This window comes from Candidatus Spyradosoma sp. SGI.093 (genome assembly GCF_050314555.1).
In the GTDB taxonomy this organism is placed as follows: Bacteria; Verrucomicrobiota; Verrucomicrobiia; order Opitutales; family UBA953; genus Spyradosoma.
Genome location: NZ_JBNPNH010000007.1, coordinates 56,654 through 103,255 on the forward strand (window position 1 = coordinate 56,654; position 46,602 = coordinate 103,255).

At 63.4% G+C, this 46,602-nt stretch carries 44 protein-coding genes; 28 read left to right on the forward strand and 16 right to left on the reverse strand.

Annotation, left to right across the window (positions count from 1 at the left end; translation table 11 throughout):
• The first annotated feature begins 122 nt into the window (after positions 1 to 122).
• The 14 genes from ACQREB_RS07310 (at position 123) to ACQREB_RS07375 (ending at position 15,219) form a co-directional block, all read left to right on the forward strand.
• The gene (locus tag ACQREB_RS07310; RefSeq protein WP_427767133.1) at positions 123 to 785 is read left to right on the forward strand and encodes a TetR/AcrR family transcriptional regulator; all 663 of its coding nucleotides are present in this window, start codon (positions 123 to 125) and stop codon (positions 783 to 785) included.
• Between the two features lie 51 nt (positions 786 to 836).
• A complete protein-coding gene (locus ACQREB_RS07315; RefSeq protein WP_427767134.1) occupies positions 837 to 2,084 on the forward strand; it encodes an efflux RND transporter periplasmic adaptor subunit in 1,248 nt (415 codons plus the stop codon).
• A 55-nt stretch (positions 2,085 to 2,139) separates the two neighbouring features.
• Positions 2,140 to 5,274: a multidrug efflux RND transporter permease subunit gene (locus ACQREB_RS07320; protein WP_427767135.1), complete on the forward strand. Its 3,135-nt coding sequence runs from the start codon at positions 2,140 to 2,142 to the stop codon at positions 5,272 to 5,274.
• Between the two features lie 141 nt (positions 5,275 to 5,415).
• Positions 5,416 to 7,083, forward strand: coding sequence for an efflux transporter outer membrane subunit (locus ACQREB_RS07325; protein WP_427767136.1), 1,668 nt, complete (start codon positions 5,416 to 5,418; stop codon positions 7,081 to 7,083).
• Between the two features lie 148 nt (positions 7,084 to 7,231).
• Positions 7,232 to 7,768 (forward strand): NADH-quinone oxidoreductase subunit NuoB, encoded by a 537-nt coding sequence (gene nuoB / locus ACQREB_RS07330; RefSeq protein ID WP_427767137.1) that lies wholly within the window; start codon positions 7,232 to 7,234, stop codon positions 7,766 to 7,768.
• Positions 7,769 to 7,814: 46 nt separating this feature from the next.
• Positions 7,815 to 8,450: an NADH-quinone oxidoreductase subunit C gene (locus ACQREB_RS07335; RefSeq protein ID WP_427767138.1), complete on the forward strand. Its 636-nt coding sequence runs from the start codon at positions 7,815 to 7,817 to the stop codon at positions 8,448 to 8,450.
• 45 nt (positions 8,451 to 8,495) lie between these two features.
• Positions 8,496 to 9,725, forward strand: a complete 1,230-nt coding sequence (gene nuoD, locus ACQREB_RS07340) for an NADH dehydrogenase (quinone) subunit D (protein WP_427767140.1) — start codon at positions 8,496 to 8,498, stop codon at positions 9,723 to 9,725.
• Positions 9,726 to 9,767: 42 nt separating this feature from the next.
• A complete protein-coding gene (locus ACQREB_RS07345) occupies positions 9,768 to 10,685 on the forward strand; it encodes a hypothetical protein (RefSeq protein ID WP_427767142.1) in 918 nt (305 codons plus the stop codon).
• Positions 10,686 to 10,746: 61 nt separating this feature from the next.
• Entirely contained in the window at positions 10,747 to 11,340 is a 594-nt protein-coding gene (purN, locus tag ACQREB_RS07350) for a phosphoribosylglycinamide formyltransferase (protein WP_427767144.1), read from the forward strand.
• Positions 11,341 to 11,466: 126 nt separating this feature from the next.
• The gene (locus ACQREB_RS07355; protein WP_427767146.1) at positions 11,467 to 12,369 is read left to right on the forward strand and encodes a 50S ribosomal protein L11 methyltransferase; all 903 of its coding nucleotides are present in this window, start codon (positions 11,467 to 11,469) and stop codon (positions 12,367 to 12,369) included.
• A gap of 88 nt (positions 12,370 to 12,457) precedes the next feature.
• Positions 12,458 to 13,336 carry a phosphate ABC transporter permease PstA gene (gene pstA / locus ACQREB_RS07360; protein ID WP_427767149.1) on the forward strand — a complete coding sequence of 293 codons (879 nt, stop codon included), beginning with the start codon at positions 12,458 to 12,460 and terminating at the stop codon, positions 13,334 to 13,336.
• Between the two features lie 28 nt (positions 13,337 to 13,364).
• Positions 13,365 to 14,120, forward strand: a complete 756-nt coding sequence (pstB, locus tag ACQREB_RS07365; protein WP_427767152.1) for a phosphate ABC transporter ATP-binding protein PstB — start codon at positions 13,365 to 13,367, stop codon at positions 14,118 to 14,120.
• Between the two features lie 60 nt (positions 14,121 to 14,180).
• Positions 14,181 to 14,852 (forward strand): phosphate signaling complex protein PhoU, encoded by a 672-nt coding sequence (gene phoU / locus ACQREB_RS07370; RefSeq protein WP_427767155.1) that lies wholly within the window; start codon positions 14,181 to 14,183, stop codon positions 14,850 to 14,852.
• Positions 14,853 to 14,886: 34 nt separating this feature from the next.
• The gene (locus ACQREB_RS07375; protein ID WP_427767158.1) at positions 14,887 to 15,219 is read left to right on the forward strand and encodes a hypothetical protein; all 333 of its coding nucleotides are present in this window, start codon (positions 14,887 to 14,889) and stop codon (positions 15,217 to 15,219) included.
• Between the two features lie 151 nt (positions 15,220 to 15,370).
• On the opposite strand, the gene ACQREB_RS07380 is transcribed toward ACQREB_RS07375, so the two are convergent.
• From ACQREB_RS07380 to ACQREB_RS07400, 5 genes are all read right to left on the reverse strand, one after another.
• A complete protein-coding gene (locus ACQREB_RS07380; protein WP_427767160.1) occupies positions 15,371 to 16,966 on the reverse strand; it encodes a PEP-CTERM sorting domain-containing protein in 1,596 nt (531 codons plus the stop codon).
• A 740-nt stretch (positions 16,967 to 17,706) separates the two neighbouring features.
• Positions 17,707 to 19,653, reverse strand: coding sequence for a GreA/GreB family elongation factor (locus ACQREB_RS07385; protein ID WP_427767162.1), 1,947 nt, complete (start codon positions 19,651 to 19,653; stop codon positions 17,707 to 17,709).
• 77 nt (positions 19,654 to 19,730) lie between these two features.
• Positions 19,731 to 20,150 (reverse strand): DUF4186 domain-containing protein, encoded by a 420-nt coding sequence (locus ACQREB_RS07390; protein ID WP_427767164.1) that lies wholly within the window; start codon positions 20,148 to 20,150, stop codon positions 19,731 to 19,733.
• On the reverse strand, positions 20,147 to 20,656 hold the full coding sequence (locus ACQREB_RS07395) for a hypothetical protein (protein ID WP_427767167.1): 510 nt from the start codon (positions 20,654 to 20,656) through the stop codon (positions 20,147 to 20,149). The genes ACQREB_RS07390 and ACQREB_RS07395 overlap by 4 nt, the downstream gene beginning before the upstream one ends.
• Positions 20,657 to 20,702: 46 nt before the next feature.
• Positions 20,703 to 21,212 (reverse strand): DUF192 domain-containing protein, encoded by a 510-nt coding sequence (locus ACQREB_RS07400; RefSeq protein WP_427767170.1) that lies wholly within the window; start codon positions 21,210 to 21,212, stop codon positions 20,703 to 20,705.
• Positions 21,213 to 21,487: 275 nt separating this feature from the next.
• Between ACQREB_RS07400 and dnaK the strand changes: the two genes are divergently transcribed.
• Entirely contained in the window at positions 21,488 to 23,428 is a 1,941-nt protein-coding gene (dnaK, locus tag ACQREB_RS07405; RefSeq protein ID WP_427767172.1) for a molecular chaperone DnaK, read from the forward strand.
• 157 nt (positions 23,429 to 23,585) lie between these two features.
• On the opposite strand, the gene ACQREB_RS07410 is transcribed toward dnaK, so the two are convergent.
• Together ACQREB_RS07410 and ACQREB_RS07415 are read right to left on the reverse strand one after the other, a co-directional pair.
• Positions 23,586 to 24,671: an HNH endonuclease family protein gene (locus ACQREB_RS07410; protein WP_427767175.1), complete on the reverse strand. Its 1,086-nt coding sequence runs from the start codon at positions 24,669 to 24,671 to the stop codon at positions 23,586 to 23,588.
• Positions 24,672 to 24,760: 89 nt separating this feature from the next.
• Positions 24,761 to 25,801, reverse strand: coding sequence for an adenine-specific methyltransferase EcoRI family protein (locus ACQREB_RS07415; protein ID WP_427767178.1), 1,041 nt, complete (start codon positions 25,799 to 25,801; stop codon positions 24,761 to 24,763).
• Between the two features lie 98 nt (positions 25,802 to 25,899).
• On the opposite strand from ACQREB_RS07415, the gene ACQREB_RS07420 reads away from it, so the two are divergent.
• From ACQREB_RS07420 to ACQREB_RS07445, 6 genes are all read left to right on the forward strand, one after another.
• Complete coding sequence (locus tag ACQREB_RS07420; protein WP_427767180.1) at positions 25,900 to 26,211, forward strand: hypothetical protein; 312 nt, start codon at positions 25,900 to 25,902, stop codon at positions 26,209 to 26,211.
• A gap of 251 nt (positions 26,212 to 26,462) precedes the next feature.
• A complete protein-coding gene (gene rsmA, locus ACQREB_RS07425; protein WP_427767183.1) occupies positions 26,463 to 27,368 on the forward strand; it encodes a 16S rRNA (adenine(1518)-N(6)/adenine(1519)-N(6))-dimethyltransferase RsmA in 906 nt (301 codons plus the stop codon).
• 120 nt (positions 27,369 to 27,488) lie between these two features.
• The gene (gene folP / locus ACQREB_RS07430) at positions 27,489 to 28,376 is read left to right on the forward strand and encodes a dihydropteroate synthase (RefSeq protein WP_427767185.1); all 888 of its coding nucleotides are present in this window, start codon (positions 27,489 to 27,491) and stop codon (positions 28,374 to 28,376) included.
• A 174-nt stretch (positions 28,377 to 28,550) separates the two neighbouring features.
• On the forward strand, positions 28,551 to 30,389 hold the full coding sequence (gene mutL / locus ACQREB_RS07435) for a DNA mismatch repair endonuclease MutL (protein WP_427767188.1): 1,839 nt from the start codon (positions 28,551 to 28,553) through the stop codon (positions 30,387 to 30,389).
• Between the two features lie 31 nt (positions 30,390 to 30,420).
• Positions 30,421 to 31,308 carry a class I SAM-dependent methyltransferase gene (locus ACQREB_RS07440; RefSeq protein ID WP_427767191.1) on the forward strand — a complete coding sequence of 296 codons (888 nt, stop codon included), beginning with the start codon at positions 30,421 to 30,423 and terminating at the stop codon, positions 31,306 to 31,308.
• Positions 31,309 to 31,531: 223 nt separating this feature from the next.
• Positions 31,532 to 31,996 (forward strand): hypothetical protein, encoded by a 465-nt coding sequence (locus ACQREB_RS07445; RefSeq protein WP_427767194.1) that lies wholly within the window; start codon positions 31,532 to 31,534, stop codon positions 31,994 to 31,996.
• A gap of 112 nt (positions 31,997 to 32,108) precedes the next feature.
• Here ACQREB_RS07445 and pyrE read toward each other — a convergent pair whose 3' ends face one another.
• From pyrE to ACQREB_RS07490, 9 genes are all read right to left on the reverse strand, one after another.
• On the reverse strand, positions 32,109 to 32,681 hold the full coding sequence (gene pyrE, locus ACQREB_RS07450; RefSeq protein WP_427767197.1) for an orotate phosphoribosyltransferase: 573 nt from the start codon (positions 32,679 to 32,681) through the stop codon (positions 32,109 to 32,111).
• Positions 32,682 to 32,743: 62 nt separating this feature from the next.
• Positions 32,744 to 33,076 carry a redox-active protein gene (locus ACQREB_RS07455; protein WP_427767200.1) on the reverse strand — a complete coding sequence of 111 codons (333 nt, stop codon included), beginning with the start codon at positions 33,074 to 33,076 and terminating at the stop codon, positions 32,744 to 32,746.
• A gap of 39 nt (positions 33,077 to 33,115) precedes the next feature.
• Complete coding sequence (locus ACQREB_RS07460) at positions 33,116 to 33,796, reverse strand: HAD family hydrolase (protein WP_427767203.1); 681 nt, start codon at positions 33,794 to 33,796, stop codon at positions 33,116 to 33,118.
• Positions 33,797 to 33,809: 13 nt separating this feature from the next.
• The gene (locus ACQREB_RS07465; protein WP_427767206.1) at positions 33,810 to 35,603 is read right to left on the reverse strand and encodes a M48 family metallopeptidase; all 1,794 of its coding nucleotides are present in this window, start codon (positions 35,601 to 35,603) and stop codon (positions 33,810 to 33,812) included.
• 177 nt (positions 35,604 to 35,780) lie between these two features.
• The gene (locus ACQREB_RS07470) at positions 35,781 to 36,362 is read right to left on the reverse strand and encodes a hypothetical protein (RefSeq protein WP_427767209.1); all 582 of its coding nucleotides are present in this window, start codon (positions 36,360 to 36,362) and stop codon (positions 35,781 to 35,783) included.
• A 37-nt stretch (positions 36,363 to 36,399) separates the two neighbouring features.
• Entirely contained in the window at positions 36,400 to 36,822 is a 423-nt protein-coding gene (locus ACQREB_RS07475; protein ID WP_427767211.1) for a YcfL family protein, read from the reverse strand.
• Positions 36,823 to 36,997: 175 nt separating this feature from the next.
• A complete protein-coding gene (locus tag ACQREB_RS07480) occupies positions 36,998 to 38,326 on the reverse strand; it encodes a hypothetical protein (RefSeq protein ID WP_427767214.1) in 1,329 nt (442 codons plus the stop codon).
• 175 nt (positions 38,327 to 38,501) lie between these two features.
• Entirely contained in the window at positions 38,502 to 39,668 is a 1,167-nt protein-coding gene (locus tag ACQREB_RS07485; RefSeq protein WP_427767216.1) for an ATP-binding protein, read from the reverse strand.
• A gap of 74 nt (positions 39,669 to 39,742) precedes the next feature.
• On the reverse strand, positions 39,743 to 39,970 hold the full coding sequence (locus ACQREB_RS07490; RefSeq protein ID WP_427767218.1) for a hypothetical protein: 228 nt from the start codon (positions 39,968 to 39,970) through the stop codon (positions 39,743 to 39,745).
• Between ACQREB_RS07490 and ACQREB_RS07495 the strand changes: the two genes are divergently transcribed.
• The 7 genes from ACQREB_RS07495 (at position 39,969) to ACQREB_RS07525 (ending at position 46,470) form a co-directional block, all read left to right on the forward strand.
• Complete coding sequence (locus ACQREB_RS07495) at positions 39,969 to 40,091, forward strand: hypothetical protein (protein ID WP_427767220.1); 123 nt, start codon at positions 39,969 to 39,971, stop codon at positions 40,089 to 40,091. The genes ACQREB_RS07490 and ACQREB_RS07495 overlap by 2 nt on opposite strands.
• A 188-nt stretch (positions 40,092 to 40,279) precedes the next feature.
• Positions 40,280 to 41,434, forward strand: a complete 1,155-nt coding sequence (glf, locus tag ACQREB_RS07500) for a UDP-galactopyranose mutase (RefSeq protein WP_427767222.1) — start codon at positions 40,280 to 40,282, stop codon at positions 41,432 to 41,434.
• Between the two features lie 18 nt (positions 41,435 to 41,452).
• Positions 41,453 to 42,541 (forward strand): glycosyltransferase family 2 protein, encoded by a 1,089-nt coding sequence (locus ACQREB_RS07505; RefSeq protein ID WP_427767225.1) that lies wholly within the window; start codon positions 41,453 to 41,455, stop codon positions 42,539 to 42,541.
• Positions 42,538 to 42,825: a hypothetical protein gene (locus ACQREB_RS07510; protein ID WP_427767227.1), complete on the forward strand. Its 288-nt coding sequence runs from the start codon at positions 42,538 to 42,540 to the stop codon at positions 42,823 to 42,825. The genes ACQREB_RS07505 and ACQREB_RS07510 overlap by 4 nt, the downstream gene beginning before the upstream one ends.
• Positions 42,826 to 45,117 (forward strand): glycosyltransferase family 2 protein, encoded by a 2,292-nt coding sequence (locus ACQREB_RS07515; RefSeq protein WP_427767230.1) that lies wholly within the window; start codon positions 42,826 to 42,828, stop codon positions 45,115 to 45,117.
• A complete protein-coding gene (locus tag ACQREB_RS07520; protein WP_427767232.1) occupies positions 45,114 to 45,413 on the forward strand; it encodes a hypothetical protein in 300 nt (99 codons plus the stop codon). Before ACQREB_RS07515 ends, ACQREB_RS07520 begins: the two co-directional genes overlap by 4 nt.
• Positions 45,414 to 45,822: 409 nt before the next feature.
• Positions 45,823 to 46,470 carry a glycosyltransferase family 2 protein gene (locus ACQREB_RS07525; protein WP_427767235.1) on the forward strand — a complete coding sequence of 216 codons (648 nt, stop codon included), beginning with the start codon at positions 45,823 to 45,825 and terminating at the stop codon, positions 46,468 to 46,470.
• Positions 46,471 to 46,602 lie beyond the last annotated feature (132 nt).

Genomic DNA, 46,602 nt, shown 5'->3' on the forward strand with positions numbered 1-46,602 from the left:
CCGTGCGTTTTCCCGAAAAAAGCGGCGAAGCCTCTGCGCTTCCGCCGCTTTTTTTCGTTTCGGGAAAATTCATGCATTGACGCGAAAGAGCGAAGCGTCTAGAACGTTCGTTCAATAAAACGATGAGGCGGAAGGACGAAAACAACACGCGGGAACGCATCTTGACGGCGGCGGAGAAACTGTTCGCGGAGCAGGGGTTCGACGGCGCGTCGATGCGCGGGATCACCGCGTCGGCGAAGGTCAATCTCTCCGTCGCGTATTACTATTTCAAGGACAAGGAAAACCTGCTTCATTCGGTGCTCGACCGCTATCTGCTGCCGGTCATGGAGGAGATGCGCGGGCTGCTCGCGGCCGCGCGCGAGGCCGCGGGAACGGCGCCGATCCCGCTCCGCCGCCTGCTCGACGCGATGGTGCTCCCGCGCGCGCGCTGCCTTTCCGAAACCGCGCACCAGCTCTTCACGCTGCTTTTCGTCCATCGCGGCGAGACCGAGAAAAAAATCTTCGCGACGCTCGAGAACAAGATGGAGCCGCTGCAGCGGATGTTTCTCGACGAGTTCGCGCGCACGCTCCCGCATCTTTCCGAGCTCGAACTGCGCTTCCGCATGGAGAGTCTCGACGTGATGCTCTACGGCTGGCGCACCGTGGGCCCGCTCAAGGAACACCGCTATCCCAAGACGGTGCCGATCGAGACCTTCCTCGAAATGCTGATGACGTTCGCCGAGCCGCTTTTTCTCGCGCCGGCGACGCTTTCACTGAAGAAGCGTCCCGAGGCGCGTTCCCGCTGAAAAATTTTTGAACAGACAAAAAGAAAAAATCCGAATCACCTTCGATTTATGATGAAAAAAAACGTTAAGAAATCCTTCTTTCTCGGCGCGCTGACGGCGCTCGCGGGAACGCTCGCCTTCACGGGCTGCGGCGAAGAAAAACAGGCGGCCGCGCAGGCCGCGCCGCAGGGACCGACGGAGGTTCCGCTGACGGTCGAGACCGTCGCCTACCAGTCGCGCGACATCGTGCAGGAGCTGCCGGGCCGCGTGGACGCCGTGCGCCTCGCGGACGTTTCCGCGCGCGTGACGGGCGTGCTGCTCGAACGCAAGTTCGAGGAAGGCGCGAAAGTCGAAAAAGGACAGGAGCTTTTCCTCATCGATCCGGAGCCGATGATCGCCGCGCGCGACGCGGCGGCGGCGCAGCTCGCGGGAACGCGCGCGCAGCTCGAGAGCGCGGAAATCATCTTCGGCCGCTATTCCGAGCTCGTGAAGACGGGCGGCGTCAGCCGGCAGGAATATGACGATTCGCGCATCGCGGTCGATTCCGCCAAGGCGGCGGTGCTCGCGGCGCAGGCGCAGCTCAAGACGGCGGAGATCAATCTCGGCTACGCGTCGGTGACGGCGCCGATTTCGGGCATCATCGGCGCGGCGCTCGTGACGGAAGGCGGCATCGTCTCCGGGGCGACGCTCACGAAGATGGCGGTCATCCAGCAGATGGATCCGATCAATTTCGACTTCACGCGCTCGGCGACGAGCCTGCTCGAACTCCGCCGCGCGGTCGCCGCGGGAACGGTCGAGAAGATCGGCGACGACGCGGTCGCGGTGAAGCTCATTCTCGAAGACGGCACGGAATACGCGCACACGGGCAAGCTGAAGTTCTCCGAAGTCACGGTGGACAAGGCGACGGGCATGTACAAGCTGCGCGCCGAGTTCCCGAACCCGGACAACCTTCTGCTTCCGGGCATGTTCGCGCGCGCGGTGCTCTCCGAAGGCACGGACAAGGCGGCGATTCTCGTCCCGCAGGAGGCCGTCTCGCTCGGCACGGCGGGCAAGGCGTCGATCTTCGTCGTCGGCGAGGGCGACATCGTGCGTCCCCGCTCGATCGTGATCGACAAGATGGAAAACGGCAAATGGCTCGTGAAGAGCGGGCTGAAGCCGGGCGAGCGCTACGCCGCCGACGGGCTGATGGCGATCGGGCTCGCGTATTCGCGCGGCGCGACGGCCGTCAAGGCGGTGGCTCCGAAGGCGAAGGAAGAAGCCGCTCCCGCGGAAACGCCCGCCGAGGCCGCTCCCGCGCCCGCCGCGAAGCAGGCGGAGTGATTTTTCCCCGCAGAAAAACTCGCGGGAACGCAAAATTTCTTAAAGGCATCTCACCATGGCAAAATTCTTCATCGACCGCCCCGTCTTCGCATGGGTGCTTTCGCTGATGATCATCCTCTTCGGGGTGATTTCCATCAAATTCCTGCCGATCGCGCAGTATCCGACGATCGCGCCGCCGTCCATCGCCGTGCAGTCCAACTACGCGGGCGCGTCCGCGGAAACGACGCAGAAGACGGTCACCGCCGTCATCGAGCAGCAGCTCAACGGCATCGACAACCTGCTTTACATGACGTCCTCGTCGGACTCGACCGGCAATTCCGAAATCACGGTCTATTTCAATCCGGGCACGAACGACGACACGGCGCAGGTGCAGGTGCAGAACAAGGTTTCGCTCGCCACGTCGCAGCTCCCGTCCGTCGTTCAGCGCACGGGCGTGACGGTGGAGAAGGCGGCGCGAAACATGTTCCTCATCATTTCGATCTATTCGAAGGACAATTCGATTCCGAAGGCCGAAATCGGCAACTACATCGCGTCGAACATTCTCGACCAGATCCAGCGCGTGAACGGCATCGGCTCCGTCGATTTCTTCGGCTCGGAAAACGCGATGTACATCTGGCTCGACGCCGAAAAGCTCAATTCCTACAACCTGACGGCGACGGACGTCGTCGCGGCGCTCCAGGCGCAGAACGTGCAGGTGCCGGCGGGCGCGGTCAACGGCGACCCCGCCGTTCCCGGCTCGCGTCTGAGCATCACGATTCAGGGCCCGGGAACGCTGGAGACGCCGACCGAGTTCGGCGACATTCTCCTGCGCGCGGGCGAGGACGGCTCCCGCGTGTATCTGCGCGACGTCGCGCGCGTCGAAATCGGCGAACAGAGCTACATGTTCGAGACGCGCTACAACGGCAAGGTCTGCATGGGTCTCGCGTGCAATCTCGCGACGGGCGCGAACGCGCTTGAAGTCGCCGACGCCGTGAAGAACAAGCTCGAAGAGCTTTCCGCCTACTTCCCGGAAAGCCTCACCTACGATTTCCCGATGGACACGACGCTGTTCGTGCGCGTGTCGATTCACGAAGTCATCAAGACGCTCGTCGAGGCGATCGTGCTCGTGTTCGTCGTCATGCTCGTGTTTCTGCAGAATCTGCGCGCGACGTTCATTCCGACGATCGTCGTCCCGATCGCGCTGCTCGGCACCTGCGCCGCGCTGTTCGCGATGGGCTTCTCGATCAACGTGCTGACGATGTTCGGCATGGTGCTCGCGATCGGCATTCTCGTGGACGACGCGATCGTCGTCATCGAAAACGTCGAGCGCATCATGACGGAGGAGGGGCTTTCCCCGCGCGACGCGACGCGCAAGGCGATGGGGCAGATTTCCGGCGCGCTCGTCGGAATCACGCTCGTGCTCACGGCGGTGTTCATCCCGATGGCGTTCTTCTCCGGCTCCGTCGGCGTCATTTACCGGCAGTTCTCGCTGACGTTGATCGCGTCGATGGTGTTCTCGCTGTTCCTCGCGATGACGCTCACGCCGGCGCTGTGCGCGACGATGCTCAAGCACAATCCGAACGGCAAGAAGCGCGGCTTCGCGGGCCTCTTCAACCGCGGCTTCGAAAAGATGACGAACGGCTACAAGGGCGTCGTCGGGCGCCTGATCCGGCACAGCGCGATCGGCATCGTCTCGTTCCTCGCGATCGGCGCGGGCTTCGGCTGGCTTTATCTGCGTCTGCCGACCGCGTTCCTTCCGGACGAGGACCAGGGGCAGATCGTCGCGCTGATTCAGCTCCCGCAGACGGCGTCGCAGGAACGCACGCTCGAACTTTTCGACGAATACGAGGCCTACGCGCTCGCGCAGCCCGAAATCGAAAAGATGATGATCGTGCAGGGCTTTTCGTTCAACGGCTGCGGCACGAACGTCGGCCTCGCGTTCATGAAGCTCCAGGACTGGAGCAAGCGCAAGGACCCGAACAGCTCCGCGGAAGCGCTCGCGGGTCGCATCACCGGACATTTCGCGCACCACCCGGACGGCATGGTCGTTTCGTTCAACCTGCCGCCGATCATGGAACTCGGCAACGCCACGGGCTTCGAATACCAGTTGCAGGACCGCGGCGGCGTTGGGCACGAGGCGCTCGTCAAGGCGCTCAACGAGGTCATCAAGGAATCCAACAAGCCGGAAACGGCGATGACGGGCGTCCGCCTTCAGGGGCTGAACGACGGTCCGATGCTCCGCCTCGACGTGGACAAGGAAAAGGCGCAGGTGCACGGCGTGAATCTCGGCGAGCTCTACAACGTGATTCAGGTCGCGTTCGCGTCGTCCTACGTGAACAACTTCGTGCAGGGTTCCCGCGTGCAGCGCGTGATCGTGCAGCTCGACGCGAAGGACCGCACTTCGCCCGAAGCGCTCGGCAACATGTACGTGCGCACGGGAACGGGCGAGATGATGCCGCTCTCGGAGCTCGTCTCGTTCGAGTGGATTCAGGGCTCGCCGGCGCTCACGCGCTACAACGGCTTCCCGTCGATGAACATCGTCGGCCAGCCGAAGCCGGGCCGCTCTTCCGGCGAGGCGATGGAGGAGTTCGACGAAATCGTGATGAAGCATCTGCCCGCGGTCGGCATCACCGGCATCGGCGGCGAGTGGACGGGCCAGTCGCTCGAAGAACGCACTTCGGGTTCGCAGGCGCCGGCGCTCTACGCGCTCTCGCTCATCATCGTCTTCCTCTGCCTCGCGGCGCTGTATGAAAGCTGGTCGATTCCGTTCGCCGTCATTCTCATCGTTCCCGTGGGCATCTTCGGGAGCGTGTGCGCGACGATGCTCGCCGGGCTCTACAACGACGTGTACTTCAAGGTCGGCTTCCTCGTCATCATCGGGCTTTCGACGAAAAACTCGATTCTGATCATCGAGTTCGCGAAGGAGCTGCAGGAGCAGGGTCGCAACCTTTACGACGCGACGCTGCAGGCCGTGCAGATGCGACTGCGCCCGATTCTGATGACGTCGTTCGCGTTCATTCTCGGCGTGGTGCCGCTGGCGCGCGCGTCGGGAGCGTCCTCGGCGGCGCAGAACTCGATCGGTACGGGCGTCATCGGCGGGATGCTGGCGGCGACGATTCTCGGCGTCTTCCTCATCCCGTGCTTCTACGTCGTCGTCCGCAAGGTCTTCCGCGCGACGGAACGCAAGCCGAACGCGGTCGTCGTCCACTGAGAACAGAAGTCAAAAAGAAACCGCGAATGAACACGAATTCACACGAATTTTTGGGGAAAGACTCCGGGACCGCGTTCCCGCGTTTCCGTTCGTGCGCATTCGTGAACATTCGTGGTTAAGAAATCGAAAAAAGTTTTATCAATGAAAATCCAAACGCTTTCCCTTCTTCCGTTTCTCGCGTTCGCCGCGACCGCGTGCACGATGGCGCCCGAATACGAGCGCCCCGACGTGCGCGACGTCGTCGCCGAAACCTACGCGGGAATCGCCGCGACGACGCCCGACGAGACCGCGGTCACGCGCCTCGGCTGGACGGAATTCTTCGCCGACGAACGCCTGAAGGCGCTCATCAAGTCCGGCCTGGAAAAGAACCGCGACCTGCGCGTCGCGATTCTGACCGTCGAGCAGGTGCGCGCGCAGTACGACATTCAGTGGGCGGACCTGCTCCCGAACGTCGGCGGCAGCGCCGCGTTCTCGCGTTCCCGCACGAACGAGTACCTTTCGCTCACCGGCAGGGCGATGACGACGAACCAGTTCTCGCTGGGCGTCGCCGCCTCCTACGAAGTCGATCTGTGGGGCCGCGTGCGCTCGCTCACCGATCAGGCGTTCGAGCGCTTCCTGCAGGCGGCGGAAAACGAACGCGCCGCGCGCATCTCGCTCGTCGCGCAGATCGCGATGCAGTATTACACGCTCGAGCTCGCGAACGAACGCCTCGCGCTTTCCGAACAGTCCCTCGCGACGACGCGCGAATACCGCGACCAGATCAAGAACCGCTTCGAGACCGGCGTCGCGACGGAGCTGGACTACACGACCGCCGAGGCGCAGTACCAGTCGCTCGTCTCCGCGACGGAACAGCTCCGCGAAACGCAGAAACAGGCGGTGAACGCGCTCGCGCTCCTCGTGGGCGAAACTGCGCTCCCGCAGCCCGACGCTCCCGCGCTCCCGCTCGCGTCCGCGAATCTGCTCAAGCCGCTCGAAGCCGGAATTCCCTCGCAGGTGCTCGTGCTGCGCCCGGACGTGCTCGCCGCCGAGCGCGCCCTCCGCGCCGCGAACGCGAACATCGGCGCCGCGCGCGCCGCGTTCTTCCCGAGCATTTCGCTCACGGGTTCGGCGGGGCTCGCCTCGACCGAGCTCGACGACCTCTTCACCGGCGCCGCGCGCACGTGGAGCTTCGTGCCGAGCGTGAACGTGCCGATCTTCGACTACTTCAACGGCCGCCTCGGCGCTCAGCTCGACGTCGCCGAACTGCAGAAGGAAATCGAAATCGCCAACTACGAAAAGGCGATTCAGAGCGCGTTCCGCGAAGTCGCCGACCAGCTCGTCGTGCAGGATTCGATCGACAAGCGCGTCGCTGCCGACGAAGCCGTGCTCGCCGCGCGGGAACGCCGCTACGAGCTGACCGCGAAGAACTACGAGCTCGGCAAGAGCCTCTACCTCGAAGTGCTCCTCGCGCAGAACGACCTGTTCTCGGCGCAGCAGAGCCTCGTGCAGACGCGCTTCGCGAAAATCGCCTCGATGATTTCGCTCTACAAGGCGCTCGGCGGCGGCTGGTCCGAAAACACCGTTCCCGCCGACGCCAAGACCGCGCCCGAGAAATCGGAGGACGCCGCGCCCGCCCAGGTCGCCGAAGCGCCCGCGCCCGTTCCCGCGGAAGTCCCTGCGCCCGAAACGCAGGACGCCGTCGAAGACGTTCCCGCGCCTGTCGAAGAACTCGTGGAAGAGGAGGACGACCTCGCGTCCGAACCGCTGATCCCGACGTCCTGCGACGTCATGGCGGCGCGTTCCCTCTACGACGACGAGGAAGAAGAGTGACGTCCCGCGCCCCCGCGCGCGCTTCAGAAGCCTCGCCTCCCGGCGGGGCTTTTTTTTGCAGGCTTCGCTCCCGCGCGGCTGTGAATTTCCTTGCGGGAACGCGGGGATGTTTTAGACTTTCCGCATACAAATTTTTTCTGATTTTCCAATGAGTTCCGCAAATACCGAAGTCGCCTACAACAGCAAAATCGAAGGCGGGGTCGTCGTCACCAAACTCGACGCCGCGATCGACTGGATCCGCGCCCACTCCGTGTGGCCGATGCCGATGGGGCTCGCGTGCTGCGCGATCGAGTTCATGTCGGCGAGCTGTTCGCGCTTCGACATTTCGCGCTTCGGCATGGAAGTCACGCGCTTTTCGCCGCGCCAGGCGGACTGCATGATCGTCGCGGGAACGGTCACCTACAAGATGGCTCAGGCCGTGCGCCGCATCTACGACCAGATGGCGGAGCCGAAGTGGGTCGTCGCGATGGGCGCCTGCGCCAGCTCCGGCGGCATGTTCCGCTCGTATTCCACGCTGCAGGGCGTGGACCGCATTCTGCCCGTGGACGTGTACATTTCCGGCTGCCCGACGCGCCCCGAGGCGCTGTTCGACGGGCTGATGGCGCTGCAGAAGATGATCGCCAAGGAACCGGGGCTCAAGCTCCTCAAGCGCGACCGCCCCGTGAAGCCGCTCTATTTTTCCTGAACCTGCGCGGGAACGCCGACAAAAATTTTTCAAAAAAAGTTCGCTCATGCTTTCCGAAAAAGATTTAGAACTCCAGAAACACCTGCTCGAAACGTATCCCTACATCGCGCTCCGTCCGGGTTCGGCCGACCACGCGTCGTTCGACGTTCCCGCGGACAAGGCGCTCGAATTCGCCCTCGCGCTCCGCGACAAGGAAGGCTTCGCCGCGATCAGCGACTGCGAAGGCTGCGACTGGGGCACGGACGCGTCGCCGCGCTTTTCCGCGATCTGGCACGCGTACAACTACGACAAGCACCTTTACGTGCGCATGAACGTCTATGCGCCGGACGACGCCAAGCCCGCCGTGCCCTCGCTCTGCTCCGTCTGGGCCGGATGCAACTGGCTCGAGCGCGAGGCGTTCGACCTGCTCGGCATCGACTTCACGGGACACCCCGACATGCGCCGCATCATGATGTGGGACGAATACCCGTATCACCCGCTGCGCAAGGACTTCCCGCTCTCGGGCGTCGAAGTGCCGTTCCCGGACGCCGACACCGTCGCGCAGACCGGCGTCAAGGTCATGCCCGCGCCGCAGAACGGCGGCCCGTTCATCGCCTGTTCCGGCAAGACCATGCGCGAGACCGAGCCGAGCGCCCTCGACCAGGAATGGCGGGAAGGCGCCCGCAAGCCCGCCGCCGAATGAGCCGCGCGGGAACGCGAAACACCGCAAACACGGAGATTTTTCAAAATGGCTGAAACCCTTGATTTCAATTATTCCGACGCCGCTTCGCGCGAGGACGAGCTCGTGCCCTGCGAAAAGATGCACCTCACGATGGGCCCGTCGCACCCGGCGACGCACGGCGTGCTCCGCCTGCAGCTCGAAGTGGACGGCGAAATCGTCACCAAGTGCACGCCCGTCGTCGGCTACCTGCACCGCGGCGACGACAAGCTGGCGGAAAACATGACCTACAACCAGTTCGTGCCGTTCACGGACCGCCTCGACTACCTCGCGCCGATCTGCAACAACGTCGCCTACGCGCTCACGGTCGAAAAGCTCGCCGGGCTCGAAGTTCCCGCGCGCTGCGCCGCGCTCCGCGTGCTCACCTGCGAGCTTTCCCGCATTTCCTCGCACCTGCTCGGCCTCGGCGTTTACGCGATGGACACCGGCGCGCTCACCGTCTTCCTCACGACCTACACCGAGCGCGAACGCATCTACTCGCTTTTCGAAGAACTCACCGGGCAGCGCCTCACGAACAGCTACACGCGCATCGGCGGCGTCACGCGCGACGTTCCCGAAGGCTGGCTCGAAAAGGTCGAAAAGGCGTGCGACTGCATTCTCAAGGGCGTGGACGAGATGGAAGGCCTTCTCTCCCGCAACAAGATCTTCCTCGACCGCACGAAGGACATCGCCGTCATCACCAAAGAAGCCGCGCTGCAGCAGGGCCTCACGGGCGTGAATCTGCGCTGCGCGGGCGTTCCCGCCGACATCCGCAAGGACCGCCCCTACAGCGGCTACGAACAGTACGACTTCGACGTTCCCGTCGGCACCGTCGGCGACTGCTACGACCGCTACCTGCTCAAGACGGAGGAAATCCGCCAGTCCGTGCGCATCGTGCGCCAGGTCTGCAAGACGCTTCCCGACGGGCCTATCTTCGCGCAGGACGCGAAGAACATCTGCCTCCCGCCGAAAAACCGCGTGCTCACAGGCATGGAGGATCTGATCCAGAACTTCATGATCACGACGCACGGGCCGCAGATTCCCGCGGGCGAAGCCTATTTCGAGGCGGAAAACCCGAAGGGCGCGCTCGGCTTCTTCATTCACTCGAAGGGCGAAGGCCGTCCCTACCGCCTGCACGTGCGCGGGCCGTCGTTCGTCACGCTTTCGATTCTGCCGAAGCTCGTTCCCGGCAACTTCGTCACGGACATTCCCGCGATCCTCGGCTCGCTCGACTTCGTCCAGGGCGAATGCGACCGCTGAGGCGCGTGAAATCTTAAAGGCGGGAAGCCCCGGAGGAAATCCGTGAAGCAGAAGCTTCTCCGCATCTTCGCGAAAAACGCGGCGTTCGTCGCGCTTTTCGCGTTTTTTTGCGCCCTCGTCGTCGCCGAAAAGGCGTTCCCGCAGATCGACGAAAAGACGGACGCGTATTTTTCCGAAACGATGACGGAGGCGGCGGTCGCGTTCGGCACGGCGCGCGCGCTCAACGGCGCGATCTCCGTCGTCAAGGAATCGAGCGTTTCCGCGACGCCCGCGGGGCTCGGCGTCAGCGTCGCGGTCGGGCAGGTGCTCGACCCGCTCGACGACGTCGTGGAACGCCTTTCCGACGTGCTTTTCACGACGATCGTCGCGCTGAGCATTCAGAAAATCATTTACGAAATCGTCGGCGTCGTCGCGCTCGGCGCGGTCGCGGTTCTGCTTGCCGCGGCGTTCGTCGCGGCGGTTTTTTCGCGGCGGGAACGCGTCCGCGCCTTCTCCGTCTGGCTGCGCAAGGCGGCGCTCGTGCTGATGCTCGTCCGCGTCGTGCTGCCGTGCACGGCGCTGATCTCCGACGCGGTCGAGACGCGCTTCTTCGCGCCGCGGCTCGCCGAATGCCGGGAACGCCTGCAGGTCTGGCGCGTCGAAATGCCGGACTGCGAATTCGAATTTTCCGAAGAGGACGGCATTTTGGACCGCGTTAAAAAGGCGGGCGCGAAGACGAAGGAAATCGCCGTCGCGACCGGGGACGCGCTCGCCTCGCTCGTCGAAAACGCGGGCGAAATCGTCGCGGTCTCGCTGGAGATCGCGGGGCTCTACGTCGCGCTCTTCGTCGTTCAGGTGCTCTTTCTGCCGCTCGGAGCGTGCTTCCTCGTCGTGAAGGCGACGAACCGCCTCTTCGCCTCCCGCCTTCCCGTGATCCTCGAAGCGCGCGACGCGCGGTCTGAAACACCGACGCGAGCTTGAGAATCGCGCGTCTCTTTTTCGTTCGCGTTCGCGCGGAAAGCGGCGTAAGTTTTTCCGCAATATGAAATTCGCGATACTCGGATCGGGAACTGGAAGCAACGCGGAAGCGATTCTCAAGGCTTACCGCGCGGGAACGCTCGGCGCCGCCGAGCCCGTCGCCGTTTTCTGCGACATTCCCGGCGCGAAGATTCTGGAGCACGGGAAGACCTACGGCGTTCCCGCGTTCCGGCTCGATCCCGGACCGTTCAAGACGAAGTTCTCGCCCGAGCGCGAGGCCGCGTGGGCGCAGGCGATACGCGACGCGGGCGCGGAATGGATCGTGCTCGCGGGCTTCATGCGTGTGCTGAAGGCGCCGCTGCTCGACGCGTTCCCGAACCGCATCATCAACCTGCATCCGTCGCTGCTGCCGTCGTTTCAGGGGCTGGACGGCATTGGGCAGGCGTGGCGCTACGGCGTCGCCGTGAGCGGGTGCACGGTGCATTTCGTCAACTCGGAGCTGGACCGCGGCGCGATCATCGACCAGGCGGTCGTGCGGCGCGAGCCGGGCGACACGCTCGAGAGCTTCGCGCAGAAGATCCACGCGGCGGAACACAGGATTCTGCCTGACGTCATCCGCCGGCTTTCGCTCGGCGAAGCGAAGACGTTCAACGCCTGAAGAAAGTCGCGGGCGACAAGAGAAGTCCGAAAGAAGTTTTTCAGAAAATTCCGCCGAGCCGAAATCCGCGTCGTTCCCGCCGCCCTCAATCCGTAACTTGACGCTCCTTTAATATTTTTCCCAAAAATGATCGAAACACGTTGCGAAATCGACAGTTCACTGGCTCAGCCGCTCGAAGACTTTTTCTGCGAGCTCGTGCGTTCGCCGTGGCTGATTTTTCATGAAAAAGTCGGCTCGCCGCATTGGCTGATGGGCTATTTCGACAGCGAGGCCGAGGCGCTCGACGCGTGGGCGGATCTGCGCAAGGCGTTCCGCATGCTGCCGGAGCGCCCGAGCGTCGGCACGCTCGAAGACCGCGACTGGAAGGAGGCCTACAAGGCGAATCTGCATCCGTGGAGCTACGGGCGCCTGCACTGGGTGCCCGAGTGGCGGCGCGCGGAATACGCCGTTCCCGCGGGCGCGGCGGTCGTGTATTTCGACGCGGGGCTCGCGTTCGGCACGGGCGACCACCCGACGACGCGGCTCTGCGGGCAGCGGCTCGTCGATTTCCTCGAAGCGCGCGGCGGAGCGGGCTCGGCGGCGGTCGCGGGAACGTCCGTCATCGACGCGGGCTGCGGCTCGGGGATTCTCGCGATCTCGGCGGCGCAGCTCGGCTGCAAAAAAGTTTACGGCTTCGACCGCGATCCCGAGGCGGTCGAGGTCTCGATCGAAAACCGCGCGAAGAACGCGCTCCCGCCGGAGGCCGTCGCGTTCACGCACGACGGACTGGAGACGGGGCTGGAAAAAGCGGGCGCGTCGGACGTCGTTCTGGCGAACATCATCAGCGACGTGCTCTGCATCTACGCGGACAATCTGCTCGCGGCGGTGAATCCGGGCGGCGTGCTCGCGCTGAGCGGGATTCTCGCGAGCGAGCAGGCGACGGTGACGCGCGTGTTCGAGCACAAGGCGCGCGCGGCGTGGGGCGGGAACGTCCGCGTCGAAGGCCGCGTCATGGGCGAGTGGTCCGACGTGGCGCTGTTCCGCGAGTGAGCGCGGGAACGCCTCCGCGGCGTCCTAACGAAAAACTAACACTCTCCGAACACGGGACAAACTTCGGCGCGCTACGATTGCGCGCACGATGAATCCCGAATTCGATTTGAAATCCAGAACGAAGCCGCTTTTCTTCCGAAAGGCGGCGGACGGCATCGTCCGGATCTTTTCCGTGACCGCGGTCGCGATCGCCGTCGGCGGCATGGCGTGGATTCTCGCGTCCGTCGTCGGGCGCGGACTGAGCGCGCTCGATCTCGACTTTCTGACGAATCCGTCGAAGCCCTACGGCGTCGCCGACGGCGGGATCGCGAACGCGGTCCTGGGCACGCTGCTGATCACGGCCGTCGCCGCCGCGATCGCGATTCCGACGGGCATCGCTGCGGGCATCTACCTTTCGGAATTCGGCAAGCGCTCCCGCGTCGCGAACGCGCTGCGCTTTTGCGCGAACGTGATGATGGGCATGCCGAGCGTCATCGTCGGGCTGTTCGTCTACGTGATCTGGGTCGTGCCGACGGGGCATTTCTCCGGCTTCGCGGGCTCGCTCGCGCTGGCGATCATCATGTTCCCGGTCGTGATGCGCACGACGGAGGACATGCTCGCGATGGTGCCCGACACGCTGCGCGAATCCGCGCTGGCGCTGGGCATGACGCGGGCGCGCACGACGCTCTCCGTCATCTGCCGCTCGGCGAAGAACGGGCTCGTCACGGGCGTGCTGCTTTCGATCGCGCGCGTCTCCGGCGAGACGGCGCCGCTGCTCTTCACCGCGATGTCCATGGACGACTGGCCGAACGGCTTCTTTTCCGACCCGACGGCGAACATGCCCGTGCTGATCACGCAGTACGCGGATTCGCCCTTCGGCGAAATGCAGGCGGCGGCGTGGGGCGCGGCGTTCGTCATCACGCTGCTCGTGCTCGCGATCAACGTCTTCACGCGCGTCGCCTTCCGCGAGCGTTCCCGCGCCAAGTAATCACTTTTTAACGACAAATCAGAAAACCATGGCAACGAAAATCTCCGCGAGAAACCTCAATTTCTTTTACGGAAACAACCAGGCGCTCTTCGACAACGACATCGACATCGAGGCGAACAAGATCACCGCCGTCATCGGGCCGAGCGGCTGCGGCAAGTCCACGCACCTGCGGATCTACAACCGCATCTTCGAGCTCTACCGCGACCAGCGCGCCACGGGAACGCTCACGCTCGACGGTGTGAACATTCTCGACAAAAAGGTGGACGTGCTCGACCTGCGCCGCCGAGTCGGCATGATTTTCCAGAAGCCGACGCCGTTCCCGATGTCGGTCTTCGACAACGTCGCCTATCCGCTGCGCCTGCACTTCCGGCTTTCCCGCGGCGAAATCGCCGACCGCGTCGAACAGGCGCTCGTCGGCGCGTCGATCTGGGACGAAGTCAAGGACAAGCTGAAGAAGAGCGGCCTCGCGCTTTCCGGCGGCCAGCAGCAGCGCCTCTGCATCGCGCGCGCCATCGCCGCCGAGCCCGAAGTGCTGCTCATGGACGAGCCGACCAGCGCCGTCGATCCCGTGGCGACGCTCAAGATCGAGGAGCTCTGCCTGCGCCTCAAGGACAAGTTCACGATCGTCATCGTCACGCACAACATGCAGCAGGCGGCGCGCATCAGCGACTACACGGCGTTCTTCTACAAGGGAAGAATCGAGGAATTCGGCGCCACGTCGAAGATCTTTTCGAACCCCGACAAGAAAAAGACCGAGGAATACGTGACCGGACGATTCGGCTGATTCCCGGGCGCGTTTACGCGTAAACGATTTTCAATTACAAAAAAACGAATCCGAAAAATCATGAAGGAGCATTTCAATCAAGCCATCATCAACCTGAAGCAGATGGTCGCGCAGATCGCCGCCGACGCCGAAAACGCGCTTTCCGAAGCCGTTCTCGCCGTCTCGAAGCTCGACGTCCGCCGCGCTTCGGAGATCATCGAAAACGATTTCCGCATCGACTGCGAAGAGATCCGCATCGAAGAGGAGTGCCTGAAGATCCTCGCGCTCTATCAGCCCGTTGCGTCGGACCTGCGCACCGTCGTCACGATTCTCAAAGTGAACATCGAGATCGAGCGCGTCGCCGACATGGCGTGCAACATCGCCGAACGCATCGCCGACATGGCGAAGACCGACGTCGGCGCGCTCGGCGAAGACGCCCGCTTCGACTGCTCCGAAATGGCGTCGAAGACGCGCGAGATGCTGCGCTGGGCGCTCGATTCCATGACCTACCGCGATCCGGAGCTCGCGGAGCGCGTCCTGAGCGCCGACGACGCGGTGGACGAGCTCAACCGCCGCAATTTCGCCTGGGTGCGGGAACGCGTCGCCGCCGCTCCGCAGGCGAGCGGCTATTTTCTGGACTGCCTCACGATCTCGAAGAATTTCGAACGCATCGCCGACATGGCGACGAACATCTGCGAGGACGTGATCTACCTCGAGCGCGGCAAGATCATCCGCCACGGAAACGCGGTGTGAAAAAGAAGCGACGCGAAGAAAAACCGCGAAGTCAATGGAAGTTAAAGAAAGTTTTAAGGGAGAGGCGACATTTCAGTCGCTTCCTCGAAATCCTTCCCGCAGAAATTTCCTGCAAAGACGCAAAGGCGCAAAGGCGCGAAGAAAAACCGCGAAGTCAAAGAAAGTTAAAGAAAGTTTTAAAGGGGAGAAGCGGCATGGCTCCACGCTTCGCTTACTTGCCGCTTTATTGAAATCCTTCCCACAGAAATTTTTTCCCGCAGATTTCCGCAGACGCGAACTCTCTTTTCCTGACCACGGAAGCTCACGGAAATCTCCACGGAAAAGCGCCGAAACGGCGGGAGCTCGAAATCGCCGCGCGTTCCCGTGAGCGTCCGTGAGGATTTCCGCGCGTTCCTGCGGCAAAAAACGTCCCCGAGGATTTCTCCCCGGGGACGGCACACAATGAAAAAGTCGAGGAGTAGAGAAGGTTTAAAAGGTCGAAAAGTAATTACCTTTTAAACTCCTCCACTCCTGAACTCTTAAGCTTTCTTCCGGCGACGGCGCGTTCCCGCGAGCGCGAGAGCCGCCAGACCCGCCAAAAGACCGAACGTGCTCGGCTCCGGAATCGACGGAACCGCCGCCACTGCGTAGCCGGAGAACTTGTTCGTCGTGAAGCTCACTTTGCCGTTCTTGGAGACGATGTTGCCGACTTGGTCCGTCACGTCCGTCCAATCGCCGTTTTCTTCGTGATAGACGCGAATCGAGTCCAGCGCGACGTCTTGCCCGACGTCGAGCGTCACCATGACGTCCGCGTCCGAGTTCGCGATCTCGAACGACCACGCCGAAAGCACGACCGCGCCGATTTCGCTGACGGAAACCGTGCCCGTGTCGAGGCTTTCCGCCTTCGCCACCGTGATCGCCGTCGACGCGGTCGAGAGCGTGACGGTGTCGCTCTTCTGCGAAATCGTCACGGACGTGTTCGCCGCGACGTTCTGGTTTTCCTGCGAGATTGCGCCGAATTCGTCCGCGGAGACGTTCGCGACCGTTCCCGCCGTGAACTGCGTTCCCTCGAGCGTGCCGCCGAACGCCGTCACCGTCACGCCGCCGGCGACCGTGCCGATCGTGAAGCTCGACGTTCCCGAGACGACGACCTTGTCGAAATTCTGGATCGTCGTTCCCGCAGTCGCGCCCGTGTTCACGATGTTGAGCACGGACGTTCCCTCGACCGTTCCCGCGCAGCCGTCGATGACCGCGCCGCCCGCAAACGTCCCGCCGGAAATCGTCACCGTCGCGTTCCCGCGCACGAGCGTCATGGAAGAGCCGCCGCCCGCGTAAACGTTGCCGTTGATGCTTCCGCCCTCGATCGTGACGTTCGTGTCGCCGCCGACCGACGAATGTTTCTGAGCGCCGCCGTAAATGTCGCCGTTGATCGTGCCGCCCTTGACGGTGACGAACGTGTTCCGCACGCCGTCGGTCAGATCGTCGACGCTGTCGGCGGCGTATTTCGTCGGATCCTTGACGGTGCGCGCCGCGCCGCCGTAAATCGCTCCGGAAACGGAAGCGTTCCCGTCGATCGTGATGGACACGTCGCCCTTGACGGAGCTTTGTGAGCCTCCCGCGCCGAGAATCGCTTCTTTGTCGTTGTCTCCCGTGACGACGGTGTTCCCGCCGACGTAGATGCTGACGTTTCCGCTGACCGTCATCGTGTCGCGATGCGGAGCTCCGTCGACGTGGTCGACGTTCATCAGCGAATGTCCGCCGCGAATGGAAAAGACCTTCCCGCCGGTGACGCTGATGTCGATGTTTCCGGAAACGCCGCCGAAAGACCCGTCTTTCGAGCTGTAAACGTTTCCGCCGATGAGCCAAGTGGCCATGTCGCCGCCGGTCATCTCGATTTTGACGTTCCCGTCGATCTGTTGCCCGGTCAGGCTTCCGCCCGCGAACTGGTCGGAAACTTTTCCGCCGGTGATTTCCACGAAGACGTCGCCGGACGCGTAATTCTCGGGAGCACCTTGGAATTTTCCGAGATTGTCGCCTTCCGAAATGCTCGCGGCGAGCGCGGAGGCGGCGGTGAAGAAGCCGAAAGCGAGAGCGCAGACGGAGAGTTTAGTCTTTTTATGTTTGGTGATTTCCATAGTTGAAGTTGAATTTTTGGAAAGAACCATTCTGTACGGTTACGAATACCGAGGGGGAACGCCTCCGAAGCCACATAAACAAAAGAAACTGAACGACCGTTGAATATCGTTCAAAAGAGGAGAAAATTCCCGACGCTCCCGCGAACATACTTTTAAGCAATTTCGGCAAAGCGACAGGAATGTCGCTTCTCCCCTACGTTCCCGCGAATCTTCGCTAAATGACAAATTCCGTGCTTTTCCGTGTTTTCCGTGGTTAAAACTTTCCTCTTGCCACGGTATTCGTAATCGGAGGGACGGCGAAAGGAAGAAAGCTCAAAGGGGCGTTTCAGCGGGCGGATTTCGAAAAGCGACAAGTAAGTTCTTCGCGTTTCCACGTTCTTCACGCGTTTTCTTTTTCTGATTTCCGGCGTCTTTCCGAAATCAGCGCTCATCCGCGACATCTGCGGCTAAAATTTTGCGAGATGTCGCGGGGAGAAAATTCGTGAAATTCGTGGATTCAAAAATTCTTCGCGTCTTGGCGTCTTGGCGGGAAAACTTGAACGGAAAGGTTTTCGAGGAAGCGGCAAGAAAGCCGCATTTGCTGAAATTTCCGTGTCTTTCCGTGTTTTCCGGGGTCAAAACTTTTCGCTTGCCCCGGTTTTCTTAACCGAGGGGAAGTCGTCCGTCTCGGGCGGACAAAAAAAAAGGCGTTCCCGCGGATTTCGCGGGAACGCCTTTCGTCGCAGGAACGCGTTCGGGGCTTATTTGCCCTGCTTGTCGAACCAGCGGGCGATCGCCTTGATCGTCCAGGCGTCGCCGTCGTTGTTGAACTCGTCTCCGACGACCTTGCCGATGAGCTTCTGCGCGAGCGGCGTCTTGTAGGAGAGAATGTTCTTGCCGGGATCGGAGTCCCACGCGCCGAGAATCGTGTAGGCTTCCTTTTTGCCGGAAGCGGACTGGAGCTCGACGATGGAGCCGACGCCGATCTTGTCGGTCGGCGTGTCGGAGAAGTCCGTCGCCTGCGCGCGGCCGAGCTCGGATTCGAGCTGCGCCTTGCGCGCGAGCAGCGTTTCCTGGTCTTGGCGCGCCATCTTGTATTCGGAGTTTTCCTTGAGGTCGCCGTGTTCCTTCGCGATGTTGATGGCTTCCTTGTTCGCGGGAATCTGCACCTTGATGAGGTCTTCGAGTTCGTTGCGGCGTTCTTCGAGCGACCACTGCGAGACGACGAGCGCGCCGGAGACTTCGGGCTCGTCCGCGCCGCCGACGAGCAGGTTCTGGATGCGCGGGTAAATCTTGATGAAGCGCGCGAGCAGCGACTTCTTCGTGAGCGGCTCGAAGCCCTGGTTGAGGTTGAGCGCCTGCGCGAGGTCGCGCGCGACTTCCTCGTTCGAGTCTTCAAGCAGGTCCTGAATCAGGCCGTAGTCTTCGCTGAGCTCTTCCGCGAGCAGGATGCGGCGGTTCGAGGTCGCCATGACGGCTTCGCGGTCGATCGCGTAAAGAATCGCGGAGAGAAGGCGGTGCGAAATGAGCGGCTTGATGATCTTCGCGTACTTGCGGGAATTGCGGTTCTTGATGATCCAGATGAGCACGGGGCTCTTCAGGCTCTGCGCGTCGAGCCAGTCCACCAGCGTCTTGGCGACGTGCTTTTCCTGGCCGCGTTCGACGAGGAAGTTGACGCATTCCGCGGTGAACTTGCCCGTGCTGTGCTCGAGCAGGTCGGTGATCACGGAGACCCATTTTTCGCCTTCGGCGTAAACGCGCGAGAGCAGGTCGAGCAGACGCTTCAGACACGCCGGATTCTGCGGGATTTCCTCCGCGAGGCGGCTCAGTTCTTCGGGCGTGCAGGAAAGAATGACGGACTTCGACGTGGGTTCGAGCGAATCGACGTCTTCCTTGAAGAAGCGGCAAAGGTCGTTGCGCACCCAGAGCCCGTAGAGGCATTCCGCCTTCGTGAGACGCTTGGCGGACTTGATGGCGTCGGTGAGCTCGTCGAAGATGTTGTGCAGGTCGGCCTCGATTTCCGGGTCGGTCGCCTTGTAGTGGTGCAGCGGCTGCGGCTGGTTCGGATCGCCCTTCGGGAGTTCGTCCTCGGATTTGATGGACGAGAACTGGAAGAGCTTTTCCGCGAGCTGAATCTTCTTTTTCGGATTCTTGTTGCGGTAGTATTCTTCGAGAATTTCGCGCTCGGGCGAGACCTGGTCGTCTTCGTCGCGGAGCTCGTACTGGCCTTCCTTCTTCGCGGGAACGCCGATCATCGGGTCCTTGAGAAGGAGTTTCTTGGTCGCCGTCCACCATTTCTTCATCTTGGCGGGACCGAGCAGGCGGATGAGGACGACCTCGATTTCCGTCGTCGTCATCTTGTGTCCCTTCGCGGCGGCGAGAATCTCCTTGATGAGGCGGACGGGATCGGACTTCACGAGAGATTCGATCACGCCGGGCTCCTTGCGGTTGCGGACGAGGATGTGGCGCTCGGGCAGAATCTCGAGCTTTTCGACGCAGAACGCGGGAGCCATCGCATGCCCGATCTTGTTCGCTTCGGGGAAGTCGATGATGAGCCGGTTGACGGACGCGTCGTAGCCTTTGATTTCGCCGAAGCCCCAGGTGCGGTGCATGCAGCAGGCGCCGTTCGCCATGGCTTCGAGCTTGTCGCGCGCGACGCGCAGCTCCGGATTGTTTTCGATAAGGGATGCGATCTCTTCGTTGTTCATTTTACGTAAAATGTCGGATTCTCTATTAGAGCACCAAACGGCGCGCGCTTGCAAGCGCCGATTTGGCGCGGAAAGCGTCAGAAGAGCCCCGGGAGCGTCGGGGCGTCGTCCTCCCGGCGGCGCGGCGGCGGGAACGCGGAGAGGTCGCCCGCGCGGTCGCGCAGCCACGTGAGGAGGATGCCGACGACGTATTCCCGCTCCGCCTCGGAGAGTTCGCGCCCCGGCGCGACGCCGTGCCATTTGCTCAGGCAGCCGCGGCAGCACGTTCCCGTGGCGTGCTGCGCGAGAAAGACGACGTGCCCGCGCATGGGCGTCTGCCTGCCGTCGTTGCGCGGAAAGGCGGGCGCGAGGCGTTCCCGCACGATTTTCCGCGCCTGCGCCGCGATCGTCTCCCAGCCTTTTTCCGCGATGTAGGCGCGGTCCTTTTCCGAGAGCCGGAAGCGCGAGCGGAAGGGCGACGCGGCGAGCCGCGGGCGGAGATTTTCGAAGGTCGTCATCGGCGCGCGGAAAGCTCGCGCACGACGCGTTCGGGGAAGCTCGAGCCGTTTTCGTCGGTCACGTAAACGTGCTCCCAGACGAGGCGCACCTTGTCGCCGGGCGCGAGCGCGTGGACGCGTTCGGCGATTTCGGCGGGAACGTCGCTCGCGCCCGTCGTCGAGAGCAGCATGAACGCGAACTCGTCCGTCTGCGGGTCGCCGTACTGTCCGGGTTTTTCGTAGGCGTTGTATTTTTCGACGCGGAAGACGGCGAGCGTTCCCGAGCGCCCGCACCGGTCGGGGCAGAGCGCCGTCAGCCCGCGGCAGACGTGTTCGCGCGTTCCCGCGAAGACGGCGTCCGCGTCGTGGCGCGAGAGCAGTTCCGCCGTGCGCGCGGGCTTCGCGGGCGCGGCGTTTTCTTCGGGCGCGTTCCCGCAGGAGCAGGCGGCGAGCGCCGTTCCCGCGAGGGCGAGAGCGAGCAGGGCGAGGAATTTTCGGGGAAAGGAGGCGGCGTGTTCTTTTTTCATGAAGGAGAAGCGGTTCCGCGGAGGGATTTTGTCCGCGCGGCGGCGTTCACGGGCGGAAGCCGCGGGCGCGCACGGCGGCGTCCAGATCGTCGCGGTTCAGCGCGGATTCGTTTTCGGGCAGGACGCCGTTCGCCTCGAACCAGCCTTCGCGCATTTCGAGACAATACTGGACGTCGTCGGAATCCGAATACGTCGTGCGCAGGTCGTGCGCCGCCATGGCGCGGACTTCGAGCAGCCTCCCCGCGGGATCGAAGAAGCCGATGTCGAGATTCACGGGAACGTTCTTCATCCAGAACGCGCGCGTCTCCGCGACGGGATAGACGAAGAGCATGCCTTCGCCGTCGGCGAGACCTCGGCAGCCCATCAGCCCGCGCGTGCGCTCGATTTCCGTGATCGCGAGGCGGACTTCCGCGCGCGCGCCGTTGTCGAAGCGCAGCGGAAAACGCGTCTCCGCGTCCGCGTGTTCCCGCGGCTCCGCTTCGCCGCACGCGCAGAGCAGGGCGAGCGCGCCGAGCGCCGCCGCTCCCGCCGGAAGGAATTTTCGCCGAAGTCTCATGGCGCGATTTTCCCGCGTTCCCGCGCCGAAAGTCAAGCGGGCGATTCGCGTCGCGCGCGGGAGGTGATGAGGCGACGGAAGGCTATGGAGCGTGAAAAGCGCTTCGCGCCGTGTATGGCGTAAAGTGTAAGGTTTATTTCATTACACCTTAAACCTTAAACAGCGGCGAAGCCGAACGCAATGAACCCGCAGCCTTCCTCGCCTCATCAGCTTAAAAATGCGACAAATGGGACAAAAAGAAACTTGGCACGGGGTTTGCATAAATCAAGGGCACTATGAGTAAAATTCTTGGAATCGACCTTGGAACCACCAATTCCTGCATGGCTGTCATGGAAGGCGGCGAGCCCGTCGTCATCCCCAACAGCGAAGGCGCGCGCACGACGCCGTCCGTCGTCGCGTTCGCGAAGAACGGCGAACGTCTCGTCGGCCAGGCCGCGAAGCGCCAAGCCGTCACCAACCCGAAAAACACGATCTTTTCGGCGAAACGCCTGATCGGCCGCAAGTTCGCGGAAGTTCAGGAAGAGATCAAGTCCTTCCCCTTCACCGTCGTCGAAGGCAAGAACGGCGACGCCGCGATTCAGGCGACCGTCAACGGCAAGACCGAGACCTTCGCTCCGGAACAGATTTCCGCGATGGTCCTCGCGAAGATGAAGGCGGACGCCGAAGCCTATCTCGGCGAAAAGATCACGCAGGCGGTCATCACCGTTCCCGCGTATTTCAACGACGCGCAGCGCCAGGCGACGAAGGACGCGGGAACGATCGCGGGCCTCGAAGTGCTCCGCATCATCAACGAGCCGACGGCGGCCTCGCTCGCGTACGGGCTCGACAAGAAGTCCGACGAAAAGATCGCTGTCTACGACCTCGGCGGCGGCACGTTCGACGTGTCCATCCTCGAAATCGGCGACGGCGTCTTTGAAGTCAAGGCGACGAACGGCGACACGCACCTCGGCGGCGACAACTTCGACGAGCGCGTCATCGCGTGGCTCGTGGACGGCTTCAAGGCCGAAAACGGCATCGACCTGCGCAACGACCCGATCGCGCTGCAGCGCCTGAAGGAAGAGGCGGAAAAGGCGAAGATCGCGCTTTCCTCCACCAATTCGACGGACATCAACCTGCCGTTCATCACGGCGGACCAGTCCGGCCCGAAGCACCTCAACGTCACGCTCACCCGCGCGAAGCTCGAACAGCTCTGCGACGACCTGCTGGAACGCACGCGCGTCCCGTTCGAACGCTGCCTCAAGGACGCCGAGCTCTCGATGAGCGAAGTCAACGAGCTCGTGCTCGTCGGCGGCATGACGCGCATGCCGAAAGTGATTGAAGTGGCGCGCAGCCTCGCCGGCAAGGAACCGCACAAGGGCGTGAACCCGGACGAAGTCGTCGCGATCGGCGCTTCGATTCAGGGCGGCGTCCTCAAGGGCGACGTGCGCGACGTGCTCCTGCTCGACGTCACCCCGCTGACGCTCTCCATCGAGACCGCGGGCGGCGTCTCCACGCCGATGATCGAGCGCAACTCGACCATTCCGACGAAGAAATCGCAGATTTTCTCCACCTACGCCGACAACCAGACCGCCGTGGACATCCGCGTGCTGCAGGGCGAACGCCCGATGGCGAAGGACAACAAGCAGCTCGGGCTCTTCCGCCTCGACGGCATCAATCCCGCGCCGCGCGGCACGCCGCAGATCGAAGTCACCTTCGACATCGACGCGAACGGCATTCTGCACGTCTCCGCGATCGACAAGGGCACCGGCAAGAGCCAGGAAATCTCCATCACGGGATCGTCCGGCCTGAGCAAGGACGAAGTCGAAAAACTCCGCAAGGAAGCCGAAATGCACGCCGCGGAGGACAAGGTCCTGCGCGAGACCGCCGAAGCCCGCAACAAGCTCGACGCCTACGTCTTCCAGATCGAAAAACAGGTCAAGGAAGCCGGCGACAAGATTCCCGCGCAGCAGAAGACCGAAATGGAAAACCTGCTCGCCGAAGCGAAGAAGGTGCTCGAAGACAAGTCCTCGACGCTCGACGCGATCAACGCGCAGGTCTCCAAGATCGAAAGCCTGATGCAGGCGGCGCAGCAGTTCGCCCAGCAGCAGGGCGGCGCGGCGGGAACGCCTCCTCCGCCTCCGCAGAGCGACGCCGCTTCCTCCTCCTCCTCCGGCAAGAAGGGCGGCGACGGCGCGGTGGACGCCGACTTCGAAGTCGTGGACGACGACAAGAAATGAGCCGAGCCTGAATTCTAAGGCTTAAAGAAGACGCGTTCCCGCGGAGTTTCTCCCGGGAACGCGTTTTTTTTGTAAGGGTGGAAGGTGTAATGTGTAGGGTTTAGGGTTTATTTTCTTCCACCTTCCGCCTTCCGCCTTCCGCGGCGCGGAGCGCCTCTCACCGCGCGCCGATGAGGCGGTTGCAGCGGCGGCAGAGCATCCGGCAGTTTTCCGCGACCGTCTTGCCGCCCCTGCTCCAAGGCGTGATGTGGTCGCCTTCCATTTCCTCGAACTCGAAATGCCCGCCGCAGTGCGGGCAGACGCCGCGCTGCCGCTGATACGCCTCGCGCTTCATCCGCGCGTCGAACGCCCGAATGTTCAGCGCCCGCTCGTCCCCGCCGAGCACGTACGCGAACACGCCTTTCTTGTTCGTCACGTCCGGATCTTCCAGCAGCGCGGCGATTTTCGCTTCGAGCTCGCGCGCGTTGAAATTTCCGTCCCTGTGCGCGGCGTAGAGCTCGCCCCACGGCACGCCCTTCATTTCCTTGAGCGTCCGCGGGAACAGCGTCCTGACCCAGCCGATCACCGTCTGAAAATGCTGCCACAGCGGCGACGCGTCCGCGTCGTGCTGGTGCCGCCCCATGTAGTCTTCGACGTTCCCGCCGGAAATCCATTTCAGCGCGGTTTCGAGAAATTCCTGCCGGATCGCCGTTCCCGCCAGATAATCCTTGCCGAGCTGATACGCCGGGCAGCCGTTGCGGCTGAAATACCGCTTCGCGTCCGCCGTCCACGTTCCCGCGTAAACGGCGTTGCGCAGCTCCTGCGGCGTCAGCTCCTCGCCCGCGATGTTGATCGTCCGGAACCAGCCGAGCTTCTCGCTCGCGTTCCCGCGGCAGACGTAGATCGTCAGCCGATACGCGAGAAAGCGTTCCCGTTCGTCCGCCGGCAGATTGCCGAAATAGCGATTGCCGAACGAAAAATCGCCGTTCACGAACTGGCAGATCGAAATCGTGCGCTGCTGCCCGTCGATGACCTCGAACGTGCCGTCCTCGCGGTCCGCCCAATACATGACGTTCAGCGGGAAGCCCTTGAACACCGTGTCGATCACGGCGTCGCGCTGCGCCGGCTTATAGACGAACTCGCGCTGGTAGATCGGGCGGACGTCGAGCCTGCCGCCGAAGCCGCTCACGCGCCCCGTTCCCGCGTCCTCGGCGTAGTCCGCCGCCAGCTCGCGGATCGTGATTTCTTTGAGTGTGATTTCCATAAATTTTTTTCGTCGTTTCGCGCGCGCGGGCGCTCTTTTTTTGAACCACGGATGAACACCGATTCGCACGGATTTCCTCGCGGGAACGCTCACGCGCGGCGACGGATGATGATGCGGTTATAAATGTTTTTCTTTTTTATGATCGTCAGACACTCATATCCAATCCAACGGGCGGAGTTCGCGATTCCTAAAATTTCGAATTGCTCCGGATTGTATTTGTCCAAAAACGTTATGGGAACGCCCATGATTCCGTCGTAGTCGCAGGGAATTTCGCTCGTCTTGTCCACGTTGATCGCGTCGTAATTGTCGTAGCGCGGGAACGCCTCGGGCGTGTAGCGTTTGTAAAGAATCAGATTTTCGTGACGTTCGGAGTAGTCCAGATTCGTGAACCAGCGGACGCCTTTGACGCGGATGAATTTTCTGCCGTTCCCGTCGATGCGGAAGCCCGCCGCGGAAATCGGGTAATCCTGCGGGATTTCAAATTCGCGGTCGCCGCTGTGAATGCTCGCGCCGAACCAGATCCGATTGTCTTTGATCAGCGGAAAAATTTCCTTGTAGGTGATCGCGTTCACGTTGCCGATGATGACGAATTTCTTTCCGTGCTCGATGAGCTGCGCGACGTATTCGCGGAAGAGCGAGAACGGCGGATTCGTCACGACGACGTCCGCCTTTTTCAGCAGTTCGACGCATTCCGGCGAGCGGAAATCGCCGTCGCCCTTGAGCTTCGTCAGCGCGTTTTTGCGGGAACACTGCAGCAGCTGCGCGACGTCCGCGAGATCGATCGCGCCGTTCCCGTCGAAATCCGCCACTTCGCGGATCCTCACCTTGTAGGGGCGGCGCGTCGAAAGGCGGAGCTCCGTGCCGACGATGGGCGAGCCTTCGTAGCACGTCGCGACGAGCTCCTTCAGCCCGAGCTTGTTGAAGTTGAGCGCGAAGTAGCGGAAAAAGTTGCTCTCGTACGGGTCGTCGCAGTTGCAGAAGACGCTCTTCCCGCGGAAGTGCTCGCGGTAGTGGCGCAGCTCGCTCTCGATGTCGGCGAGCTGTGTGTAGAATTCGTCCTTCTTGGCGCGCTTGGCTTCCGTGAGGCTGGAGTTGAGACTGCGGGAACGAGATGTTTTTTCGCGAGGCATTTTACATGATTTTATGTCTGAAATATGGATTTTACATAATATTATGTCAAACAGTGAGTTTTTCAGCGGGAGCGCGGGCTTGTGTTAGACATATTGCGATGTCTAAAAACTCCAAACAGTTCTTCATCGCGTTCCCGCGGGAGATTTTGGCGGCGTACGAGTCCTGCCAGAGCATGAAGAATTTCATGTCGTTCGTCCGCGAAGCGACGATTCGGCGGCTGAACACGGAGTTCGGTTTTGAGTTGGACGAATCGCTCGGCACGTTTCGCCGCGCCCAGCGCACGGATCTGATGAATCCGAAGACGAAGTGCGAAAAGCTCCCCGAGCTGCGTCGCCAGGCGGCGCGCGCCCGCGCTGGCAAAAAATCCCCGCCGCGCGGCGGGAACGCCTCCGCGAAAAACCGCGAGTGAAATCTCGCCTGCCGCGGGAACGAAGACAGGAATGTCTTCGCCCCCAAAAGCGCGCGGGAACGCCAAGCCCCGAAGGGGCTGCTTCAAAAGGCGTTTCGGGCGACGGGCGGGGCGCCTGTTCTCCTCCGAAAAATCCGTGTGAGTCCGTGTTCATCCGTGGATTCAAAAAATCTTCGCGTCTTGGCGGGGAAATTTCCGCGGGCGCATTGCGCGCTTCACTATTCCGCGGGCGGCGTCTATGCTTCCGCGTCATGCTCACGGGACCCTACAATCTGAACACGACGCGCGAACTGCTCGCGGCGCTCTCGCATTCGCCGAAAAAATGGCTCGGGCAGAATTTTCTCGTGGACGGCAACATCGTGCGCAAGTCGCTCGAGCTCGCCGACGTGCGCGCGGGCGACGTCGTCGTCGAGGTCGGACCCGGACTCGGCACGCTCACCACGACGCTGCTGCAGGCGGGCGCGCGCGTCTTCGCCGTCGAGCGCGACCCCGTGCTCGCCGCGCACCTGCGGGAACGCGTCGCGCCGCATTACGCGGAGACCTTCAGCCTGCTCGAAGCCGACGCGATGGATTTCCCGCTCGCCGGCTTTCCCGAAAAAACGCCCGCGGGAACGCCCTTCAAGATCGTCGCCAATCTGCCCTACGCGATCTCCTCGCCGTGGATGGACGCCGTGCTCGAAAGCGGCGCGCTCCCGCGGACGCTCGTGCTCATGCTGCAGCAGGAGGCGGCGGACCGCTTCACCGCCGCGCCGGGAACGAAGAATTACGGCGCGCTCTCCGTCTTTCTCGAAGCCGCCTACGAGCGCGCGCCCGGGCACCGCGTTCCCGCGCGCTGCTTCTTCCCGCCGCCGAAGGTCGATTCGTGCCTGCTTCACCTGCGCCGCCGCGAAAAGCCCGTGCTTTTCGGGAAGACGGCGCGGCGCCTCGTCCGCGAAATCTTCATCTACCGCCGCAAGCAGCTCGGCTCCGCGCTGAAGAAGATTCTCGCCGCGCCCGACTTCGCCGACGTTCCCGCGGACGCGGTCGCCGCCTGGCTCGACGCGCTTCCCGGCTTCGGCGCCGACGCGCTCTCCCGCCCCGAATGCGTTCCCGCCGCCGCCTGGCAGGCGCTGAATGCGCTATTGGGAAGTGATGAAGTCACGGCGGTTATGAAGTGATGAAGTTCTTTGCGCTCGGCTTCGCCGAAAGGATTTTTTCGAGAAATATTTTCGCGCAGCGAAACGCAATCAACTTTCATAACCTCATAACCTCATCACCTCCATAAGCTCCTTTTCCCCATGCCTCACATTCTTAAGACCGAAAAACGCTGGCGCTCGCCGCACGGACGCGCGCTCCCGCAGGATTTCTGCGAACGCACGCTGCTCATGGGCATCGTCAACGCCACGCCCGATTCGTTCTCGGACGGCGGAGAATTTCTCGCTCCCGAGGCCGCCGCCGCGCACGCGCGCGCGCTCGTCGAGGCGGGCGCGGACGTCATCGACCTCGGCGCGGAATCGACGCGTCCGGGCTGCCGCGAAATCGACGCCGAAGAGGAGGCCGCGCGCCTCCTGCCCGCGCTGAAGGCGATCCGCGCCGCGCTGCCCGACGTTCCCGTCAGCGTGGACACCTACCGCGCGGAAGTCGCCGAAAAGGCGCTCGCCGCGGGCGCGGACATCCTGAACGACGTCCGCGCGATCGGCGCGCGCGCGGACACGGCGGGAACGCGCTACGCGATGGGCGAGCTCGCCGCCGCCGCGGGCGCGCCGCTCATCGCGATGCACAACCGCTTCGGGCGCGAGGACTACGGCGATTTCTGGACGGAATTCATGGACGACCTGCACGCGGGCGCGGAACGGATTCTCGCCTGCGGCGTTCCCGCGGAGCAGCTTTGGCTCGATCCGGGATTCGGCTTCGGGAAGACGCCCGCGCAGAACCTGCTCATCGTCGCGCGGCTGCGCGAAATCGCGGAGCTGGGCTTTCCCGTGCTGCTTGGCACGTCGCGCAAAAGCACGCTCGGCGTCGTGCTCGGCGGCAAGCCGCCGAAGGAGCGCGCGGGCGGCGACGCGGCGTGCTCCGCGCTCGGCGCGTTCCACGGCGCGGCGTGTCTGCGCCTGCACGACGTCGCCGCGCACAGGGACGCCGTGACGACCGCGGACGCGATTTTCGCGGCGCCGGGAAAAGCTTAAGGGTTAAAGCTTAAAGGGAAGTTTCCTTAACGTTCTTTACCTTCGCGGTTTTTCTTCGCGTCTCGGCGTCTTCGCGGGAATCCGCGGTCCGCGTTCCCGCGGTTTTCGGCGTTCCGCTCACTTGCCGCTTCCCTTTTTCCGCGTTCCCGCGTATCGTTGCGGCTCAATCTTCCGATGCCGAAAATCCGCATTCTTTCCGACAACGTCGCCAACCAGATCGCCGCCGGCGAAGTGGTGGAGCGGCCCATGTCCGTCGTCAAGGAACTGTTGGAAAACGCGATCGACGCCGGCGCGACGCGCGTTCACGTCGAATTCCGCAACGGCGGCAGAAGCTTCATCTCCATCGAGGACAACGGCTGCGGCATGACGCGCGACGAGGCGCTGACCGCGCTCGAACGCCACGCGACGAGCAAGATCCGCGAGACGGAGGACCTCGACACGATCCGCACCTTCGGCTTCCGCGGCGAGGCGCTCCCGTCGATCGCCTCCGTGTCGCGCTTCACGCTGCGCACGAAGACGGAAGGCGACGCGCTCGGCACGGAAATCTTCGTCAACGGCGGCCGCTACGTGCACTGCCGCGACGTCGGCATGGCGGCGGGAACGAAGATCGAGGTCACGGGGCTTTTTTCCAACGTTCCCGCGCGGCTGAAATTCCTGAAATCGGAAAACACCGAGGCGGCGCACATCACGCGCGCGATCCGGCTCTACGCGGTCGCGCACCCGAAGATCGCGTTCACGCTCTGGGAGGACGGGCGCGAGATCTTCCGCTCGCCCGCGAATCTCGAAATGCTCGACCGCGTCGCCGCGATTTGGGGGCGCCAGCTCGCGGACGACCTGATGCCGCTCGAGCCCGCGGAGGGCTTCGGCATGCGGCTGACGGGGCTGCTCGGCAAGCACGGCGTGAGCCGCAGCTCGCGCCAGGAGATGGTGACCGTCGTCAATGGCCGCCCCGTGGACAACCGCACGATGGCGTATTCGCTCGTCGAGAGCTACCACACGCTGATCCCGCGCGGACGCTACCCGCTCGCGTTTCTTTTTCTCGAAATCGATCCGCACGCCGTGGACGTGAACGTGCATCCCGCGAAGCGCGAAATCCGCTTCCGCGACGAATCGCGCGTCCGCAACTTTCTCATCACGACGGTGCTGAAGACGATCGCGCCGGAGACCTTCGCCGCGCCGGCGGGCGCGCCCGTTCCCGCGCCGGGGCTCCGCGCCGAAGTCCCGCGCGCCGCCGCGCCAGCCGTTCCCGCGCGCGCGGAGCTTCCCGAAACGCGCCGCGCGCCCGCGTTCCCGCAGGGCGCCGAGCCCGATTCCGAGCCGCCGGAACGCCGCGCGGACGCGCCGGAGGCTTCCGCGGAAATTCCGCCGCCGCCCGCGCCGCGCCCCGTTCCCGCCGAAGCCCGCGCGCCGGCGCGCGCCGCCGTGCCCGCGTTCGACCGCTGGCGCTTTTTCGGCAAGCTCGCGGGCGAGCCGCTCGCGCTTTTTCAGGCCGACGACGGACTGCTGCTCCTCCACCTGCGCTTCGCGCGGGAACGCGTCTGGTTCGAACGCGTGCTCGCGCGCTTCCGCGAAGAGACGCCGGTTTCGCAGCCGCTGCTCATTCCCGAGCCGATGGAGTTCGAGCCGCTGCTCGCGGACGCGCTTGCGCGCCACCTGCGCACGCTCGCGGCGGCGGGCTTCGACGTCGAGATCTTCGGTCGCGACTTTTTCCGCCTGAACGCCGTTCCCGACTGGCTGCCGAAGGACGCGGACGCGCGCGCGTTCGTGCGCGACCTCGTCGCCCGCGTCGCGCGCCTGCCCGCGGATTTTTCGCGCTCCGACGTCGCGGCGGAGACTCTCGCGCGCATCGCGGCGACGCAGGCGGCGGCGACCGCGTCGGAGAATTTCGACGAAGCGAAGATCCGCCTCCTCCTGCGCGAGCTCTTCGCGTGCGCCCAGCCGAACGTGTCGCCCGACGGCAGAAAAATCTTCATCGAAATCCCGAAACGCGAAATCCTGCGCCGCTTCGGCTGACGCGCGGGAACGCCCGACCGAGAAAAACGCCATGAACATCGAACTCCTTGAAAACGTCTGCACCGGCTACCGTCTGCTCGACAGCGGAAACCGCCGAAAACTCGAACAGTTCGGGAACGTGCGCATCGTCCGCAGCGAACCCAAAGCGTGGTGGAAGCCGACGCTCTCGGACGCGGAATGGCGCGCCGCCGTCGCCGTGCACGAGGACGACGGCCCGCGCGAAGGCGCCTGGCGTTTCCGCGGCGGGCGCGCGCCCGAGCCCTGGACGCTGAAGTTCCGCGACGCGTTCGCGCTGCAGCTGCGCTTCATGGACCGCTCGAAGCAGATCGGCGTCTTCCCCGAGCAGTCGCCGCACTGGGATTTCGTGCTGAACAATCCCGTTCCCGCGGGCGCGCTGCCGCGCAGGCTGCTCAACCTCTTCGGGTACACGGGCGCGGCGTCGCTCGCCGCCGCGCGCGCGGGCTGGCACGTCGCGCACGTGGACGCGTCGAAGCCCGCCGTCGCGTGGGGGCGGCGCAATCAGGAGATCTCCGGGCTCGCGGACGCGCCGATCCGCTGGATTCTCGAGGACGCGGTGAAGTTCTGCGCGCGCGAAGCGCGCCGCGGGAACACGTACGAGGCGATTCTGCTCGATCCGCCGGCGTTCGGGCGCGGCCCCGGCGGCGAGCTCTGGAAGGTCGAGCGCGACCTGCCGCCGCTGCTCGAAGTCTGCCGCGAGCTGCTTTCGCCGCGCGCCTCGCTGATGATCCTCACGCTCTACACGATCGACGCGTCGTCGCTGCTCTGCAGAAATCTGATCGAGGCGACGACGGCGAAACTCCCCGGCGGGAACGTCACGTTCGGCGAGCTCGCGACGCGGGAAAGCTCTCCCGCCGCGCGCCTGCTCCCGCTCTCGCTCTGGGCGAAATGGACCCGCTGAGCGCGGGAACGCACGCGGGTCTGTTTCCGTTTTTATCGGACAATGCGCGTTCCCTCCGGGCGAGGCGCGCGAAGATTTTTCATCGGCTTAAATCCGTTTTCTCCGCATCGGGAGAATTTTCCTCAGCGGGAGCGCGGTTTTTCCGGAACCGCGTCACGGCTTTTTCCGCGATCCAGGATAAGAACACGCAAAGCAGAAAATACGCTTCGTAAAAGACGGCGAGTTGGACGAAGACGAGCTGCGTCGTCGCGCACGTTTCCGGCTCCGCGCTTCCGCTCTTCGTCCGAATCCATGCGAGGAGCAAAACGAACAGGAGAAGCTGCGGAAAAATCACGCCTTTGAATCCGAATCTGCCTGCGAGAAACCACAGCGCGGCGAAAAGCGCGGCGCCGGCTGCCGCGGCGCAGATTCCCGCGGCCATGCCGGACGCCATGCTGAAACCGACGAAAAGTTCCGCGGCGAGAAAAAAGAGAATCGGCCCGCAACCGCAAAAATGAGCCGCTTCGCCGGCGCCGAAGCGCCTCATCAGTCTCGCTCCGCAGAGACACCACGGGAGGAGGATCAGCGGCAGGAAAATGAGCAGCGAAAAGATGGGCATTTTCGGAAAAATCAGCAGGCTTGCGGGATAAAGATTCGCGGCGGCGCGCCTCCGGCAAGCTTCGCGGGAACGCGTGCGGGTTTGGTTTGAAAATCCATGGAGATTTTTTTTTGGAACCGCGAATGAACACGAATTTTCACGAAAAGGCTTCTTTGCGTTTTTTCATTCGTGCGGATTCGTGTTCGTTCGTGGTTGTTTTTTTTTACGAGCCCGGGTGCGTCGCGGGAATCGCGGCGAGCTCGGGCGGGAGCGCGTCGGCGGGGTAGGTCGGGAACGAAAGTTCGAGCAGCGAGACGGCGGGCATCGGCAGCGTCGCGTTGCCGGCGGAGCGGTCCACGAGCATCGCGCACGCCACGGGAACGCCGCCCCAGGCCTTGATGATGTCCGCGCACTCGATCACGCGGCCGCCGCGCGTCACGACGTCCTCGGCGACGAGGATTTTTTCGCCCGGCGCGATCCTGAAGTTGCGCCGCAGCACGAGCTTGTTGTTCTCCTTTTCGGCGAAGATGAAGCGCGCGCCGAGCTGACGCGCGATTTCCTGCCCGACAACGAGCCCGCCCATCGCGGGCGCGAGCACCGTCTCCGCGCCGAGCCCCTTCAGCTTCGGGAGCAGCAGTTCGACGAGGCGCGAGACCTTGTCCATGTACTGGCATACCTGCGCGCACTGAAAGTAGTTCGCGCTGTGCAGCCCGCTGCGCAGAATGAAATGCCCCGTGAGGAGCGCGCCGCTGTCTTTGAAGATCTGAAGAACTTCGTCTTGAATCTGAGAATCCATAATGCGCGCGAGTATGCGCGTTCCCGCGAATTTTTCAAACGCGAAGGACGCGAATTCGTTTTTCAGGCGGACGCTTTCGCCGCGCCCTCCAGCAGCTCGGCGGCGGTCGCGACGCATTGCGGGCAGGGCACGCGGAAGTCGCGCTTCAGCTCGCGGCAGAGCGCGGAGCCGTTTTTCGCGCGGAAGGCTTCGATCATCGACGCGCGCACGGATTCGGGCGCGAGGCGCGTCGCGGCGTAGATCGCGCCGCAGAGGCCGTCGGGCGCGCGGCCGCCGCCGCAGGACGCGAATTCGGCGAAGAGATCTTCGCGACCGAAGCCGACGGCGATCGTCTGCGCGCAGTTGCAGTTGCGCGGGGGCGTGCGGAAAAGAGCGAGCGATTTTTCTTTGGACATGGCGGAAAATGAAAAACGGAAAACGGAGACGCGCGGCGTTCAGAGCGTGAAGCCGAAGAGGTCGCGGCCGAGCGCGTAGAGGTTCGGGAAGACGGCCTCCTGGTCGCCGACCGCCTCGATCAGCGCCTCGGGCATGTGCGTTCCCGTGGCGACGCAGGCGACGGGCATTCCCGCGACGCGCGCGGCGCCGACGTCGAAGGGCGAGTCGCCGACGAGCAGGGCGTTTTTCGGCGCGACGCCCGTCTTCGCGAGCACGTATTCGGAATACTCGCGGTCGGGCTTGCGCCAGGGCATGTCCGGCAGATTCGTGCCGAAGACGGCGTCGAGCAGCGGCGTCAGTTCGAGAAAGTCCAGAATCCGCGTCGTCGCCGAGAAATCCTTGTTCGTGAAGACGGCGGTCTTCAGCCCGCGTTCCCGCAGCTTCTTCAGGATCCACTCGGCGCCGTCGAGCGCGTACACGTCGTCGAGCATCACGTCGGGAAAGTGTTCGCGGAAGAGCTTCACGCCCTCGGCGGCGAGCTCTTCGCCGATGAGCCGCGAGAGCGTGAGCGTGATCGAGCCGCCGACCGTCGCGCGCAGCGTTTCGTAGCTCTTCGGTTCGAGCCCGAGCCGCCGCGCCACGTCCGCGTAGCAGCGGTAGATCGCGCTGAAGTTGTCGATGAGGGTGCCGTCCAGGTCGAAGAAGACGGTCGAGATTGCGGAGACGTCGAAGCTACTCATGGGAACCAGTAAATCACAATGAGACGCGCGCGTAAAGCGGACAGGCGAGCGCGAGCGAAAGCGCGTCGAGGAGGTCGCGTTCCCGCGGCGAGACGACGCCGTCTCGCTCGGCGACGCGGGCGCAGACGCGCATCAGGCTTTCGCGGAAGAGAACGGGCGCGCCGCGCAGCGCGTCGAGCGCGGCGTCGAGCTCGTCCATGCCCGGCGCGCGCGCGGGAACGCCGGCGGAGGCGAGCTCGGCGAACGTCTTTTCCTCGGCGAGAATTTCGCGGAGGTGCCGCGCCGCCTCGTCCGCCGGGAACGCGTTTTCGCGCATCATCGCGGCGAAGACGACGCCCGCCGCGCGCAGGGCGCGTTCCCGCGAGAACGTCCCGCGCTCCGGCGCGAAGAGCACGCCCTCGACGGCGCGCAGAATCAGGAATTCGAAGAGCGAGACCTCGCCGTCGATTTCGGCGAGGCGGCGCAGCGTCGCGCAGAACTCGCGGCGGCGGGCGGGCGGGAACGCGCGCAGATTCGGCGCGGCGAGCACGACGAGCGAAATGCGTTTTTCCGGCGGGAGCGCGGCGACGGCGTCCCAGTGCTTTTCCGCGAGCGCGAAGACGTGTCTGCTCTCGCTGCGCAGGAGCAGCTCCGCCTGCTCGCGGTTGCGCTCGGGCGAATCCGTCATCAGCGCCATGAAGACTGCCGCGCACGCGCCGTCCGCGCTCTTCACGAGCTCGCGCAGGCGCCGGGCGGGCTCGGAGAAAAGCGCGCCCGCGCCGATTCCCGAGACGCGCGCGTCGCGCGGAGCGGCTTCCGTTTCCGCGGGCGCGCTCCCGCGCAGCGGCGGGAGAAATTTTCCGTCCCAGGCGGGATCGAGCGCGCGGATGCGTTCCTCGAGCGGCGGGTGCGTCGCGAAGAGCGCACCGACGCCGTCCGCGAAAAAGAAGTGCGCGTATTCGCCCGCGCGCGGCGAGACGAGGCGGCTCGTGTCGCCGCCGATGCGCGAAAGCGCGCGGGCGAGCGCGAGCGGGTTGCGCGTGAACTGCGTCGCCGAGGCGTCCGCGAGGCGTTCCCGGTGCCGCGAAATCGCCGCCTGAATGAGGCTCGCGAAAAACTGCCCGATCGCGCCCGCGAGCATGACCGCGAGCCCGATCAGCATGATCGGGAGGGCGTCGTTCCTGCGGGAACGCCCGCCGCCCGCGATGAACGCGCCGCGCGTCAGCACGCGCCCGAGAATCGAGAGCGCGACCAGCCCGAAGATCCAGCCGCAGAGCTTCACGTTCAGCCGCATGTCACCGTTCAGGACGTGCGAAAATTCGTGCCCGACGACCGCCTGCAGCTCGTCGCGCGAAAGCTTTTCGAGCGCGCCGCGCGAGACCGCGATCGCCGCGTCGTCCGCGCGCGTTCCCGCCGCGAACGCGTTGATGCTGCTCTCGCGCTCGAGCACGAAGATCCGCGGCATCGGCACGCCCGAGGCGACGGACATTTCCTGCACGACGTTGACGAGCCGGCGCTCGCGCGGTGCGCTCGTCGTCGGCGGGACGGGAACGCCGCCGAGCGCCTGCGCGATTTCCGCGCCGCCGGAGCCGCCCATTTCCAGCGACTTGAACAGGCTCGCGCCGCCGACGAAGAGCAGCGTGCCGCCGAAGATCCACGCGAAGAGCTCCGGCTCCCAAAAGGGCTCTCCCGCCTGCGCGCGCACGAAGGCCGCGATCGCGTAGATCGTTCCCGCCGTGCCGAGCACCGCGAGCGCGAACCACACGACGAGCCGCCGCGTCGCTCGGCGCGCGCGGTCCTGCCGCTCGAAAAAGTTCGTTCCGGACACGGGGGAAAAAGTTAAGAGCTCAGGAGGTTAAAGGTTAAGGAAAGTTATGAAGTTATGGAGGTTATGAAGTTCATTGCGTTCGGCTGCGCCGAAAGGCTTTTCGAAATCTTCTTCGCGAAGCGAAAAGCACTGCAACTTCATAACCTCCATAACTTCATCACCTCATCACTTCCTCAATCACCATCCGACGGCGTTCTTTTCGCCCTGCTTGGTGATCTCCTTCGAGTTCATCCAGACGACGTTGCCGCTCGCCGCCTCGACGAGGCGCATCTGGAAGACGTAGGTGACCTGCTTCACGCCGCCGGCGTTCGTGGCGACTTCGGAGATCTTGCCGATCAGCGTCAGGTCGGGAACGACGGTCTTCGTGCCGCCGAGCGCGGCGACGTCCTGCCGCACGACGTCGTCGTTGCGGTCGGCGCTCATCGACATCGAAATCGTCGCCTTGCGCGATTTCAGAATCGCCTCCTGCACCTGATTGGTGAGCAGCGCCGTGTCGAAGTTCGCGCTCGTGTCGTTCACGACGCGGCTGAGCGCGACGACGGGCTTCTTCGCGCCCGCGAACGCGTCCCACTGCAGCATGTCGGCGACGAGCGCGTTCGTCGCGGCGCGGAAGTCCTGGATGTCCACCTTGTTGAGGGAGACGATGGTCTCCGTTCCCGCGGAATCGACGTAGCGCGCCTTCTGGGAGGCGCAGGCGCCGAGCGCGAGCGCGGCGGCGCAGATCGAGATCGCGGAGAGAATTTTTTTCGTTTTCGTCATGATATTGTCCTTACGTTTTTTCGGTTTGAAAATCGGTTCATTCGGCGCGCTTCAGCGAGATGCGGAAGTCCTTCGCGTCGGCGTTCGGCGCGACGGCGACGATCGACTCGATCTTCGCGGGCGCGATCGCGAGCGGAATCCACGACGCGGGAACGGCGATCTTCATGCCCTGCGCGTCGTACCATTCGACGCACCAGGCGAGTCTGCCGACGGAGCGCGTGCGGTTCATCACTTCGAGCTGAATCTTCAGCAGGCTGCCGTCGGGCGTCGTGCCCGTGCGGATTTCGATCAGCGACGCCATGTCGCGCGTTCCCGCGTCGGTGACGACGCGGCGGTCGTTCTCGAGCGTCGGGCGCGCTTCGGGATTCGCCTTTTCGATCGTGTTGACGGACGCCGAGCATGCGCTCAGCGCGAGCGCGGAGACGAGCGCCGCCGCGACGGAGAGGAATCTGTGTTTCATGCGGATTGTGGTCATAAATTGTTTGGAAAGGTCATGAAGCGACGAAGTTATGAAGGTTATGGAAGTTGATTGCCTTTCGCTCCGCGAAAAATTTCGAAATCCTTTCGGCAAAGCCGAACGCAATGAACTTCATCACCGCCATAACTCCATAACCTCATCACCTTTTGCTCCGATTTCACTTCCTGAGAACGAACTGCGAGACGCGCGGCGCCGCCTCGATCCCGACGGTGCGCACGCAGACGACGTTCACGCGGCCGGGCGCGAGCGCGACTTCGATGCGGCGCGCGCCGACGAAGATCTCCGCGCGGCGAGACGCGGGCGTCGGGAACGCCGCGACGTAAAACGAGTCCGGCAGCGTCTGCCACAGGCGCAGATCCGCCTCGGCGGAGGCGATCGTCGCGACGCTCGTGCCGACCATCGTGCCGAGCGCGATCAGCGCCGAGCCCGCGCTCCTGTCCCGCCGCGCGTATTCCGACGCCGCGAAATTCGCAGCGACGCTCGCCGCCGTCTTCACGAACGCCGTCGTCAGCGTGCGCGCGAGCACGCCCGGATAGGCGTTCTCGAAGTCGGTCTTGACGACGCGCTTCATGTCGCAGACGCGCTGCGCGGGAACGCCGTCCGCCGTCAGCGCGGGCGTCGCGGGGCTCTGCGTTCCCGCGAGCTTGGGCAGGGCGATGCCGACCGGCGCGATCGTGAAGCCGTGTCCCGTCGGGAACGGCAGCAGCAGGTCCGCGCGCTCTTCGACGAGCGTCGGCGCCGTGCCGTATTCGAAAATCACGTACGTCCGCGGCGGCTCGGCGGGATCGGCGGCGTCTTCGGCGCGCGCGGCGTCCTCGGCGACGAAGGAATTTCCCGGCTCCATGCTTTCGACGCGCGAGAGCGACTTGCGGGCGCGCTCGCGGTCGGCGCCGTCCGTTCCCGCGTAAAGAAAATAGATGCCGTGCAGCCACGTCGTGAACGGGTTGACGTAGTCGGCGTACACGGCGACTTCGGGCAGCGAATTCTCCGCGGCGCGCAGCTTGGACGCGACGTCGGGCTCCTTGCTCAGCTTTTCGAGATCGACCTCGTTCTTCGTCGCGTTCTCGCGGGCGGCCTCGATGGCTTCGGCGTTCGCCTCGACCGCCTCGGTCTGCGCGCGGTAGGCGGCGTTGAGCGCGACGCGGGCGTCGTCGTTCCGTCCCGTCTCCAGAAAGTTCAGCGCGCGGTAGGTGTGGAGCATGATGCGGTCGGAGCCGCGCCCGCGGTACGGCAGCGCCGTGAGGTTGTAGAGCGTCGCCGAAGCCTCCTTGGAAAGCAGCGTCTCCGCCTTTTCGTCCCACTCGCCGACGGTCTCCGCCGCCTTGTCCAGCGCGGCGCGCGCGTCGGCGTCCCTGCCGTTGGCGCGCAGCAGCGTCGCGGCGTCGAGCTCCCAGACGAGGCGGTCGTTCTCGTCGGCGGCCGCGGCTTCGGCGACGGCGATCTTTTCCGCGCCCTCCCAGTCGCCGCGCAGCCAGGCGCCGCGCATTTCCCGGGATTTCCCGGGATAGGACGAACAGCCCGCGAGGCACAGCGCCGCCGCGGAAAAAGCGAAAAGAAAGACTGGAAACGAAGTTCGCCGCATTTCGGAAAGCCGCGATTTTCCTTCCCCTCCGCTCCCCTTGCAAGCGCAATCTCGCCGCGGGAAGCCCGGATTTCGAGCGTCAGAAAAGATCCGCGGTCTTCGAAAAGTTGACGAATCGCGTTCCCGCCGTCTCCGTTTCCAGATCTCCGGCGTAAATCACCGTTCCCGTCTGCAGTTTCGGAATGCTTTTTTTCGCTTTCTCCAGATTCGCGGCGAAAGCGGGCGTCCACGTCATGCCCGCCTTGATTTCAAACGGGAAAAGTTTTCTGTTCCGCGACAGCAGCAGGTCTATTTCGAAGCCTTTTTCGTCGCGCATGAAATACAGGTTCGCGTCTTCGCCGGCGTTGCAGCGGGCCTTCAGCGCCTCGACGACGACGAGGTTCTCGAAAATTCCGCCGAGCAGCGGATCGCGCGCGGCTTCCTGAGGCGTCTTCAGCTCGAGCAGGTAGGCGACCAGTCCGGGCTCGACGAAATAAATTTTGGGAGACTTGATCATCCGTTTCCCGAAATTTTCGAAATACGGCGGCAGGCGAAAAATGATGAACGAGGCTTCGAGAATCGAAATCCATTCCCGCGCCGTCATCACGGAAATCCCGACGTCGTTCGCCAGCGACGAATAATTGACGACCTGGCCGACGCGCCCGGCGAGCACTTTCACGAACGTGTCGAACGCGACGGCGCTGCGTATGTTCACGAGCCGTCGGACGTCCCGCTCCACGTATGTCGCGTAATACTCGAGATACTGCTGAAACGGCGTCGTGTTCCGCGCGTAAATTCTCGGCAGAAATCCGTTCACCAACGCTTCGTCGCGGGAAAGGCTTGTTCCCGCGTCCGCGAGTTCCCGCAACGAAAGCGGCAGCAGACGCGCGATTCCCGTACGCCCGGCGAGAGACTGCGAAACCGCTTCGCTCAGTCGCGGCTGATGCGATCCCGTCAGCACGTATTCGCCCGGATTTTCACGCGAGTCGACCTCGATCTGCAGGTAGCTCAAGAGCTCCGGAACGTTCTGAATCTCATCGAAGATCGCCGGCGCGGCATACGTCTGCAGAAAAGCCTTCGGGTCGGAACGGGCGAACGCGCGCGTTTCCGGAGCCTCCAGATTCACGTAAGCGTGCTTCGGGAAAAGCGCGCGCGCGAGCGTCGTCTTGCCCGACTGACGCGGTCCGAGAATCGTGACGACCGGAAACTGTTCGGCAAGCGAAAGGACATGCGCGGAAATCCGCCTTTTGATGAAATTTTTCGTCATGGCGACAAGATATTCGGCGTAAATTTAAGATTCAAACTTAAATTTACGCCGTTTTCGGCGCGGGAACGCGCGCGTCAGCGGTAGAGCGACGAGGTGAGCCAGCGCAGCTCCATGCGCGTCGCGACGCGGGCGAGCTCTTTCCGCATGATCGCGTTGCGCGGATTCTCTTCGGCGTCTCCCTTCGAAGGATTGATCAGTTCCCGCGAGAAGTAATTCTTTTCCGCGTCGCCCGAAAAACCGTCCAGCCCCGTTTCCGCGCGCGGACGCAGCTTTTCGATCGGATATTTCCCGAAGACGATCATGCCGAACGCGAGCGTTCCCGGAAAATCGGACGCCGCGGGAACGAAGGCAGGAATGCCTTCGCCCCCAAAACGCGGTGTTCCCGAAATTCTCGCGGCGACGGGGCGACGCGTTTCCGAATGAAAACTTTCTTTAACTTCCTTTGACTTCGCGGTCGGAAATCTTTGCGTCTTTGCGTCTTGGCGGGAAAGGCGTTTCCGCGCGCGTCCGCGGAGCGAAACTGAGCCCGAAACGCGCTCCGGCGTTCTCGGATTTCAAAGCAGAAATGCGGCTTGCTCCCCGAATGAACAATTCGGTATGCTTCGAGGGATATGGGCGGAAGCACGAGAGAGAGAATTTTCGACGCGCTGGTGGTGGGCGCGGGCATCAGCGGAGCGACGGTCGCGGAGCGTCTCGCCTCGGCGGGGAAGCGCGTGCGCGTGCTCGAGGCGAAGCCGCACGTCGGCGGCAACTGCCACGACTTCCGCGACGCGAACGGCATCTGCGTGCACAAGTACGGCACGCACATTTTCCATACGAACGAAAAGCGCGTCTGGGACTACCTTTCGCGCTTCACGGCGTGGCATCCGTACATGCACAAGGTGCTCGCGCTCATCGACGGGGCGCTCGTTCCCGTGCCGTTCAATCTCAATTCGGTGCGCATGGTCTTCCCGCCGGCGCTCGCCGCGCGGATCGAGGACAAGCTCGTCGCCGAGTTCGGTTTCGGCGCGCGCACGACGATTCTCGAACTGCGCGGGAACGCCGACGCCGACCTGAAGCTGCTCGGCGACTACGTGTACGAGAAGGTTTTTCTGCACTACACGCTTAAGCAGTGGGGCAGGACGCCCGAGCAGATCGACCCGTCGGTGACGGCGCGCGTGCCGATCTTCGTTTCGCGCGACGACCGTTATTTCCACGACAAGTATCAGGCGATTCCGCGCGAGGGTTACACGGCGATGATCTCGAAAATGCTCGCGCATCCGAACATCGACGTGCGGCTGAACGCGCCGTTCGACGCTGCGGCGCTCGCGGACGTTCCCGCGGGAACGCCCGTCTTTCACACGGGCGCGGCGGACGCGTTTCTGGGCTTCCGGCTCGGCGCGCTGCCGTACCGCAGCGTGCGTTTCGACTTCGTCGAGTACGAGCGCGAGTTTTTCCAGCCCGTCGCGTGCGTGAACTATCCGTGCAACTACGACTTTACGCGCATCGGCGAATACAAGCATTTTCTGGGCGACCGCTCGCCGCGGACGGTGGTCTCGTTCGAGTATTCGTCGGCGTTCGAGCCGGGCGTGAACGAGCCGTGCTACCCGATCGCGGACGCGGAGACGCTCGCGCTGCACGCGCGCTGCCTGGACGAGGCGCGCCGCGCGTTCCCGCAGCTGCGTTTTCTCGGCCGCCTCGGCGACTACAAGTATTACGACATGGACAAGGCCGTCGCCCGCGCCTTGGATTGCGCGGAGGCGTTTTCGGCGGGAACCGCGAAGTGAAGGAAGTTTTTTGAGAAAATGTTTCTTTCCGTCGTCATTCCCGTGTTCAACGCCGCGCCTTTTTTGCGCGAGTGTCTGGACTCGCTGCGCGCGCAGACCTTCGCGGACTGGGAAGCGCTCTGCGTCGACGACGGCTCGACGGACGACTCCGCGGCGATTCTGCGCGAATACGCCGAGCGCGACCCGCGCTTCGTCGTGATTTCCAAGGCGAACAGCGGCTACGGCGCGACCGTGAACCTCGGGCTCGCCCGCGCCCGCGGCGACTACGTCGCGATTCTCGAGCCCGACGACGCGCTCGCCTCGCCGGACGCCTACGCCCGCCTCGCCGAGCTCGTCGCGCGTTTTCCCGGAATCGACGTCGTCAAGGGCGACTACAATTTCTACCGCGGGAAGAGCGGGCGGCGGGAACGCGCCTTCGCGCTGCGCGCCTGCCCGAAAGGCGTTCCCGTGAACGCGCGTGGATGCGGAGAGCTCTTCGCGCTTCCGCTTTCGGTGTGGAGCGCGTTCTACCGCGCGGATTTTCTGCGCGCGGCGGCGATCCGCTTCAACGAGACGCCCGGCGCGTCCTATCAGGACAACGCGTTTTCGTTCAAGGTCTTCGCGGCGGCGGAACGCGTCGCGCTCGCGGATTTTCCCGTCGTGGACTACCGTCAGGACAACGCCGCCTCGTCGATGAAGTCGCGGAAAAAAGTCTTCTGCGTCGCGGACGAGATGCACGAGCTCGACCGCTGGTTCGCGGAACGCCCGGCTCTGCGGGAACGCTTCGCCTACGATTTCTGGCTTTTCCGCTACAAGGCGTATTTCGCGAATCTGCTGCGCGCGCCGCGGGAACGTCGCGGCGAGTTCTTCGCGCTGTTCCGCCGCGAGTTCGTCGAGGCGAGGGAACGCGGCGAGCTGCCCGAAGCTCTCTTCCCGCGACTGGGGAAACGCCTGCCGCTGCTGCTCGACGCGCCGGAGAAATTTCTGCGCTACGCGACGTGGCGCGCGCGTTTCGACGCGTTCCGTCGCGCCAAGAAAAACGCGCTCTCCGTCCGGCGTTCCCGCGACGGCTGGCGCGTCGTCTTCTGCGGGCTGAGCTTCGTTTTCCCGAAAGGAGACCGCCGATGAGAAGAGCGCCCCGTTTACAGATTGCGGAAATTGACGACGCCGTTCTCGGGCGTGTCGAGGTTGAGCTCGCCGTCGTAGATCAAGCGCGCTCCCGCGACGGCATTCCCGAAGATTTTGCGGGAAACTCCTTCAACCTCAACGTGAAATCAATACAAATTGAAAGTCGCATTTTCAATCCGCATGAAAATTCGCCGAAAAATCGTGCAAATCGAAAGTCAGACTTTCAATCCGCGGAAAACCCGCGCCCGAAAACCGGATTTCATTCGTCAGCCTTCACTTTTTAAATGAGCCTCGAAACACCCAAAGTCTCCGTCGTCGTACCGATCTACAAGGTCGAGAAACATCTGCGTCAATGCGTGGATTCCGTCCTCGCGCAGACGCTCAAGAACATCGAAATCATCCTCGTGGACGACGGCTCGCCCGACGCGTGCCCGCGGATCGTGGACGAATACGCCGCCCGCGACCCGCGCGTCGTTCCCGTGCACCAGGAAAACCGAGGGCTCTCCGGAGCGCGCAACGCCGGTCTGAACGCGGCGCGCGGGGAATACGTCGGCTTCGTCGACGCCGACGACCGGGTCGAGCCGGAGATGTTCGAAAAGCTTCACTCCGCCGCGAAGGCGAACCTCGCCGACGTCGTCGCGTGCGGCATCCGCTGCGAATTTCTCTGCGGGGGCGCGGACGTGGATCAGGCGTATTACGACATGAAGTTCAGCGGTAAGTTCGCCGCGTCGCCCGAGCTGCTCGAAAAGCTGGACGTCAGCGTCTGCAACAAGATTTTCCGGCGGGATCTGATCGAAAAAGCGGGAGAGCCCCTGCGTTTTCCGGACGGAAAAAACTTCGAGGACTGCGAATTCTTTTGGCGCTTTTTCCTGCGCGCGCAGTCGATTTTCTGCATTCGGGAAAACCTGTATCACTACGTCCGCCACGGGAGCGGCATCATGAAGGAGACGATGACCGGAGCCAACGCGCACAGCGTCGATGCGGTTCTCGTCTGCGGGAACATTCTGCGGGATCTGCTCGCGCGGGAACGTTTCGGCGAATTCGCTTTCCCGTTTTTCCTTCTGCTCGCCGGACACCACGGGCTGAGCGCGCGGTCCGGACATCCGGAAACGGATTCGGAGACGCGAAAGATTCTCGCCCTCGCGAACTACAAAAAATTCCGCCGCGAGCTGCCCGAACGCGAGAACTGGGCCTGGGAAATTCTGGACGCCGTCGCCGCGCGCAAGCGGTTTTCGCCGGGAAAGATGATCCTGCGCACGAAAAACTGCAAGGGCGTCAGCCGCACCTTTCTGTTCGGAATCCGCATCCGAAAGAAACTCATTCCGGAGGCGTCCGCCGGGCGCTCCGCCGTGTTCGACTCTCCGAAAGAAGCCGCCGAGGCGGGAACGCGCCCGAAAATCTCCGTCGTGGTGCCGACCTACAACGCCGCCGCGTATCTGCGCCAGTCTCTCGACGCGCTGTGCGGGCAGACGCTGCGCGAGCTCGAAATCGTCTGCGTCAACGACGGCTCCACGGACGAGTCCGAGGCGATTCTTCGCGAGTACGCCGCGCGCGATCCGCGCATAAAAATCATTTCGCAGGCGAACGGCGGCTACGGGCGCGCCGTGAACGTCGGCATCGACGCCGCCCGGGGAGAATTTCTCGCCGTCGCGGAACCCGACGACTACGTCGCGCCGGAAATGTTCGAAACGCTTTACGCGGCGGCGAAGAAAAACCGCGTTCCGCTCGTCAAATGCGACTGGGAGCTTTTCTGGGAGAACGCGGGAACGGAGACGCGGCGGGAACGCTGGCGGCTCGTCTCATGCGGCGAAGACGTCGCCGTGTTTCCGCCGAAGGAAAATCCGACGATGATCGCCGACGCCTCCGGAATCTGGGCGGCGATCTACGATCTCGCATGGCTGCGCGCGAACGGAATCCGCTGTTCGGAAACGCCGGGCGCGTCTTTTCAGGACACGGCGTTCGTCGTGAAGACTTATCTCTGCGCGGGCAAGATGGCGTTCGTGCCGCGCGCGTTCGTCTCTTACAGGCAGACGAATCCGAACTCGTCCATCAACGCCGGCGCGTCGAAGGCGTTCGCGGTCTTCGGGGAATTCGATGAAATCGTCCGCTTCTGCGAGGAACGGAAGATCTGGAACGAAAGCAGCAAGGCGCTGCTTCTCAAAAAAATGCACGCGACGGGAAAATGGAACGTGGAACGTTTTTCCGGAGACGTGCGGAAACGCGTGAAGCGGGAACTGAAAAAGCATTTTCGAAGCCTGCTGGCGTTTTTCCCCGAACGCCCTCCGGAAATCGCGCCTGGCGAATGGGCCTACATTCTGGAAATCGCGGAACGTCCGGAAAGCCGCGCGCGCCGCGCGAAATCCCTGATTTTCGAAGAGTCTTTCGGCAAGGATTTCGTCCGCGTGAAGCTCTTCGGAATCCGCGTGCTGAAGACGCCGCTGATTCATCGCCGAAAGGATTCGCCCGCGAGAAAAATCTTCGTCCGCGCGCTTGCCGCGCTGTTCTTCCCCGGCGCCGACGCCCGCCGCCGCTTCCGCGAGCGGCATCTGAACCTCGACCCGCGTTTCAGAAAATGAGCGACGAACGTGAGAACGAAACCGCGCGTGCGGCTTCCGGCGGGGAGTTGCCCGAAGCTCTCTTCGCGCGCCTGGGGAAACGCCTGCCGCTGCTGCTCGACGCGCCGGAGAAATTTCTGCGCTACGCGACGTGGCGCGCGTGTTTCGACGCGTTCCGCCGCGCCAAGAAAAATGCGCTTTCCGTCCGGCGTTCCCGCGACGGCTGGCGCGTCGCCCTCTGCGGGGGAGTTTCGTTTTCCCGAAAGGAGGCAGCCGATGAAATTTCCTCACTCCCTGTGATACAGGTGCCTTCTTGAAACACTGAGTTTCTGTTTGCTTTCGCGACTTTTTCAATGTCAAAAAGACGTTCCCGCGGATTTCGCGGGAACGTCTTTCGTCGCGGGAACGCGCACGGGGCTTATTGGCCCTGCTTGTCGAACCGCTGTTGCGCCGCTTAAGCGCACTTGGAAAAGTTCGTCGCGCGTACATCCGATTCAAATTCCTGTCAAAGGCCACCTTTGGCGAACGACGGCGTCACTACAAGGCGAAATGTCGTGCCTACAAACGCGAAATCGCGATTTTGCGCGGTTTCCTCAAAGGCAAATGCGATTGGCGTGCTGTCGTCGCGACGCCCTTCGATCGTTTCGGCGAACGTTCCTGAACCTCGACCCGCGTTTCAAAAAATGAACGACGCGTTCCCGCCAATCTTTAATTCATAACTCTGTCATGATTCCCTTCGTTTCCGTAATCGTTCCCGTTTACAACGCCGAAAAATACCTGCGGGAGTGCCTCGATTCCGTCATCGATCAGTCGCTCCGTGAGATTGAAATCATCTGCGTCGACGACGGCTCCACCGACGCCTCGCCCGCCGTGCTCGCCGAATACGCCGCCCGCGACTCGCGCGTCCGCGTGATCACGCAGGAAAACGCCGGCGTCGGTCCCGCGCGCAACGCCGGCATCCGCGCCGCGCGCGGCGAATTCGTCGCCTTCATCGACCCCGACGATCTTCTGCCCGACGAATCCGCCTACGAAGCTCTCTACCTTTGGGCGAAGGAAAAGCGCGTGCGCGTCTGCGGCGGCGGCGTCTGCTCCCTCGCGAACGACGGCAGACGCTATTTCCCCGACGCTTCCTGGGGCAGCAACGTCGACCAGACGTTCCCGCGCGACGGTTTCATGCGCTTCGCCGAGTGGCAGTTCGACTACGGGTTCTACCGCTACATTTTCGAGCGCAGGCTGCTGCTCGACAACGAAATCTTCTTCCCGCCCTACATCCGCTATCAGGACCCGGTTTTCTGCGCCCGCGCGGCGGTTGCCCTCGGCGGCGTGCCGCTCCACGCGACGGCGGAAGTGCAGGTCGTCCTCGAAGTCGAGTGAGGTTTCTCGCGGCGTCGCCATGGAAGGTTTCGTCGAAGAACTGGAACGGCTCGTCGCGGGCGTCGGGCGTCCCTCGTGGGACGCCTACTTCGCGGCGATGGCGGTGCTGATCGCGTCGCGCTCGGCGTGCGA

Coding starts and splice junctions, on each gene's coding strand:
- ACQREB_RS07310 (WP_427767133.1), top strand. CDS start 123: ATGAGGCGGAAGGACGAAAACAACACGCGGGAACGCATCTTGACGGCG.
- ACQREB_RS07315 (WP_427767134.1), top strand. CDS start 837: ATGAAAAAAAACGTTAAGAAATCCTTCTTTCTCGGCGCGCTGACGGCG.
- ACQREB_RS07320 (WP_427767135.1), top strand. CDS start 2,140: ATGGCAAAATTCTTCATCGACCGCCCCGTCTTCGCATGGGTGCTTTCG.
- ACQREB_RS07325 (WP_427767136.1), top strand. CDS start 5,416: ATGAAAATCCAAACGCTTTCCCTTCTTCCGTTTCTCGCGTTCGCCGCG.
- nuoB (WP_427767137.1), top strand. CDS start 7,232: ATGAGTTCCGCAAATACCGAAGTCGCCTACAACAGCAAAATCGAAGGC.
- ACQREB_RS07335 (WP_427767138.1), top strand. CDS start 7,815: ATGCTTTCCGAAAAAGATTTAGAACTCCAGAAACACCTGCTCGAAACG.
- nuoD (WP_427767140.1), top strand. CDS start 8,496: ATGGCTGAAACCCTTGATTTCAATTATTCCGACGCCGCTTCGCGCGAG.
- purN (WP_427767144.1), top strand. CDS start 10,747: ATGAAATTCGCGATACTCGGATCGGGAACTGGAAGCAACGCGGAAGCG.
- ACQREB_RS07355 (WP_427767146.1), top strand. CDS start 11,467: ATGATCGAAACACGTTGCGAAATCGACAGTTCACTGGCTCAGCCGCTC.
- pstA (WP_427767149.1), top strand. CDS start 12,458: ATGAATCCCGAATTCGATTTGAAATCCAGAACGAAGCCGCTTTTCTTC.
- pstB (WP_427767152.1), top strand. CDS start 13,365: ATGGCAACGAAAATCTCCGCGAGAAACCTCAATTTCTTTTACGGAAAC.
- phoU (WP_427767155.1), top strand. CDS start 14,181: ATGAAGGAGCATTTCAATCAAGCCATCATCAACCTGAAGCAGATGGTC.
- ACQREB_RS07375 (WP_427767158.1), top strand. CDS start 14,887: ATGGAAGTTAAAGAAAGTTTTAAGGGAGAGGCGACATTTCAGTCGCTT.
- ACQREB_RS07380 (WP_427767160.1), bottom strand. CDS start 16,966: ATGGAAATCACCAAACATAAAAAGACTAAACTCTCCGTCTGCGCTCTC.
- ACQREB_RS07385 (WP_427767162.1), bottom strand. CDS start 19,653: ATGAACAACGAAGAGATCGCATCCCTTATCGAAAACAATCCGGAGCTG.
- ACQREB_RS07390 (WP_427767164.1), bottom strand. CDS start 20,150: ATGACGACCTTCGAAAATCTCCGCCCGCGGCTCGCCGCGTCGCCCTTC.
- ACQREB_RS07395 (WP_427767167.1), bottom strand. CDS start 20,656: ATGAAAAAAGAACACGCCGCCTCCTTTCCCCGAAAATTCCTCGCCCTG.
- ACQREB_RS07400 (WP_427767170.1), bottom strand. CDS start 21,212: ATGAGACTTCGGCGAAAATTCCTTCCGGCGGGAGCGGCGGCGCTCGGC.
- dnaK (WP_427767172.1), top strand. CDS start 21,488: ATGAGTAAAATTCTTGGAATCGACCTTGGAACCACCAATTCCTGCATG.
- ACQREB_RS07410 (WP_427767175.1), bottom strand. CDS start 24,671: ATGGAAATCACACTCAAAGAAATCACGATCCGCGAGCTGGCGGCGGAC.
- ACQREB_RS07415 (WP_427767178.1), bottom strand. CDS start 25,801: ATGCCTCGCGAAAAAACATCTCGTTCCCGCAGTCTCAACTCCAGCCTC.
- ACQREB_RS07420 (WP_427767180.1), top strand. CDS start 25,900: ATGTCTAAAAACTCCAAACAGTTCTTCATCGCGTTCCCGCGGGAGATT.
- rsmA (WP_427767183.1), top strand. CDS start 26,463: ATGCTCACGGGACCCTACAATCTGAACACGACGCGCGAACTGCTCGCG.
- folP (WP_427767185.1), top strand. CDS start 27,489: ATGCCTCACATTCTTAAGACCGAAAAACGCTGGCGCTCGCCGCACGGA.
- mutL (WP_427767188.1), top strand. CDS start 28,551: ATGCCGAAAATCCGCATTCTTTCCGACAACGTCGCCAACCAGATCGCC.
- ACQREB_RS07440 (WP_427767191.1), top strand. CDS start 30,421: ATGAACATCGAACTCCTTGAAAACGTCTGCACCGGCTACCGTCTGCTC.
- pyrE (WP_427767197.1), bottom strand. CDS start 32,681: ATGGATTCTCAGATTCAAGACGAAGTTCTTCAGATCTTCAAAGACAGC.
- ACQREB_RS07455 (WP_427767200.1), bottom strand. CDS start 33,076: ATGTCCAAAGAAAAATCGCTCGCTCTTTTCCGCACGCCCCCGCGCAAC.
- ACQREB_RS07460 (WP_427767203.1), bottom strand. CDS start 33,796: ATGAGTAGCTTCGACGTCTCCGCAATCTCGACCGTCTTCTTCGACCTG.
- ACQREB_RS07470 (WP_427767209.1), bottom strand. CDS start 36,362: ATGACGAAAACGAAAAAAATTCTCTCCGCGATCTCGATCTGCGCCGCC.
- ACQREB_RS07475 (WP_427767211.1), bottom strand. CDS start 36,822: ATGAAACACAGATTCCTCTCCGTCGCGGCGGCGCTCGTCTCCGCGCTC.
- ACQREB_RS07480 (WP_427767214.1), bottom strand. CDS start 38,326: ATGCGCGGCGCCTGGCTGCGCGGCGACTGGGAGGGCGCGGAAAAGATC.
- ACQREB_RS07485 (WP_427767216.1), bottom strand. CDS start 39,668: ATGACGAAAAATTTCATCAAAAGGCGGATTTCCGCGCATGTCCTTTCG.
- ACQREB_RS07495 (WP_427767220.1), top strand. CDS start 39,969: ATGCCGAACGCGAGCGTTCCCGGAAAATCGGACGCCGCGGGAACGAAG.
- ACQREB_RS07490 (WP_427767218.1), bottom strand. CDS start 39,970: ATGATCGTCTTCGGGAAATATCCGATCGAAAAGCTGCGTCCGCGCGCG.
- glf (WP_427767222.1), top strand. CDS start 40,280: ATGGGCGGAAGCACGAGAGAGAGAATTTTCGACGCGCTGGTGGTGGGC.
- ACQREB_RS07505 (WP_427767225.1), top strand. CDS start 41,453: ATGTTTCTTTCCGTCGTCATTCCCGTGTTCAACGCCGCGCCTTTTTTG.
- ACQREB_RS07510 (WP_427767227.1), top strand. CDS start 42,538: ATGAGAAGAGCGCCCCGTTTACAGATTGCGGAAATTGACGACGCCGTT.
- ACQREB_RS07515 (WP_427767230.1), top strand. CDS start 42,826: ATGAGCCTCGAAACACCCAAAGTCTCCGTCGTCGTACCGATCTACAAG.
- ACQREB_RS07520 (WP_427767232.1), top strand. CDS start 45,114: ATGAGCGACGAACGTGAGAACGAAACCGCGCGTGCGGCTTCCGGCGGG.
- ACQREB_RS07525 (WP_427767235.1), top strand. CDS start 45,823: ATGATTCCCTTCGTTTCCGTAATCGTTCCCGTTTACAACGCCGAAAAA.